Source organism: Fictibacillus nanhaiensis (genome assembly GCF_023715445.1).
Lineage (GTDB): Bacteria > Bacillota > Bacilli > Bacillales > Fictibacillaceae > Fictibacillus > Fictibacillus nanhaiensis_D.
Genome location: NZ_JAMBOD010000001.1, coordinates 346,030 through 403,700, shown reverse-complemented (window position 1 = coordinate 403,700; position 57,671 = coordinate 346,030). Strand labels below are relative to the sequence as shown.

Annotated in this window: 47 protein-coding genes, 1 other RNA gene and 3 pseudogenes (1 of these 51 running past the window's edge); 41 read left to right on the top strand and 10 right to left on the bottom strand. The window is 38.1% G+C overall.

Annotation, left to right across the window (positions count from 1 at the left end; genetic code table 11):
* Positions 1–360, top strand: partial view of a metalloregulator ArsR/SmtB family transcription factor gene (locus tag M3196_RS02050; RefSeq protein WP_251320588.1) — the 3' end only. It extends 423 nt beyond the left edge of the window; 360 of the gene's 783 nt are visible here — the last part of the coding sequence; the start codon falls outside the window, past its left edge; it ends in the stop codon at positions 358–360.
* Between the two features lie 8 nt (positions 361–368).
* Positions 369–803 carry an SRPBCC family protein gene (locus M3196_RS02045; protein ID WP_251320587.1) on the top strand — a complete coding sequence of 145 codons (435 nt, stop codon included), beginning with the start codon at positions 369–371 and terminating at the stop codon, positions 801–803.
* Positions 804–836: 33 nt separating this feature from the next.
* Here the strand turns inward: M3196_RS02045 and M3196_RS02040 are convergent, their stop codons facing one another.
* The gene (locus M3196_RS02040; protein ID WP_251320586.1) at positions 837–2,117 is read right to left on the bottom strand and encodes an aminotransferase class I/II-fold pyridoxal phosphate-dependent enzyme; all 1,281 of its coding nucleotides are present in this window, start codon (positions 2,115–2,117) and stop codon (positions 837–839) included.
* Positions 2,118–2,312: 195 nt separating this feature from the next.
* Between M3196_RS02040 and kynA the strand changes: the two genes are divergently transcribed.
* Together kynA and mutM are read left to right on the top strand one after the other, a co-directional pair.
* Entirely contained in the window at positions 2,313–3,161 is an 849-nt protein-coding gene (gene kynA / locus M3196_RS02035) for a tryptophan 2,3-dioxygenase (RefSeq protein WP_251320585.1), read from the top strand.
* 98 nt (positions 3,162–3,259) lie between these two features.
* Positions 3,260–4,069: a DNA-formamidopyrimidine glycosylase gene (gene mutM / locus M3196_RS02030; RefSeq protein ID WP_251320584.1), complete on the top strand. Its 810-nt coding sequence runs from the start codon at positions 3,260–3,262 to the stop codon at positions 4,067–4,069.
* Positions 4,070–4,229: 160 nt separating this feature from the next.
* On the opposite strand, the gene M3196_RS02025 is transcribed toward mutM, so the two are convergent.
* Together M3196_RS02025 and M3196_RS02020 are read right to left on the bottom strand one after the other, a co-directional pair.
* Complete coding sequence (locus tag M3196_RS02025; protein WP_251320583.1) at positions 4,230–4,634, bottom strand: MarR family winged helix-turn-helix transcriptional regulator; 405 nt, start codon at positions 4,632–4,634, stop codon at positions 4,230–4,232.
* A 422-nt stretch (positions 4,635–5,056) separates the two neighbouring features.
* Positions 5,057–7,399, bottom strand: a complete 2,343-nt coding sequence (locus M3196_RS02020) for an alkaline phosphatase D family protein (RefSeq protein ID WP_251320582.1) — start codon at positions 7,397–7,399, stop codon at positions 5,057–5,059.
* A gap of 549 nt (positions 7,400–7,948) precedes the next feature.
* On the opposite strand from M3196_RS02020, the gene nagA reads away from it, so the two are divergent.
* From nagA to M3196_RS01985, 7 genes and pseudogenes are all read left to right on the top strand, one after another.
* Positions 7,949–9,118 carry an N-acetylglucosamine-6-phosphate deacetylase gene (nagA, locus tag M3196_RS02015; protein WP_251320581.1) on the top strand — a complete coding sequence of 390 codons (1,170 nt, stop codon included), beginning with the start codon at positions 7,949–7,951 and terminating at the stop codon, positions 9,116–9,118.
* A gap of 12 nt (positions 9,119–9,130) precedes the next feature.
* Positions 9,131–9,892: a glucosamine-6-phosphate deaminase gene (nagB, locus tag M3196_RS02010; protein WP_251320580.1), complete on the top strand. Its 762-nt coding sequence runs from the start codon at positions 9,131–9,133 to the stop codon at positions 9,890–9,892.
* Positions 9,885–10,616, top strand: a complete 732-nt coding sequence (locus tag M3196_RS02005; protein ID WP_251320579.1) for a GntR family transcriptional regulator — start codon at positions 9,885–9,887, stop codon at positions 10,614–10,616. The genes nagB and M3196_RS02005 overlap by 8 nt, the downstream gene beginning before the upstream one ends.
* Positions 10,613–11,521, top strand: coding sequence for an N-acetylmuramic acid 6-phosphate etherase (murQ, locus tag M3196_RS02000; protein ID WP_251320578.1), 909 nt, complete (start codon positions 10,613–10,615; stop codon positions 11,519–11,521). Before M3196_RS02005 ends, murQ begins: the two co-directional genes overlap by 4 nt.
* 14 nt (positions 11,522–11,535) lie before the next feature.
* Positions 11,536–12,891: an N-acetylglucosamine-specific PTS transporter subunit IIBC gene (gene nagE / locus M3196_RS01995; protein ID WP_251320577.1), complete on the top strand. Its 1,356-nt coding sequence runs from the start codon at positions 11,536–11,538 to the stop codon at positions 12,889–12,891.
* Between the two features lie 259 nt (positions 12,892–13,150).
* Positions 13,151–13,843 carry an aspartate/glutamate racemase family protein gene (locus M3196_RS01990; protein ID WP_251320576.1) on the top strand — a complete coding sequence of 231 codons (693 nt, stop codon included), beginning with the start codon at positions 13,151–13,153 and terminating at the stop codon, positions 13,841–13,843.
* A gap of 30 nt (positions 13,844–13,873) precedes the next feature.
* A pseudogene (locus M3196_RS01985) lies at positions 13,874–14,295 on the top strand (GyrI-like domain-containing protein); the annotation flags it as partial.
* Positions 14,296–14,500: 205 nt separating this feature from the next.
* Here M3196_RS01985 and M3196_RS01980 read toward each other — a convergent pair.
* Positions 14,501–14,926, bottom strand: coding sequence for a VOC family protein (locus tag M3196_RS01980; protein ID WP_251320575.1), 426 nt, complete (start codon positions 14,924–14,926; stop codon positions 14,501–14,503).
* A 194-nt stretch (positions 14,927–15,120) separates the two neighbouring features.
* Here M3196_RS01980 and M3196_RS01975 point away from each other — a divergent pair, with 194 nt between their 5' ends.
* The 20 genes and pseudogenes from M3196_RS01975 to vanY all read left to right on the top strand — a co-directional run bounded on the left by M3196_RS01975 (position 15,121) and on the right by vanY (position 42,333).
* Positions 15,121–17,403 (top strand): DEAD/DEAH box helicase, encoded by a 2,283-nt coding sequence (locus M3196_RS01975; RefSeq protein WP_251320574.1) that lies wholly within the window; start codon positions 15,121–15,123, stop codon positions 17,401–17,403.
* A complete protein-coding gene (locus M3196_RS01970) occupies positions 17,387–18,652 on the top strand; it encodes a ribonuclease H-like domain-containing protein (RefSeq protein ID WP_251320573.1) in 1,266 nt (421 codons plus the stop codon). The genes M3196_RS01975 and M3196_RS01970 overlap by 17 nt, the downstream gene beginning before the upstream one ends.
* Positions 18,653–19,067: 415 nt before the next feature.
* Positions 19,068–19,628, top strand: coding sequence for a DUF1273 domain-containing protein (locus tag M3196_RS01965; RefSeq protein WP_251320572.1), 561 nt, complete (start codon positions 19,068–19,070; stop codon positions 19,626–19,628).
* An 81-nt stretch (positions 19,629–19,709) separates the two neighbouring features.
* Complete coding sequence (gpsB, locus tag M3196_RS01960; protein ID WP_251320571.1) at positions 19,710–20,021, top strand: cell division regulator GpsB; 312 nt, start codon at positions 19,710–19,712, stop codon at positions 20,019–20,021.
* Between the two features lie 76 nt (positions 20,022–20,097).
* Positions 20,098–20,506: RNase P RNA component class B (gene rnpB, locus M3196_RS01955), an RNA gene on the top strand.
* Between the two features lie 124 nt (positions 20,507–20,630).
* Positions 20,631–21,779 carry a THUMP domain-containing class I SAM-dependent RNA methyltransferase gene (locus M3196_RS01950; protein WP_251320570.1) on the top strand — a complete coding sequence of 383 codons (1,149 nt, stop codon included), beginning with the start codon at positions 20,631–20,633 and terminating at the stop codon, positions 21,777–21,779.
* A gap of 485 nt (positions 21,780–22,264) precedes the next feature.
* Positions 22,265–22,444 carry a hypothetical protein gene (locus tag M3196_RS01945; protein WP_251320569.1) on the top strand — a complete coding sequence of 60 codons (180 nt, stop codon included), beginning with the start codon at positions 22,265–22,267 and terminating at the stop codon, positions 22,442–22,444.
* A 95-nt stretch (positions 22,445–22,539) separates the two neighbouring features.
* Positions 22,540–24,060, top strand: a complete 1,521-nt coding sequence (locus tag M3196_RS01940) for a carboxypeptidase M32 (protein ID WP_251320568.1) — start codon at positions 22,540–22,542, stop codon at positions 24,058–24,060.
* Positions 24,061–24,180: 120 nt separating this feature from the next.
* Positions 24,181–24,588 carry a CoA-binding protein gene (locus M3196_RS01935; protein ID WP_251320567.1) on the top strand — a complete coding sequence of 136 codons (408 nt, stop codon included), beginning with the start codon at positions 24,181–24,183 and terminating at the stop codon, positions 24,586–24,588.
* 204 nt (positions 24,589–24,792) lie between these two features.
* Positions 24,793–26,751 (top strand): DNA topoisomerase IV subunit B, encoded by a 1,959-nt coding sequence (gene parE, locus M3196_RS01930; RefSeq protein WP_251320566.1) that lies wholly within the window; start codon positions 24,793–24,795, stop codon positions 26,749–26,751.
* A 13-nt stretch (positions 26,752–26,764) separates the two neighbouring features.
* On the top strand, positions 26,765–29,209 hold the full coding sequence (gene parC, locus M3196_RS01925) for a DNA topoisomerase IV subunit A (RefSeq protein ID WP_251320565.1): 2,445 nt from the start codon (positions 26,765–26,767) through the stop codon (positions 29,207–29,209).
* A gap of 67 nt (positions 29,210–29,276) precedes the next feature.
* Positions 29,277–29,783: a metal-dependent hydrolase gene (locus M3196_RS01920; RefSeq protein WP_251320564.1), complete on the top strand. Its 507-nt coding sequence runs from the start codon at positions 29,277–29,279 to the stop codon at positions 29,781–29,783.
* A gap of 82 nt (positions 29,784–29,865) precedes the next feature.
* Positions 29,866–30,381, top strand: coding sequence for a type 1 glutamine amidotransferase domain-containing protein (locus M3196_RS01915; protein WP_251320563.1), 516 nt, complete (start codon positions 29,866–29,868; stop codon positions 30,379–30,381).
* A gap of 1,375 nt (positions 30,382–31,756) precedes the next feature.
* Complete coding sequence (locus M3196_RS01910) at positions 31,757–32,587, top strand: L,D-transpeptidase (RefSeq protein WP_251320562.1); 831 nt, start codon at positions 31,757–31,759, stop codon at positions 32,585–32,587.
* An 867-nt stretch (positions 32,588–33,454) separates the two neighbouring features.
* Positions 33,455–37,231, top strand: coding sequence for a S8 family serine peptidase (locus M3196_RS01905; RefSeq protein ID WP_251320561.1), 3,777 nt, complete (start codon positions 33,455–33,457; stop codon positions 37,229–37,231).
* 522 nt (positions 37,232–37,753) lie between these two features.
* Positions 37,754–38,668 carry a LysR family transcriptional regulator gene (locus tag M3196_RS01900; RefSeq protein ID WP_251320560.1) on the top strand — a complete coding sequence of 305 codons (915 nt, stop codon included), beginning with the start codon at positions 37,754–37,756 and terminating at the stop codon, positions 38,666–38,668.
* Positions 38,669–38,835: 167 nt separating this feature from the next.
* Positions 38,836–39,331: pseudogene (locus M3196_RS01895) on the top strand (recombinase family protein); the annotation flags it as partial.
* A gap of 223 nt (positions 39,332–39,554) precedes the next feature.
* Positions 39,555–40,247, top strand: coding sequence for a vancomycin resistance response regulator transcription factor, VanR-F/VanR-M family (gene vanR, locus M3196_RS01890; protein WP_251320559.1), 693 nt, complete (start codon positions 39,555–39,557; stop codon positions 40,245–40,247).
* The gene (locus M3196_RS01885; RefSeq protein WP_251320558.1) at positions 40,240–41,352 is read left to right on the top strand and encodes a sensor histidine kinase; all 1,113 of its coding nucleotides are present in this window, start codon (positions 40,240–40,242) and stop codon (positions 41,350–41,352) included. Before vanR ends, M3196_RS01885 begins: the two co-directional genes overlap by 8 nt.
* Before the next feature lie 102 nt (positions 41,353–41,454).
* Positions 41,455–42,333: a VanY-A/VanY-F/VanY-M family D-Ala-D-Ala carboxypeptidase gene (vanY, locus tag M3196_RS01880; protein ID WP_251320557.1), complete on the top strand. Its 879-nt coding sequence runs from the start codon at positions 41,455–41,457 to the stop codon at positions 42,331–42,333.
* 194 nt (positions 42,334–42,527) lie between these two features.
* Here the strand turns inward: vanY and cdaS are convergent, their stop codons facing one another.
* Together cdaS and M3196_RS01870 are read right to left on the bottom strand one after the other, a co-directional pair.
* Positions 42,528–43,154 carry a sporulation-specific diadenylate cyclase CdaS gene (gene cdaS / locus M3196_RS01875; RefSeq protein ID WP_251320556.1) on the bottom strand — a complete coding sequence of 209 codons (627 nt, stop codon included), beginning with the start codon at positions 43,152–43,154 and terminating at the stop codon, positions 42,528–42,530.
* Positions 43,155–43,215: 61 nt separating this feature from the next.
* Entirely contained in the window at positions 43,216–44,541 is a 1,326-nt protein-coding gene (locus M3196_RS01870; RefSeq protein WP_251320555.1) for a glycosyl hydrolase family 18 protein, read from the bottom strand.
* A gap of 326 nt (positions 44,542–44,867) precedes the next feature.
* Here M3196_RS01870 and M3196_RS01865 point away from each other — a divergent pair.
* From M3196_RS01865 to M3196_RS01855, 3 genes and pseudogenes are all read left to right on the top strand, one after another.
* Positions 44,868–45,128, top strand: a pseudogene (locus tag M3196_RS01865) (DNA topoisomerase IV subunit B); the annotation flags it as partial.
* 214 nt (positions 45,129–45,342) lie between these two features.
* Entirely contained in the window at positions 45,343–46,521 is a 1,179-nt protein-coding gene (locus M3196_RS01860; RefSeq protein ID WP_251320554.1) for an MFS transporter, read from the top strand.
* A 238-nt stretch (positions 46,522–46,759) separates the two neighbouring features.
* Positions 46,760–47,332 carry a TetR/AcrR family transcriptional regulator gene (locus tag M3196_RS01855; RefSeq protein ID WP_251320553.1) on the top strand — a complete coding sequence of 191 codons (573 nt, stop codon included), beginning with the start codon at positions 46,760–46,762 and terminating at the stop codon, positions 47,330–47,332.
* Positions 47,333–47,646: 314 nt separating this feature from the next.
* Here M3196_RS01855 and M3196_RS01850 read toward each other — a convergent pair whose 3' ends face one another.
* The 4 genes from M3196_RS01850 to M3196_RS01835 form a co-directional block, all read right to left on the bottom strand.
* Positions 47,647–48,759 (bottom strand): GerAB/ArcD/ProY family transporter, encoded by a 1,113-nt coding sequence (locus tag M3196_RS01850; RefSeq protein ID WP_251320552.1) that lies wholly within the window; start codon positions 48,757–48,759, stop codon positions 47,647–47,649.
* Positions 48,749–49,840, bottom strand: coding sequence for a Ger(x)C family spore germination protein (locus M3196_RS01845; RefSeq protein WP_251320551.1), 1,092 nt, complete (start codon positions 49,838–49,840; stop codon positions 48,749–48,751). Before M3196_RS01845 ends, M3196_RS01850 begins: the two co-directional genes overlap by 11 nt.
* Positions 49,830–51,356, bottom strand: a complete 1,527-nt coding sequence (locus M3196_RS01840; RefSeq protein WP_251320550.1) for a spore germination protein — start codon at positions 51,354–51,356, stop codon at positions 49,830–49,832. Before M3196_RS01840 ends, M3196_RS01845 begins: the two co-directional genes overlap by 11 nt.
* 179 nt (positions 51,357–51,535) lie before the next feature.
* The gene (locus tag M3196_RS01835) at positions 51,536–52,057 is read right to left on the bottom strand and encodes an Rrf2 family transcriptional regulator (RefSeq protein WP_251320549.1); all 522 of its coding nucleotides are present in this window, start codon (positions 52,055–52,057) and stop codon (positions 51,536–51,538) included.
* A 184-nt stretch (positions 52,058–52,241) separates the two neighbouring features.
* Between M3196_RS01835 and M3196_RS01830 the strand changes: the two genes are divergently transcribed.
* The 7 genes from M3196_RS01830 (at position 52,242) to M3196_RS21935 (ending at position 57,380) form a co-directional block, all read left to right on the top strand.
* Positions 52,242–52,877 (top strand): FMN-dependent NADH-azoreductase, encoded by a 636-nt coding sequence (locus M3196_RS01830; protein ID WP_251320548.1) that lies wholly within the window; start codon positions 52,242–52,244, stop codon positions 52,875–52,877.
* A gap of 99 nt (positions 52,878–52,976) precedes the next feature.
* The gene (locus M3196_RS01825; RefSeq protein WP_251320547.1) at positions 52,977–53,417 is read left to right on the top strand and encodes a carboxymuconolactone decarboxylase family protein; all 441 of its coding nucleotides are present in this window, start codon (positions 52,977–52,979) and stop codon (positions 53,415–53,417) included.
* 549 nt (positions 53,418–53,966) lie between these two features.
* Positions 53,967–54,530: a TetR/AcrR family transcriptional regulator gene (locus M3196_RS01820; RefSeq protein WP_251320546.1), complete on the top strand. Its 564-nt coding sequence runs from the start codon at positions 53,967–53,969 to the stop codon at positions 54,528–54,530.
* Positions 54,531–54,874: 344 nt separating this feature from the next.
* Positions 54,875–55,303, top strand: coding sequence for an organic hydroperoxide resistance protein (locus M3196_RS01815; RefSeq protein WP_251320545.1), 429 nt, complete (start codon positions 54,875–54,877; stop codon positions 55,301–55,303).
* A gap of 62 nt (positions 55,304–55,365) precedes the next feature.
* Positions 55,366–56,208 (top strand): M15 family metallopeptidase, encoded by an 843-nt coding sequence (locus M3196_RS01810; protein WP_251320544.1) that lies wholly within the window; start codon positions 55,366–55,368, stop codon positions 56,206–56,208.
* A gap of 132 nt (positions 56,209–56,340) precedes the next feature.
* Complete coding sequence (locus tag M3196_RS01805; RefSeq protein ID WP_251320543.1) at positions 56,341–56,769, top strand: organic hydroperoxide resistance protein; 429 nt, start codon at positions 56,341–56,343, stop codon at positions 56,767–56,769.
* 476 nt (positions 56,770–57,245) lie between these two features.
* Positions 57,246–57,380, top strand: a complete 135-nt coding sequence (locus M3196_RS21935; RefSeq protein ID WP_276531202.1) for a hypothetical protein — start codon at positions 57,246–57,248, stop codon at positions 57,378–57,380.
* The last annotated feature ends 291 nt before the right edge of the window (positions 57,381–57,671 follow it).

The window sequence follows — 57,671 nt, the reverse complement described above, 5'->3', positions numbered from 1 at the left end:
ACGAAAGACATAAATAGCTGGTGGAAGTTTAGACTCGGAGAAGCAAGCTCAACTTTAATTTTTGAACCACATTTGACAGGGCGCTTTTACGAAGACTGGGGTAATGGTGAAGGTGCTTTATGGGGAACGGTTACTTACATGAAAGAGAATGAAGAAATCCGGTTAAATGGGCTGCTTGGTATGAGTGGTGCTGTTAACAGCTTTTATTCCTATAAGTTAACGGAGGAAGATAATAAGACTGTTCTTCAATTGTCACATCATGCTGTTGGAATTATTGAACCACAGTGGGAAGAAACTCACCGCCATGGCTGGAATGAACTTCTTACGGTTCATTTAAAAAATTTTTTAGAAAAGAGATAAGTGCAGATATGGTAAATGTCGTAACAGATATTATAATAAATTGTCCATGTGAAAAGGCAGCTCAGTTTGCAGCTAATCCAGATCATGCTCCAGATTGGTATGTAAACATCAAATCTGCAGAATGGCAAACTGAGAAAACAATAAAGGTTGGTTCTAAAATGGCATTCATTGCAGAGTTTTTAGGAAGAAGACTGGAGTATGTGTACGAGATTGTTGACTATATTCCTGGGCAAAAGCTTGTTATGAAAACGGCTGATGGGCCTTTCCCAATGGAAACAACCTATACTTGGGATTCGATTAATGAAAACCAAACAAAAATGACTTTACGGAATAAAGGTGTTCCATCAGGTTTTTCTAAAATATTTGCTCCATTTATGTCTTTATTGATGAAAAGAGCGAATAAGAAAGATTTAATAAAAATAAAAGGAATCCTTGAAAAATAAAAAGCTTGAGAAGTGAACTCAAGCTTTTTTCCTTTAATTATTTGCGTAGATTCTGTCTACTGCACTTAGATTAACATTTAACCGTATACCTTGTTCATCGCGTAATTTCTTGAAAATTTGAAGAGTAGTGTCAATTTGTTCGTCCGTATGACTTGCTGTAGGGATAATGCGGAACATGAACAAGCCTTTTGGGATAACCGGATACATAACAGCTTGTAAAAACAACCCGTTTTCGCGTAAGTATCTAACCCAATGAAGTCCCATTTGGAGGTCGCCTCCAGGAACATAAACAGAAATGATTGGTGATGGTGTATCCGCAACAAAATATCCTAATTCTCTTAATCCTCTTGATAGCTTTGCTGAAACTTGAAAAAGTCTATGGCGGCGGTCATGACCAGACGCTACAAGTTCTAACGTTTTACGAAGACTTTTGACATAAACCATTGGTAAGCTCTTTGCAAAAATTTGTGTTCGTGCATTGTAATGAATCCAGTCCACAACTTCCTTGCTTGCAGCTGAAACGCCACCGATAGCGGTAAAAGCTTTTGCGAAAGTAGATAAGTATATATCTACTCTGTCTTGAACTCCAAAATGCTCAGCAACACCTTTTCCGCGTGGCCCCATCACTCCGAATCCATGTGCATCATCAACAAACAGACGGGCATCATACTTCTCTTTAAGATCACAAATCGCATCTAGCTTTGCGATATCACCTGTCATTCCATAGACACCTTCCGTAAGAATCAGTACACCGCCTTTACGGTTCTTATTAACGGACTTTAATAACTTTTCAAGGCTGTTCATATCATTATGCCGGAAGACACGCAGGTTTCGCGGATCACTGACAGCAAGTTTCGCTGCGTCTATGATTGAAGCGTGACATAGTTTATCCATGATTACGATATCATCTTTGCCAACAAGGGAGGCGATCGTGCCAATGATACCTAAATAACCAAAGTTAAAAAGGATAGAAGACTCTTTTTCTGCAAATGCAGCAAGTTCTTCTTCCAGTTGCATATGTTCTCTCGTATTTCCGCTTACCATCCTGCAGCCCATTGGACCGCTAACACCCCATTCTGAAGCCGTTTCAACTGCAACTCTCCTAATTTCTGGATGTTCTGCTAAACCTAAATAATTGTTCGTTGCCCACATGATTTTATCTGAACCATTAAATGACATTACGGTTCCTGGAACAGAATCTAATACCGGGGAGACAAAGTAGTGATCGTCAGCAACCCGAAAATCACCGAAATATCCTTCATTCGTCTTACACTTATCAAAAATGTCTATGTACTTCGTTTTTACTTGTGTCATGGTTACCTCCCTTTTTTCCTCAAAATCTTATGATGTTGTTTATTTCGGTAAAATTTTACAATTACCTTCAAAAGATGATAAAAAATTTAAGGGGAATGTCAAATTAAAGAATTGCTAAAAGAAATTCAAATAATCATGTATAATGAAAGCGTTAACAACAATAAAATTTCTATTGTCCTGAATGGAGTGGATCAAATGACAGAACAGAAAAAATTGGACAGCAAAGAGACAGAAAAAGGAATCTATACGGACTTTATCAATCAGATGACTTATGGAGAATACCTTCAGCTTGATCAAATCCTATCGAGCCAGAAAAGGCTTTCCGGACACCATGATGAGATGTTGTTTATCGTCATACATCAGGTAAGCGAACTATGGATGAAATTAATTTTACATGAAACAAGATCTGCTATTTCTTCTATTGAAAATGGCAATCTTCATTCTGCATTTAAAATGCTTGCACGTGTTTCAAAGATTCAGTCGCAGATCATTGAGTCATGGGATGTTTTATCTACCCTCACTCCTGCAGAATACATGGAGTTCAGGGATAAGCTTGGACAAGCATCCGGCTTTCAATCTTATCAATACCGTATGATTGAATTTGCACTTGGCTATAAAACACCGCATATTTTAGAAATTTATAAAAAAGATAAAGATCTATACGAACAGCTCACTGTTGCTCTTCATACACCAAGTCTATACGATGTGTCGATTCAGGCACTGTCAAAAGCCGGCCTGCACATTGATGTTGAAGTATTAAACCGTGATGTTACGAAGCGTTATGAGTACAACAGCTCTGTTGAAGCGGCTTGGCTTGAGGTTTATAAAAATGTGGAAAAGTATTGGGATCTGTATGAGCTTGCAGAAAAATTGGTCGACATTGAAGACTGGCTTCAGCAATGGAGGTTCCGCCATATGAAAACGGTTGAGCGGATTATCGGTTTTAAAGTAGGGACAGGAGGCTCATCAGGAGTCAACTATCTGAAAAAAGTATTAGATCAGCGTTTCTTCCCGGAACTTTGGGATTTAAGAACAAATATATAGGTTAGAAGAGGATGGCAAATCACAGCCATCCCTTTTTTGTACATAAAAATAATATCCGGCTCAATAATAAGGAAAGGAACAATAAGGAGCTAAAAAACATGCCGGAATTGCCAGAGATGGAAACGTATCAAGTATTTTTAAGTCATAACGTACTTAATAAACCTATAACAGATGTGGAGATTAATAGAGAAAAATCAATCAATAAACCTGTAAGTGAATTTATTTTACATGTAAAAGGAAAGACTGTTATCCAAGTAAGAAGAAGAGCAAAGCACCTCATTTTTGAGCTAAGTTCAGGACAATCTCTTTTGCTTCATTTAATGCTAGGAGGATGGATGTTTTTAGGCAATGAAGAAAATGCACCTGACAGGACGAAGCAGGTAATTTTGTCGTTTGGAGATCTTAAGCTTTATTTTATAGGATTAAGGTTAGGGTATCTTCACTTGTTAACGAGCGATGAATTGGATAAAGAGCTTGCAGATCTTGGTCCTGAACCTTTCGAGATGAAATTAGACGATTTTGAAGAACGGATGAATAAGAAAAAGGGAGCATTAAAACCGATTCTGGTGAATCAAAAATTTATGGCTGGCATCGGAAACTGCTACTCAGATGAAATATGCTTTGAAGCACGACTGAATCCCTTTGAAAAAGCCAGTAACCTGAATGAAGAACAAACTAAATCCTTGTTTTCAGCAATTAAGCCTGTGTTAACAAAGGCAATTGAAGCAGGCGGCTACATGGACAATCCAATGTACGAAGGGGATAAGAAAACAGGCGGCTTTAATGATAATATGCTCGTTTATGAAAGAGAAGGAAAAAATTGTTTTCGCTGCGGAACTAAAATTGAAAGAGTAGAAAGCTCATCCACCAAATCATTTTTTTGTCCGAATTGCCAGAAATCATGTTAGGTTTGACTTGAATCAGGGATAGTAAAAGATTGATCTCCTTTATTTCAAGATTGGAGAGTTTTTATTTGTTCACATTAAACAATTTACTATGGTTATTATCAACCCCAGAAACATAATCAGAAAATGTGGTTCCTTTTATAAAATAATGACCTTCATAATGTTAGATTGTAAGTTTTGCAAATAGTTTGTTGAGAAGAAGTGTTTCATCATCAGATAAGAGGCGTTGTACATCTGAAATAACCTCTTGTCTCTTTTTTTCTAATCGTTTGTATTCTCGGAGTCCGTATTTTGTTAAGGAAACATGAACTTTCCGTCTATCGGAATCCGAATATCCCCGGTAGACAAGATTTTTTTTCACCAAACGTTCGATCAAAACTGAAGCTGAAGCAGGACTTGTGTCCAGGCTATTTCCTAGGTCGGTGACAGTTTGTATCTCCGGTTTAGATATATAAGTTAGTGCTTCGATCTGAAAAAGGCTTAGATTCTCATCTTGTGTGAAAGACTGCTCGATTGTTTTAGCAAATCGTATGATTTTGTCTATTTCTAATAAAGTTTTTACAAGCATCTCTTTTCACCTCTTTGCCTAGATATATTTTAATCTTTAAAAGTTCTATAACTGTACTTTGAACTCCTTTAATTACCAGTATTAATTTACTGGTAAATTAATACAGAGTAAATTTAGCCATAAGAAAAGCACCTCCAAATTTTAGACTGTGTCTAAAATTTGGGGTGCAGTTCATTTGTAAGAGCTATTTTTAAATTAATCTTCAGAGGGGAATATGGTCTGGTAACACATTCTTCGTAAATTTATCTTGAAATATGAAGGTCTTTATCTAAAAAGTATATACATTCCACAAAAGACGAAAGGTACCTCAATAGATATTCCTCATCAAAGTTCAGCCTTCCATTCACCTGATGTTTAGGTTAACTTAGGACATGATTGAAAACCAATGTATTTTCCTAGTCATTGAAAAGAAGACATATGTATTAAATTGCTCTCATAACAAACGCTACAAGGCGCCATGCCCCATCTCCTAGTTCACTTGTGATTTCAAGATCAATTTCTTTTCCTGTACTACCTCCATCTAGTTCAAAGCTCAACCATTTAAATTGACCAGGGTCTAATGCATAGCCAGCCTCGGCTAATAGTTTGTTATCTGAACGTATAATAGTGTTTGCTGAACCATAAACGGAATCACCAGTCAGGAAGTACACTTTTTGGATCCCAGCTGGTACGTTTACTCTAAAAATAGTAAGCTCTTCCCGTGAAGCTATTAAATCTCGCTGTAATGCATCAGCATTGCCTCTATCTCTAGCAAATGGTGCCGCACCAACCCATCCGTATCCTTTTGCGGCGTCCCATGTATCTTCAGGAACCAATCTCTTGTAAGTAGGAAAGATTGGCGTCGTGCTGCTTCCACCGTCTAAGGCAAGCTGAACATTTTCGCCTGATAATGCTGATACCACTTGAATGTCTCGTGGAGGACCATAAACGGCCGTTTCTCCTGCATCCACTTCTACACGAAGTCTTTCTGCTGCAGGCATTTCTGCGGGAGGAGTTACCATCACATCAAATACAGCCTCGTCAGATGGTTCAAGTACTTTTGTGACGCTCTCACACTTCCATCCAGTTGGAACAGGAATTCTCACGGCGACTTCTACTTGCTTTGTTGTACCATTACTTAATGTTACTTTAACAGGGCTCGGCTGTCCTGCCATCATCGTATCAGCTGAAATTCCAGAAATGTCTATACCACCAATTCTGATAGCTCCCGCTTTTCCGTTTTTAACGGTAAAAGAAGCAAGAGTAACAGCAACAGCTTCTGGATTACTCGGAGAAGACACAACGCGATAATCCGATTCCCACGATTTATGGGTGACATGGCATTTCACATACCCGCGGTAATCTCCGTCAAAAAATTTAACATGCTGATTAACCGAAAGGGCAGCTTCAATTTGGTTTTTCCATCCGCATCCTGAACTGATTGACGTTCCGACAAATTCTGTTGCCAAGGTTTTAGAGCTAGGGTCGTTGAAATCTTCCTTTAGATCGTTTACCCAGCTTGAGTGCCAGTCACCGCTCAGAACAACCGGGTTGGATGGATTGTATTTTTTTATAAAAGAAAATAGTCGGTCTCGATCTGCAGAATAGCCATCCCATTGGTCATGATTCACGCTAATTCCTTCACCTGGGTCATAGTCGTACTGTGCCATCATGGTCTGCTGTGCGATCACGTTCCATCTAGAACGTGAATCCCGAAGATTCTTCAAGAGCCACTCCGCTTGCTCAGATCCCACTAGCGTTCGATTAGGATTTGACGCCTCAGGATCAAGCGGTCCACCCGGAAAACCAGTTCCTACTTGATTATCCCGGTATTGCCGAGTATCTAAAATACTAAATTCGATTAAGCTGCCAAACGTAAACTTGCGGTAGAGAAGCATGTCTGGGCCGTTCGGCTTGGACCTGCGTCTTAGTGGCATATGTTCATAATAGGCTTGAAAAGCGGCCGCACGAACGGCAAGGAATCGTTCACGCTCACCTTCTGGATAATTCGGATCAGAAATATCATCAGACCAATCATTATCTACTTCGTGGTCATCAAATGTAACAATAAACGGGAACTTTGCATGTGCAGCCTGCAAATCCTGTGATGTTTTATATTGTGCATGAAGCAGGCGATAATCAGTAAGCGTTTCTGTATCTCCCTTTTCATATATGTAATCTCCTAAATGGAATACAAAATCAAGGTCCTCTTCGACCATATTGTGATATGCAGCAAAACGACCACCTGTCCATGCCTGGCACGATGCAATGCCGAACGTGAGACTCTTAACATCAGCATCACGCTCAGGTGCTGTTTTTGTTTTTCCAACTGGACTGATTTCATTACCGGCCTTGAACCGGTAATAGTACTCTTTTCCTGGTTTTAACCCATAGACTTCTGCATGAACGGAATGTCCAAGCTCAGGTGCTGCTATCTCTTTACCAGAGAGGACGATTTTATTGAACGCTTCATCATAGGCTAATTCCCACTGAACAGGAATGTACTTATTTTCCATACCTCCTTTTCCATCCTCTGCAAGCGGGTTTGGAGCAATTCTTGTCCAAAGGACTACGCTATCTGGAAGCGGATCACCAGATGCGACACCAAGTGTAAAAGGATAACCTGTAAAGACCGGAGCCGCTTCGATATCTTCAGTTTGACTAATTGTAGGAATAGATAATCCGATCGCAGTTGCTGCAGCAGATTTTCCCGTTGTTTTAAGAAAGTTCCTTCTATCCATTTTCTCAAGGTTAAACTCTTTTAACCATTTATCAAATCCCAACATAACTCACTCCTTAATAAATTTTTTTAAGATAACAACATAGATTCTATGAGATGAAAATAAATTCTTTGTTACAGCTGGATAAAGAATTGTAAAAGTGAAATAAAGGATGTGATAGAGGACTTACATTCAGGGGTATATTAGACAGGGAAGAGAGTTATAGTTACTCCTAATGCATGCCTAAAAAACTTGAAGACCTCATATACCCATCTAACATGGGACAATGAGGTCTTCAAACACTTGTTTAATGGAGAACAAAAGGAGATGAAATTATTTCGACTTACTCTAATGACTTAGATAGCTATAAGAGTATATGACGAGAACTATATACATAGAACCCTGGTATGAAAACAATGCGGATCTTTTTAAAAGACAGACAACGCAAGTAGACTTTTAGTCTCAATCCATAATGAATAAAAAGGATCAAGTAAGGGTTTTCCTATTTTGAGGAACGGAAATATATGAAAAGGAATAGATTACCTATATAAGTGGTATAGACAACTAGTTGTGTGGATGTTAGTATAGTTTCGAATAATGAAAGGATGAACGATCATGATAACGCTTATAAAAGATGTTCAGCTATTTTTACCGGATCAAACCATTGATAGTGGATTCATTCTTATAAAGGATGGAGTCATCGAAGACATCGGCCATTCCAAGGATTGCCCACCGATTGAGGAAACATTCAAATTGATCCAGCTCACACCGGATCAAGCCGTTATCCCGGGATTCATCGATCTTCATATTCATGGTTCAAGCGGTGCCGATACGATGGATGCAACAGAAGAGGCATTAAACACAATTGCCACAGCACTTCCGAAAGAAGGGACGACCTCTTTCCTGGCTACGACAATGACGACTCATAAAAATGATATAAAAAAAGCGTTAATTAATGTAGCCGAATATGTAGAAAAGCAAAATCACCGGGGAAAAGCAGAGGTGCTTGGTGTTCATCTGGAAGGGCCCTTTATTTCGCCAAAGAGAATAGGTGCACAGCATCCTGATTTTGTGTCAAGCCCGAGTGTTGATCTGTTCAAAGAATGGCAGCATATGGCAACAGGGAATATTAAGTTAGTTACATTAGCACCTGAACAGCCAGGCGGAATGGAATTGGTAAGCTATCTAAAAGATGAAGGTGTTGTGAGTTCGATCGGCCACTCTGATGCAACCTATGAACAGGTGGCCCAAGCAATTGAAGCTGGACTTTCTCATGCGACTCACCTCTATAACCAGATGAGACCAATCCATCACAGAGAACCAGGCGTAGTAGGAGCCGTATTCTTACGGGATGAGATCATGAGCGAGATCATTGCTGACGGCGTTCATTCCCGGCCTGAGATGGTCCGGCTGGCTTATCGAAACAAGGGAAAGGATGGCCTAATCTTGATCACGGATGCGATGAGAGCCCAGTGCTTAGGAAACGGGCAATATGATCTTGGCGGACAGATGGTTACAGTTACCGGCAAGACCGCAGAGCTTGAGGACGGCACTCTCGCGGGAAGTATCCTTACTTTACAGGAAGCCGTAAAGAATATGATGGCTTTTACTCAATGTGGAATCAGGGAAATTATTCAGATGACAAGCGTCAATCCTGCGAAACAACTAAACGTTTTTGACAGAAAAGGCAGCATTGAAAAAGGAAAAGACGCGGATCTGATCATTTGGGGCAAAGAAGAGATCGAAATGACGTTCTGTCGAGGAGAAGTGGCTTATCAACGATAGGAGGCGGAATCAGTGAAAATCATTAAAGTCAACAATTATGAAGAGTTGAGCAAAAAAGCAGCAGGATTAATTGTGGAAACAATCAACCATAAACCGGACGCTGTAATCGGAATGGCGACGGGTAGTACGGCAGAAGGCACGTATGAATACCTGGTGAAGGCTTATCAGAATAAAGAGGTTAGCTTTGCACAGGCAATCTCAGTCAATCTCGATGAATATGTGGGTATAAGCCCGAAAAATGAACAGAGCTATCATGCTTATATGGACCAGCATTTGTTCGATCACATTGATATGCCTGCTGAAAATCATTTCATCCCAAATGGAAAGGCAGAAGATCTGATGGGTGAATGTGATAGGTATGAAAAGCGGATTGAGGAGCTTGGCGGCGTGGACCTTCAGCTTGTTGGACTCGGCCATAACGGCCATATCGGCTTCAATGAACCCGGTACGTCCTTTGAGTCAAAAACCCAAATTGTGGATCTCGCTGAATCGACGAGAAAAGCGAACGCCAGATTTTTCGAAGTCATGGAAGAAGTGCCTGACCAAGCCATCACGATGGGAATCGCAACGATCTTAAAAAGCAAGAGAATTCTTTTGCTTGTCTCTGGCAAGGGGAAGGCCGAGATCTTAAAAAAGCTGCTTGAATCTGAACAGACAGAGTCGATCCCGGCTACAGCACTTAAGGGGCATAACGACGTGACGATCATCGCGGACGCAGATGCACTTTCTTTATACGAACAGAAGAAAAACAGGGAGCTGAAAAGCTGTGTTTAATGTTGACAAAGACTCCCTCCTGCCGATCTATTATCAGATCGAAGAAGGGTTAAAGAGCCTGATTTCTTCTGGAGAGCTACAGCCGGGAGAGGTGATTCCGTCCGAACGCGAACTGTGTGACCGTTATGACGTGAGCCGCATGACGGTCCGGCAGGCGATTAACAATCTGGTCAATGAAGGCTATTTAGTCAGAAAAAGAGGAAAAGGCACATTTGTAGGAATGGCAAAAATCGAGCAGGGCCTTAAAGGGTTAACGAGTTTTACAGAGGATATGAAGGTAAGGGGAATGAACCCGACATCGATTCTGCTCGATTTCAGAGAGATCAAAGCTACTCCTGCACTTTCTACTAAACTGAACATCCATGAAAATGAATGGTTGATCGAGATGCAGCGGATCCGTTTGGCAGACGATATTCCAATGGCTTATGAAAGTGTCTATTTGCCAAAGGAGCTCGTTCCTGACCTGACAAAAGAAATCGCATCTAAATCACTCTACGACTATATCGAAAAAGAGAAGAAGCTCTCGATCACACATGCGGATCAGACGCTAGAAGCAGCCGTTGCCAAAGAGAAGGAAGCGGGTATCCTGCAGATTAAAGAAGGGGCACCTGTTCTGTTGATTGAAAGGACAACCTATCTGGAAACGGGAAAGCCGCTTGAATTCGTCCGTTCCTTCTATCGCGGAGACCGCTATAAATTCAAGATCGAGTTGGTGAGATCATGAAACCGGTGAAGCAAACAGAAGCTGTTAACCCCAGAACACTAGACATCGACGAACGCCCGACACATGAGATGATCTCTCTGATGCTAAAAGAAGATGAACAGATCGTGTCGGGAATTGCGTCAGCGATACCATCCATTGCAGCTGCGATCGACCAGATCTACAATCGATGGTTACGTGGAGGCAGAGTCTTTGTAGTTGGTGCAGGTACGAGCGGCCGGATCGGGATGCTGGATGCTGTTGAACTGGGACCTACTTTTTCAGTAGACCCTAACCGGTGGATCGCTATTATCGCAGGCGGTAAGGAAGCGATGTACCAACCCCTGGAAGAGAATGAAGACGATGAAAAGAAAGTCAGAGAAGAGTTGAAGGGATACAACATCACGGATGATGACGCTTTAATCGGCATCACAGCAAGCGGAAGTACACCGTTCGTCATGTCTGCTATACGGTATGGCAACGAAAAACAAGCATTGACAATATCTATTTCCAATAACGAAAAAACAGACGTTTCCTCGATCAGCCATATTGGGATTGAAGCCGTTGCAGGACCAGAAGTCATCAGGGGCTCCACTCGGTTAAAAGCGGGAACGACTCAGAAAATGATACTGAACATGATCTCGAACGGCGTGATGATCAAGGCTGGGAAGGTCTATCAGAATGAGATGGTGGATATGAAGCTGATCAACAAAAAGCTGGAATATCGAGCGGTCAGTATAATCGGAAAGCTGGCTGGAATCGATGAACAGAAAGCTCAGCTTCTTTTGAACGACAATGAGAACAACCTGAAACACGCTCTATTCGTATCACTCACCGAGGGCACGAAAGAGGAAGCCGTTTCTTATTTGGCACAGGCAGACCAACATTTAAAAAAAGCAATTCAATTGTTTTATGAAAATCAGAAGTAGAAGGAGTTTTTAACATGTTAGGATTCTTACAACGTATCGGTAAAGCACTGATGCTGCCAATCGCCGTTCTGCCGGCAGCAGCCTTATTGCTTCGCCTCGGACAAAAAGATCTGTTAGATATTCCATTTATTGCTGCAGCAGGAGACGCCATCTTTGCGAACCTGGCTCTATTGTTTGCCATTGGAATTGCCATCGGACTCGCAAAAGACAATAACGGTGCAGCCGGGTTAGCCGGTGCGATCGGTTATCTTGTATTGACAAAAGGAACGGTCGCGATCGATAAAGATATCAATATGGCGATCCTTGGAGGAATCATCGCCGGGATTGTGGCTGGAATTTTATACAACCGCTTTCATGACATCAAGCTTCCGGAGTGGCTGGGATTCTTTGCAGGTAGACGTTTCGTACCGATCATTACATCACTGGTTATGCTGATTCTTGCTGGAGCGTTCGGATACATCTGGCCTCCGATCCAAGAAGGAATCAACAACCTAGGACAATGGATAACAGGAGCTGGAGCAGTTGGAGCAGGAATCTACGGATTCTTAAACCGTATGTTGATTCCGCTGGGGCTGCACCACGTGTTAAACAGCTTAGTATGGTTCGTATTTGGAGAGTACAACGGGGCAACGGGTGACCTGAACCGATTCTTCGCTGGTGATCCAAATGCCGGAACATTTATGACTGGTTTCTTCCCGGTGATGATGTTTGGGATTCCAGCTGCGGCTGTCGCGATGATTGCGGCTGCTAAAAAGGATAAAAGAAAAACCGTTACAGGGATGCTGATCGGTCTAGGATTCACCTCATTCCTAACAGGTATAACAGAACCGATCGAGTTTCTGTTCATGTTCATCGCGCCCGTGCTTTATGGGATTCATGCGGTATTAACCGGTATTTCCTTGGCGCTTACAACAGCACTTGGAATCCATCACGGATTCGGATTCTCGGCAGGAGCACTCGATTATTTCCTTAACTTTGGAATCGCCCAGAAACCAGGATTATTAGCAGTAGTTGGATTTGCATATGCTATTATATATTTCGTTATTTTCTACTTCGTGATCAAGAAGTTTGATATAAAAACACCTGGCCGTGAAGATGATTCTGCAGAGATAACAACTGATGCTAACGAAGACCAGAAAGACGGACTAGCTTCTCAATATCTGAATGCGTTAGGCGGAAAAGAGAACCTCCTCAACATCGACAACTGTGTGACACGTCTTCGTCTGAAAGTAAAAGATACGAAAGAAGTAGATGAAGCTCAGCTGAAGCGATTAGGAGCAAGAGGCATCATCAAGCTGAACAGCACTGATCTTCAAGTGGTCGTGGGGACACAGGTAGAGAGTTTGGCGAATGATTTAAAGAAATTATAAATTGATAAATAAAAGGAGAGAACCCATATGTGACGGGTTCTTTTTTTCTTCAAGAAGGAGATATGCTCTTTTTATTGAAGTAAAGGGCACAAGTTTGAAATAAGATATATATTCTTTTTATAAATCGAGCCCTATTCTTGATAGAGAAGGGAGTACCCTTTACTAAAATTAAAGTTTAAATAGAAGGTTATTGAGACAGTAGATAAGAATCTGTACTTTATACTGTAAGTAGATTACATATGGATAGGGGGAATTTAACATGAAGGTTATTGGTCTTATGGGTGGAATGAGTTGGGAATCTTCTGTTGAGTATTATCGAATTATTAACGAAGATGTAAAAAGGAGATTAGGGGGATTACATTCTGCGAAATGCCTTTTATACAGCGTTGACTTTGCAGAAATTGAGCGTTATCAGTCAGATGATGATTGGAAACAAGCAGGTGAAGCATTGGGGGATGTTGCACATTCTTTAGAAAAAGGAGGTGCGGATTTCCTGGTTATTTGTACCAATACCATGCATAAGGTAATAGGTGAAATACAGAAAAAAATTAGCATACCAATTTTACATATTGCAGATGCAACAGCTCATCAAATTAAAGAACAAGGAATAAACTCTGTGGGATTACTTGGTACAAGATATACAATGGAGCAAGATTTTTATAAATCACGTTTAGAGTCTAATGATATCAAGGTAATGGTACCAAAAGATGAGGAACGAGAAATTGTAAATATGATTATTTACGAAGAGTTATGTTTAGGTAAGGTTCAAGCAGCATCAAGGGATTTTTATAAGAAGGTTATCCATGGACTAATCAGAGATGGAGCTGAAGGAATTATATTAGGTTGTACAGAAATTGGATTATTGATCAAACCTGAGGATGTTAATGTTCCGCTTTTTGACACAACAAATATACATGCTCTTGAAGCAGTAAATATTTCTTTAAAGAAGTAGATATGTGCTAATTAAACCCTGTGCTATGTTTTTCAATTGTCTATAAAAGGAGACACAGAAATGGAGTATAGGATCGAGAATGTAAATTTTGAATTAAGAGTTATAGGTAAAAGTAAGCCAGTAAAAACAAACAGCGCATTTAAGAGTATTCCTACACTCTGGAGTAAAGCCAAAAAAGAGGGGTTTATGCAAGAATTAATAGATAGGTCTTGGGAGAACCCGAAGTGCTTACTCGAAGGAATATTAGGTGTATGTGGAAATGAAGCAGCCATTACTGATGAAGAATTCAATTATTTTATGGGTGTACGGTATGATGGGAACCTCCTGAAGAGATGGAAACTCTGATTATTCCGCCAAGTATTGAACTTGCGAATTTACCATGTATTGAATGTTATTATGGACCAGGGCATAAACCCCGGCATGAATTATGGGTACCCATTATTACTAAATAAATCTTCGGTAAACAGGTGCATTTTGAATTAAAGGGTTCTTTTCTCCAAGATTCATTTGTCAACGAACCCTTATATATTAAAGAAAAATCGCAACGAATTACGCTGCGATTTTTGTATGTGTTAATTAGGCTGTTAATTGATATTTTCTTCGTAAATAAACAGTCAAGTTAGGGCTCTTTATGTAGTATGAAATTAAACGAAAGAGTTAATATGTTTCACCATGATCATAATTTAATTGCCAATGAATGCCGAATTTATCTGTAACTTGGCCGTAAAGCTTGCTCCAGAACGTTTCCTGAAGTTCCATCACGACTTTTCCGCCTTCTTTTAATCCTTCGTATATAGATTTTATTTGATCGATGTCTTTATTAACAATGGCAAGGGTTACGTTGTTTCCTTCTACAAACGGCGTGCCCGGAAATGTATCTGAAAACATAACATTGCTTCCATCAATGTTTAAACGGGTGTGCATAACTAGATCTTTCGCCTCTTCTGGAAGTTCGTAATTTGGGTTAGGCGGTGCTTCTCTAAACGTCATTATCTGCGGTTTTTCTGTCTTAAATACTTCTGCGTAAAATTCTACAGCTTCACGGCAATTCCCATTGAAATTAAGGTAAACATCTACTGACATTGCTTTCACTCCTCATTTAATTTTACTAACGTCTGATTCCATAATATTTTACCATTGACTTGTACAATATCTCCATAAGTCGAATGGAATATTAGGAAAAAAGAAAAAAAACATGATTAGACTTGGACATTACGAGGAAGTCCTTGTTTCTTTACGAACAAATATTCGTTAAAATAGAGAATGAGGTGAGAACCATGTTTCGAAAAAAATCCATTCAGCAAGTTATGGAAGTTTTGCGTGAGCCTGACATATCCAAACAAATTGTACATTGGAAGACGATAGAACCACGAGAAGCGATTTCCGTTCCTCTTCCAGATTCCTTGCATCCTACTATTCAATCTGCTCTTCAAAAAAGAGGGATTTCTTCATTATATATACATCAGTTATCAGCTTATGAGGCAGCATTGCGACAAGAGAGCTTTGTAGCCGTTACACCGACTGCTTCGGGCAAGACGCTTTGTTACAACTTGCCTGTTTTACAGGAGATTGCTAACAATCCGGAAGCAAGAGCCCTATATCTTTTTCCGACAAAAGCACTTGCTCAAGATCAAAAATCAGAGATCAATGAACTGATTGATGAGATGGGATTAGATATTAAAAGCTATACGTATGATGGCGATACCCCGGCTAATATTCGTCAAGTTGTAAGAAAGGCTGGAAACATCGTTATGACGAATCCAGATATGCTGCATGCCGCTGTATTGCCGCATCATACGAAATGGGTAGCTTTATTTGAGAGCTTAAAGTATGTGGTCATTGATGAACTTCATACATATAGAGGCGTTTTTGGCAGTCATGTCGCGAATGTTATCAGGCGTTTACAGCGAATTTGTAATTTTTATGGAAGCGATCCTATTTTTATTTGCACTTCTGCAACAATTGCTAATCCAAAGGAGCTGGCTGAGCAGCTTACTGGGAACCCTGTGACGTTGATTGATAACAATGGTGCACCAGCTGGTCGGAAGCATTTCTTATTTTATAATCCGCCTGTCGTTAATAAGCCTCTTAACGTAAGACGAAGTGCAACACTTGAAGCTCGTAATTTAGCTAGGCTCTTTTTAGAGAATCACATTCAGACCATTGTTTTTGCAAGAAGCCGTGTAAGGGTGGAGATTCTGCTTACATACTTGCAGGAGCTTGTGAAAAAAGAATTTGGAACAAAGTCGATTCAAGGTTATAGAGGCGGCTATCTTCCTAAACAGCGGCGTGCAATCGAAAAAGGCCTTCGAAACGGCGAGATTATGGGTGTTGTGTCAACAAACGCACTTGAACTGGGTGTTGATATCGGTCAATTGCATGCTTGTATCTTAACGGGATATCCTGGTTCGATCGCAAGTGCCTGGCAGCAGGCTGGCCGGGCAGGCCGGCGCCAGGATGAAAGTGTGGTCATCATGGTCGCATCTTCATCACCACTCGATCAGTATGTGATTCAAAACCCTGATTACTTTTTTGAGCGGTCTCCAGAATCTGCGCGAATGAATCCTGATAATCTGATCATTTTAGTGGACCATTTAAAATGTGCTGCTTATGAACTGCCGTTTCAGGAAAATGAAAAGTTTGGAAATCAAGAAATAGAAGATGTCCTAGAGTTTTTAGTCGATGAACAAGTCCTTCATAAAAGAGGGAAGCATTTCTACTGGATGAACGATTCGTTTCCCGCACACAACGTTAGCCTGCGTTCAGCATCCCAGGAAAACGTCGTAATTATCGATCAATCTAATGTGGCAGATGTTAAAGTAATCGGGGAGATGGATCGTTTCAGTTCCATGACCCTACTCCATGAAGAAGCCATCTATCTGCATCAAGGGACTCAATATCAAGTTGAGAAACTGGATTATGAGGAAAAGAAGGCATACGTCCGTGAAGTAGATGTTGATTATTTTACCGATGCAAACCTTGCCGTTTCGTTAAATGTATTAGAAGTGGATAAAGAAGCAAAAAGTGAGCAAAATGCGAGAGCATATGGTGATGTTATGGTGGTTGCAAAAACGACGATCTTTAAGAAAATCAAATTTGAAACACATGATAACATCGGTTCAGGACCTATCCATTTACCTGAAGAAGAACTTCATACGTCCGCAACCTGGCTGACTTTTCATTATGAAAATCTTTCAGAGGAAAAATTAGAAGCGGGATTATTGGGTATTGCACACGTTTTACGTCATGTTGCACCGCTTTTTGTTATGTGTGATGCGAATGACCTGCATGTTGTTCCTCAAGTAAAAGCAGTCCACAATCAGCAGCCGACGATTTTTATTTACGATCGTTACCCGGGTGGTATTGGATTAAGCGAAAAGGTTTATGGTTCCTGGGATACAGTTTTAGATCAGGCACTTTCTATGATTGAAAAATGTCCTTGTGAAAAAGGATGCCCTTCTTGTACAGGAACACTGGAAGAAGGCAACAACAGTAAAGCATTAGCTGTAAAATTAATTGCTCAAATTAAAGGAGTGCCACATCATGTCGATTCAAAATAAATTGAAACGGCTAAAAAAGCATATGGTGAATCCTGTTTCGACAGAAGCAGTTCCTCCTCAGTCGACAACTCAAAAGGAATACGACAAAACCATCGATCATGCTGAATATTGGGAGAAGCTCGGAGCTGTTCCTTACTTTTTCGAAGATGATTATTGCATTATCCGGAAAGTGGAATATCCGCTTGATCAAATGTGGGGAAGGTACCGGTTTTCAGAAGTCAGGGATGCTGTTTCAAGATGGCAGGATGTAAAAGCTGATCATCCGCTTCATGCAAAAGATCTTGATGCATCACAGCTGTTTTTCTTTGATACAGAAACGACAGGCTTAAGCGGAGGTGCCGGAAATACGATCTTTATGCTTGGGATGAGTCAGATCAAAGAGGATCATGTCCTTGTTAATCAGTTCTTCTTGCCCGGTCCAGGTTCTGAAGTAGCGTTATACCATTACTTTTTAAATCATGTAAAAGAACTGCGCAACCTTGTGACGTATAACGGTAAATCATTCGACTGGCCTCAGGTTAAGACTCGTCATACATTAATTCGTGATTATGTTCCTTCCTTACCGGAGTTTGGCCATTTTGATCTTTTGCATGGAGCTAGACGGTTATGGAAAGATTCTCTGCCAGCAGTCAAACTTTCAGTAGTGGAAAAAGAAATCCTTGGAGTGAACAGAATCCATGATACTCCCGGTTATTTAGCACCTATGCTTTATTTCCAATATTGCAAGGAGGGAAATCCATCTTTGCTAGAAGGCGTTTTTCAGCATAACGAGTGGGATGTATTATCTTTAATAACGCTTTATACGCATATGTCACGCGTCATTCAGGGTAATGGCCTCCGTACGGAAAGAGAGATCTTTGAAGCTGCTCGCTGGTTTGAATCTCTTAATGAACATGAGCGTGCCATTTCATTTTATAATGAAGTACTTCAAACAGGATCCTCACTTCATTATCAGTCTAAGAAATCTTTATCATTGCTTTATAAAAAACATAATCAAATAAATACAGCCGTCCAATATTGGCACGAACTGATTAAGGAAAACGATCTGGACGAAGAACCTGCGATCGAACTCTCTAAATACTACGAGCATTCCATAAAGGATTATGAAAAAGCATTATATTACGCAGTTAAAGCCCACACGATTTGGAAGGGCAAAAAAAGACTGCTGAAGAGGAAAGAAGAGCAGGAAAGACAGATATTTGCAAAAAGAATCGAACGATTGGAACAGCGAATCATCCAATATTCGTAAAAATTCGTCAAATTTATGAATTTATTCAAAATATCTCTTCTCAATCGTCCGTGTTTTTTGTAGAATAAGAGAGGACATGAAAATGTTCCTGAGAAAATAAATTTCCCCTCTATTTTATTCCCCGGGTAAGCGCAAAATACGCCAAAATACCTGATGTTTCAACGTGTTTTTCGTCAATAATCTTTTTGTTTCGATTGTTTTCGCAAAATAACCGGAAATGAAAGAGGGAAATGATATATTTTTAGGCATGGAGAGATGGTAAGTGAAGCAGTGGATTGTTGTTCTTTTCTTTGTAATCGTTGGGTTAACGGTCATGATTGGCAATCAAATCAGTCATACAACACAAAACTTTTAATGGGAAAACCCGGCTATAAGAAAAAGCCGGGTGTTTTTCATTAACAGGGGGTTTTTTTAAATGCTTCAAACACTGCTTGTCAGTGGTTACAAAGCTCATGAACTAGGGATTTTTAGTGACAATCATGAAGGGGTATACTACATAAAGAAAGCACTTCAGCAAAGAATTACGGCATTGCTCGATGAAGGTTTAGAATGGGTAATAATTAGCGGCCAGCCTGGAGTTGAAATGTGGACAGCGGATGTGGTCTTCGAGCTGCAGCTGGAATATCCGGATTTGAAACTGGCTGTCCTAACCCCGTTTTTAGATCAGGAAACCCGGTGGAAAGAGAATATACAGGAGAAATATCAAGAAATTCTCAGCAATGCCGATTTCGTGGATTCAGTAAGCCGGAAACCTTATGAGAGTCCGCAGCAGCTAAGGGTGAAAAATCAGTTTCTCGTCCAAAAAAGCGATGCAATTTTACTTCTTTACGACGAAGAAAAGGATGGGTCACCGAAGTATTATTTAGATGCCGCCAAGCAAAAGCAGGAAATGGACAATTCATACGAAATATTTTATATTACACCTTATGATTTGGATGTACTTGTCCAGGAAGAACAATGGAATCGTAACGAGTAAAAAGGATTAAAGAGAAAGAAATTGACATTTACGTCATGTAGTGAAAAAATAAATTTAGAATCTTTGTGTGAGGTGATTCACATGAGTGAACAGCGTTTTCATTTAACAGCAAAAGAAATATTGGAAAAAGACTTTAAACAAGGCTTTCGTGGCTACGATCAGGACGAAGTGGATAAGTTCTTAGATTTAATCATTAAGGACTATGAAAACTTCCAGAAGGAATATGACGCAGTCGTTCAGGAGAACAACCGTTTACGACGCGAAATGCAAAGTTCATCTGATCAGCCGACTCGCAGAATGCCTGCGGTAACATCAAGCACGACAAACTCAGATATTCTTCAGCGTTTGTCCAACTTGGAAAAACATGTTTTTGGCAGCAAATTATACGATTGATTCCAGTTATTATCCATTTGTTTTTATCATTCCAGCATGCTATAATGAATCTTGCTTTTAAAAAACTAAATCAATAACGTTCGGGTAATCGCTGGACCTAATTTTTTAGGTTTAGAGGAAAGTCCATGCTCGCACGGATCTGAGATGACCGTAATGATCGTGCCTGGCCAAAAAATAAGCCAGGGTAGCTTGGTTTGCTCTATGAGCTTACTGGGCTAACGGCAGGGAAAGCACCTAAGTCCTCTGGATATGGTGTTAATACCTTGAAAGTGCCACAGTGACGTAGTCCCAAGGGAAACCGAGGGAGTGGAACGCGGTAAACCCCACGAGCGAGAAACCCAAATTATGGTAGGGGAGTTTCCCAATTCGGAACTGAACGAATGGGAGAACAAAAAGCCAAGGCTTTTTGTAGATAGATGATTACCACCGGTGTACGAGGCAGCCAGCCGCTTGTAGTACTAAGGAACAGAACATGGCTTACAGAACGTTATTGGTACCTAATTAAAGCTGAATGAGGGCCCCGTTATCGGGGCTTTTTCTATTTACATAAAAAAGAACAGGGTATACTGATAAAAGACAATTAAATGCAAGGATAAAGGAGTTGCGGATATGACTAAATTAAGGCTGATTGCAACGGCTGCAATGGGACTTGAAGCCCTTGTGGCAAACGAGGTGCGGGCGTTAGGTTTTGAAAACGTACAAGTAGAAAATGGAAAAGTCTATTTTGATGGCGATGAAAAGTCGCTCGTTAAAGCAAACTTGTGGCTAAGAACAGCTGACCGGGTAAAGCTGGTTGTCGGAGAGTTTAGAGCTGAAACGTTTGACGAACTATTCGAAAAGACAAAAGCGCTTCCATGGGCAGATTATATTCCGGAAGACGGAGAATTTCCTGTTATCGGCCGCTCAGTAAAATCGAAGCTTTTTTCAGTGTCTGACTGTCAAGCAATCGTTAAAAAAGCCGTAGTAGATAACTTAAAAACTGAGTACAACCGTAAAACATGGTTCCCAGAAGATGGGGCTTTGTACCGTATTGAAGTCGCCATTCACAAGGACATTGCGACGCTGACGATCGATACGAGCGGAACAGGTTTGCATAAACGCGGATATCGTGAATTGCATTCAGGTGCCCCGATTAAGGAAACAATGGCTGCTGCTCTTATTATGCTAACAAACTGGACACCTGATAAACCATTTGTGGATCCATTCTGTGGTTCAGGTACACTGCCAATTGAAGCGGCAATGATCGGACAAAACATTGCACCTGGGCTTAACAGGGAATTTGCTTCTGAAAAATGGGACTGGATCGATAAAAAAGTGTGGTATGATGCAGTTGGAGAAGCACAGGATGTAGCAAAGTATGATCTTCCACTCGACATCCAAGGTTCTGATATCGACCATAAAATGATTGAACTTTCCATAAACAATGCAAATGAAGCAGGTTTTGAAGATTTTATAACGTTTAAGCAAATGCAAGTGCGTGACTTTACTACAAGAAAAGAATATGGGTGTCTCGTTACAAACCCTCCATACGGAGAGCGTCTGGGTGAAAGAGAAGAAGTAGCTCAGATGTACCGTGATCTTGGTGATGCCATGAGACCATATGATACGTGGAGTGTGTATGTAATAACTTCTAACGAAAAGTTTGAAGAGTATTATAGCAGAAGTGCTACAAAGAAACGTAAGCTATATAACGGTGATTTGAAGACTGATTATTATCAGTTCTTTGGAAAGAGACCGCCTAGACAACAGCAATCATAATGTCTTATCTGTTACTCAAACTTGTCGGCTTTTGTCGTGAAGTGTAAACTCGTGGATAATCGACTGGAATTCGTGGATTGAGGAGCAAAACTCGTGGATTGAAGCCAAAAATTTTTGGATTCATCCTGCAAACTTTCGGATTCCTTTGTAAAAATATAAATCACGTAAGGCTAGCTCATGCTGAGCTAGCCTTTTCTATTGGAAACTAAGGGGTTTCTTAAGATGATCAAATATAATTTCACGTACCGTATATATTTTATTAAATTTTTATTAGATTTCACAAAAAATCACAGTATTCTAAGCAATACTGGGTCGGTGTGAAATTTCTAGAAGGTCCTTTTCATTATTGAAAAGCCATTTGCTGATTTTTTTACGAGATGTGCTGAAACATTGAGATATGAATGCTATATACAGTTATAAGAGGTTTAAATACATTTAGACCCTGTACATACTATGTTTAAATTCATTAAAGGCAGGTTTTTAGTATGTACACTCATTTTAGTCATTTAAATAGTATCAGAAAAGCATTCCAAAGCATCTACCCTCATCTAGGGGATCATCATAAAGAAGAGATTCACCAGCTGCTTCATCAATCGATCGGTCATGTTACCAATATTGATCCTTCGTTTGCCCCATATGCGGAAATGTTTAAAGAGGATTTTTAATAAAAATAAAAACTGACCAGCAGGACTTTTTTATTGCGTCACGAATTCCTATAACGGTATGTTTTTTATGAAGACGTGAAGGGATGGATATTATTATGACGCAAACTAAAGTGAACGTTGAAAAAGAGTTTTTAGAGTATGTGAAGAAAATGGTACATGTGAATGAAGCGATCGGTCTTATGTATTGGGACCTGCGTACAGGAGCACCTAAAAAAGGAGTAGAACAGCGCTCTGAAGTAATCGGGACATTATCTTCCGATGTGTTTGCTATGTCTACTTCTGATGAAATGAAAAACTTTATTGAAGAGCTTTCTAAGCCAGAAGTTCAAGACACTTTATCAGACGTTACGAAAAAGACGCTTGAAGAAGTGAAGAAGGATTTTGAGCGCAACGCTAAGATTCCTCCTGCAGAATTCAAAGAGTATGTTATTTTGCAATCGAAAGCGGAAAATATTTGGGAAGAAGCGAAGAGCAAATCCGACTTCTCTCTATTCCAGCCTTACTTAGAAAAACTTGTTGAATTCAACAAGAAGTTTATCGGCTATTGGGGATATGAAGGCAACAAATACAACACGCTTCTCGATATGTACGAGCCAGGTGTTACGGTTGAGATTTTAGATGAAACGTTTTCAAAACTGCGCGACCGTATCGTTCCGCTTCTTCAAAAAGTAACAGAAGCAGGTCAGCCTGAAACGAAATTCTTGTTTGACCACTTCCCGAAAGACAAGCAAAAAGAATTCAGTCTGCATGTCTTAAAAGACATGGGCTATGATTTCGATTCTGGCCGCTTGGATGAGACGGTTCATCCATTTGCGATCGGCTTGAACCCTGGAGATGTGCGTGTAACGACGAAGTACATGGAGAATGATTTCCGTACAGCTGTTTTCGGTACTATCCATGAAGGCGGACACGCCCTTTACGAACAAAATATTTCAGAAGAGCTTGTAGGAACACCATTATGTTCAGGAACCTCAATGGGGATTCATGAATCACAATCGTTGTTCTGGGAAAACTTCGTTGGCCGTCACTTCGGATTCTGGAAGAACCATTATTCAACATTGAAGGATGTGTCAGGCGCACAGTTCAACGATGTTGAGCTGGAAGATTTTTATCGTTCGATCAACGTTGTAGAACCTTCTCTCATTCGTATTGAAGCTGATGAAATGACATATCCGCTACATGTTATCGTTCGTTATGAGATTGAAAAAGGCTTATTTAACGATGAGATTGAGGTAAAAGACCTGCCTCGTATCTGGAACGAGAAGATGCAGGAATATATCGGAGTAACTCCGAAAAATGATGCTGAAGGTGTTCTTCAAGACGTACACTGGTCAGGAGGAAGCTTTGGATACTTCCCTTCATATGCATTAGGGTACATTTATGCAGCACAGCTAAAAAATGCGATGGTAAAAGATATTCCAGACTTTGATGCACTTGTTGAAGCTGGAAACCTTCTTCCGATCAAAGAATGGTTAACAAAGAACGTTCATCAATACGGGAAGATGAAAAAGCCGATCGAAATTCTAAAAGATGTAACGGGTGAAGGTCTTAACCCAGATCATCTGATCGCTTATTTTGAGAAAAAATATAGCGACATCTATCGGTTAAACGGATAATTAACTCAAGAGCCGGCTCTCGTGAACAATCCGAGCATGCCGGCTTTTTAGATGAAAAGGTTTCATTTTTAATGATTTTGTCTAAAATCTAAATAAAAATGATATTGGGAGGAAGAAATAATGGGAGCTGCTACGAAAGAGGATATTAAGAACCTTTTAAAAATGAGAAAACGCATTGCTGTAGTCGGTCTATCCGATCAGCCGTTCCGTACATCATATATGGTTTCAGAATATATGCAGAATGCTGGATATGAAATTATTCCCGTAAATCCTAATGTTACAGAAGTTTTAGGACAAAAAGCGTATGCAACGCTTGAAGACATTGAAGGACAAGTTGATATCGTCAATGTGTTCAGACGCAGTGAATACCTGCCTGAAGTTGCACGTTCTGCCGCAAATATCAAAGCTGGTTTCTTCTGGGCACAGCTCGGTTTATACAATGCAGAAGCAGAAGAGATTTTGCAAAGTGCGACGATTCCTTATATTATGGATAAGTGCATTAAAGTGGAACATGCTATGATACGGTAGTAATGAACCACCCGCCACATACGGGTGGTTTTCCCATGCTTGTCTATATTCTCTACAAGGAACTAAAAAAAGAAACTCTTTTGAACTAAAGGTTTTTGTTCTTTAACCGAGAAATAAGAGGAGAATATACGGACAAAGGTAGTATAGAAACAAACGTTCTGCTATGATAGTAATACTGCAGCAACGTGAAAGGAGCAACACATTTTGGCAAGTAAATCATTATTTGACTACAACGATGATGCCATACAGGTGCTCGAGGGGTTAGAGGCCGTTCGTAAGCGACCTGGTATGTATATCGGCAGTACAGATGCCAGAGGTTTGCATCACCTCGTATATGAAATTGTAGATAACGCCGTTGATGAAGCTTTAGGCGGATTCGGTGATTACATACATGTGAAAATTCATAAAGATAACAGCATTTCTGTTGCAGATGACGGACGTGGAATGCCTACAGGTATGCATAAGCTTGGAAAGCCGACTCCTGAGATCATCTTCACCGTTTTACACGCCGGCGGTAAGTTCGGACAAGGCGGGTACAAAACATCAGGAGGACTTCATGGTGTAGGTGCGTCTGTTGTGAACGCTCTTTCTGAATGGCTTGAAGTAACCATCCACCGTGACGGAAAAACATACAGACAGCGTTTTGAAGATGGCGGAAAGCCTGTAACGACCCTTGAAGTAATCGGAAATACACGTAAAACAGGTACGACGGTTCATTTCAAACCAGACCGTACGATGTTTTCAACGATTAATTATAATTACGAAACACTTAGCGAACGTCTAAGAGAAGCTGCGTTCCTTTTAAAAGGAATCAAGATCGTTCTGGAAGATGCACGGAATGGCGAAAAAGAAGAGTTTCAGTTTGAGACTGGCCTTGAGGCATTCGTACAATATTTGAATGAAGATAAAGATACACTTCACCCAGTTGTTAGTTTTGAAGGAACGCAAAATGAGATCGAAGTCGATTTTGCTTTTCAATACAATGACGGTTATGCCGAAAATGTTCTGTCTTTCGTTAACAATGTTCGTACAAAAGACGGCGGAACACATGAGTCCGGTGCGAAAACGGCAATTACGCGAAGCATTAACGAATATGCCCGCAAAACAAACCTGTTAAAAGAAAAAGATAAGAACCTGGACGGCTCTGATATCCGAGAAGGATTAACAGCTGTGGTATCTGTCCGCATCCCAGAAGAATTTCTTCAGTTTGAAGGACAAACAAAGAGCAAATTAGGTACGAGTGAAGCACGATCTTCAGTAGATGCAGTTGTGGCAGGAAAGCTCGCTTATTTCCTTGAGGAGAATCCTGCAATTAGTGAAATGCTAATCCGTAAAAGTATCAAAGCTGCCCAAGCTCGTGAAGCAGCTCGTAAAGCACGTGAAGATGCCCGTAACGGGAAGAAGAACAAGCGTAAGGATTCCATGCTGAGCGGGAAGTTAACTCCTGCCACTTCTAAAAATCCTGAGCGCAATGAACTGTACCTTGTAGAGGGTGACTCTGCGGGTGGTTCTGCAAAACAAGGACGAGACCGAAAATTCCAAGCGATCTTACCGCTTCGTGGTAAAGTAATCAACACGGAAAAAGCAAAGCTTGCAGATATATTTAAAAACGAAGAGATCAACACGATCATCCATGCAATCGGTGCTGGAGTTGGTTCTGATTTTACGTTAAAAGATGTGAACTACGACAAGATCATTATCATGACCGATGCCGATACAGATGGTGCACATATTCAAGTATTGCTTCTAACGTTCTTCTACCGTTACATGAAGCCGCTTATCGAGGAAGGAAAAGTATTTATTGCACTGCCTCCTCTTTATAAAGTGAGCAAGGGAACTGGTAAAAAAGAAGTGATCGAGTATGCATGGGATGAAGATGAACTAAAAGCAGCACAGAAAAAAGTAGGTAAAGGCTACATCATTCAGCGTTATAAAGGGCTTGGAGAGATGAATGCGGATCAGCTATGGGAAACCACAATGGATCCTGATACACGTACACTGATCCGAGTTCGTATCGATGACGCAGCTAGAGCCGAAAAACGCGTTTCCGTACTAATGGGAGACAAAGTTGAACCACGCCGAAAGTGGATTGAAGAACATGTGGCGTTTGGCTTAAACGAAGAAACGAACATACTAGATAACGAGAACTTGTCTGCATTCTGAGGAGGTTTAAAGATTGTCACTGCTTGAGAAATTTAGAGAGCTGCCGTTAGAAGACGTAATCGGCGACCGCTTCGGAAGGTATAGTAAATACATTATTCAGGAGCGTGCATTACCTGATGCAAGAGATGGACTAAAACCCGTACAGCGCCGTATTTTATATGCAATGTACGCGGAAGGAAACACAAACGAAAAGCCATACAGAAAATCGGCTAAGACAGTCGGTAACGTAATCGGTAACTATCACCCGCATGGTGATTCTTCCGTTTATGAAGCTATGGTACGTATGAGTCAGGACTGGAAAGTAAGAAACGTTCTGATTCAGATGCACGGAAACAACGGCAGCATTGACGGTGATCCGGCAGCTGCCATGCGTTATACAGAAGCAAGGCTTTCTGCAATCGCATCTGAACTTTTAAGAGATATCGATAAAGAAACCGTTGAATTCGCACCAAACTTTGATGATACGACGGAAGAGCCGATCGTGCTGCCTTCTATGTATCCAAATTTGCTTGTTAACGGGTCAACGGGTATCTCGGCTGGTTATGCAACTGAAATCCCACCGCACCACCTTGGAGAAGTTATAGACGCAGTTACGATGCAGATCGATAACCCGGAAGTTTCACTCGATGAGCTCATGACGGTTATTAAAGGTCCTGATTTCCCGACTGGCGGAATCGTTCAAGGTGTAGATGGCATCAAGAAAGCTTTTGAAACAGGTAAAGGCCGGTTCATTATCCGTGCCAAGACAGAGATCGAGAGCTTAAAAGGCGGACGTCAGCAGATTGTCATCACAGAAGTTCCGTTTGAAGTGAACAAAGCGAATCTTGTAAAGCGAATGGACGAGCTTCGTTTAGATAAAAAAGTAGATGGTATCGCTGAGATTCGTGATGAGACGGACCGTACCGGTTTAAGAATCGTTATTGAACTACGTAAAGACGGTAATGCAGAAGGAGTATTGAATTTCTTTTTTAAAAATACCGATCTTCAAGTTTCGTATAACTACAACATGGTTGCGATCCATAACAAGACTCCGAAATTAATGGGTCTAAAGCATATTTTAAATGCGTACATTCAGCATCAGATCGAAGTTGTAACTCGACGTACGAAGTATGATCTTCGAAAAGCTGAGGAACGTTCACATATCGTTGAAGGTTTAATTAAAGCTATTTCAATCTTGGATGAAGTCATCGAGACGATCCGTGCTTCAAAAGATAAGCGTAACGCGAAAGACAATATCATCGAGAAGTTTCAGTTTACAGAACCACAGGCTGAAGCGATCGTTACGTTGCAGCTTTACCGTTTAACGAATACGGATATTACGACACTTCAGACCGAAGCAGAAGAACTCGAAAAGAAGATTACTTATCTGCGTTCTATATTAGATAGCGATAAGAAGCTATATAGCGTTATTAAAAAAGAACTTTCTGACGTGAAGAAGAAGTACGCCGATGATCGACGTACACAGATCGAAGCTGAGATTCAGGAAATTAAAATCGATATGGAAGTTATGATTCCGTCAGAAGACGTTATGGTTATGGTAACAGAAGACGGCTATATCAAACGTTCAAGTATCCGTTCTTACAGTGCCTCTAACGGCGAGCCGCCAGGCATGAAGGATACGGATTCACTGCTGCTCGTTTCTCAACTGAACACAACAGATACAATGTTGATGTTTACGAATAAAGGAAACTATATTTACCTTCCCGTCTATGAGATGCCAGAGATCCGCTGGAAGGACATGGGGCAGCATCTAGCGAGTATTGTCGGTTTAGATAAGGATGAGAAGCTGATTAAAGCATTCCCTGTCAAAGAGTTTAAGGAAGACCAATTCCTGATCTTCTTTACGAAGCAAGGAATGGCTAAGAAAACGGAACTCAGCCAATACAAAGCAACACGCTATAACCGTACATTGATGGCCGTTAAACTAAAAGGTGACGATGAATTAGTTGATGTGTCCTTAACGAACGGAAACCAAGATGTGTTTATCGCAACACACTTCGGATACGGCTTATGGTTCCATGAAGAAGAGATCAGCCTTGTTGGCCAGCGTGCAGCAGGGGTTAAAGGGATTAACTTAAAAGCTGGAGATCACTTAGTGAGCGGGTTTGCACTTCCGGAAAATCCGGAAACGGCCCAGATTATCGTTGCTACCCAGCGCGGGGCAATGAAAAAAATGAAGATTACTGAATTTGATAAAACATCTCGTGCAAAACGGGGACTCGTAATGGTAAGAGAATTAAAATCGACCCCTCACCGCATTGTCGGTATAAAACTTGTTACAGAAGATGAGAAAGAGTTCGTTCTTGAAACTGCAAGTGGTAAGCAAGAAACCATTACCTCAGCTAATTTCAAACCGGCAGACAGATACAACAATGGCTCATTTGTCGTAGACACAGGTGAAACAGGTGAAATTACAAGATTAAAGTCATTAATTTCAACAGATAGTTCCAAAGAGTAGCATATGCTGCTCTTTTTCTTCTTTCTATCAGAACATATAAGCAACTTAGAGAAAAGAGAGATACATAATGAAAAGCAATACACATCTATTAGGCGGTGTAGCAGCCGCTGCTTTATATAAAGTGGTTACTGACCTGCCGCCAGATACATTACATCATGAACTTACCTTTTTTGGAGCTGCTGTTTTAGGAAGTCTGTTACCAGACTTGTGCCATCCGGGTTCTTATCTTGGCAAGAAAACTAGTTTCCTATCAAAAACGATCTCTAAAACATTCGGACATCGTACGGTCACACACAGCTGGATCATGATTCTATTGGTGATGATGCTGCCAAACTGGATCGATTGGACATACGAAGAAAGTTTGAGTATGGGGTTAGTTGCAGGGGTAATCAGCCATATGCTGCTTGATGCCGCAACTTCCAGAGGCGTTCAGCTTTTTTATCCGCTGCCGGTTCGATTTCGCTTTCCTTTGTACACTAAAACAGGAACAAAGGCAGAGAATCATATAGCAACAGTTATCAGTTTACTAGCTTTTGTATTGATGATTCATCTTTATATTGTTCCCATATTTTAAAACCATAACTTAAAAAAGAGTTTAAATCCCTTCCTCAAAGGTAATACAACAATTGTATACACAAAATGAGGAGTGGTTAAGAATGGCTAAAATTGCAACGGTATTAGCAAACATGTTTGAAGATGTGGAATATACGGAACCGGCAAATGCTTTTAGAGAAGCGGGCCATGAAGTAACCGTTATTGGATCTGAAAAAGGTGCAACATTAGAAGGCAAACAGAAGGAAGCACAAGTGTCGACAAATGCAGCGATCTCTGAAGTTTCTCCTGAAGACTTTGACGCACTATTCATTCCAGGCGGCTTTTCGCCGGATATCTTACGTGGTGATGACAAGTTCGTTGAATTTACAAAGCATTTTGCAGATGAAGGCAAGCCAGTCCTCGCCATCTGTCATGGACCCCAGCTGTTAATCTCTGCAGAAGTTTTAGAAGGTAGAAACATCACAGGTTATAAATCCATTCATGTTGACCTAAAAAACGCCGGTGCAACAGTGAAAGATGAAGAAGTTGTCGTTTGCGGAGACAATCTGGTAACAAGCCGTCAGCCGGATGATATACCAGCGTTTATTAGAGAGTCGTTGAAGGTTTTAAATAAATAGAATAAGGATAACAAATAAACCACATAGACTTGGATCTGTGTGGTTTACTTATTTAGACCTTGATTAATAGGGTAGAGGTCGTGGGTTCGAATCCCTCTCAGATCACCATACATTTCATTAAATTTTAAGTCTGTAAACCTTGCAAGGGTTACAGACTTTTAGTTTGTTTTTGGTCAATTCCTTAAGTTATTTCGAAGAGTGAAATATGCTAACATTTTTCTACTAGACTGGTCAATGGCATCGTTTAATATATCAGCTGCTTCCTTATAGTCATTCGGCATTAAATAAGCATAATATTCTAACTTAATTTTAGCATTAGAATGCCCTAATCGATGTGATACTTTGACAAGATCTACACCTTTTGAAATAAGAATTGATGCATTGGCTGTGTCGGATATCGTGAAACCGAATTCGAGGGATTTTTTCTGTAGCAATTATCCTGTTCATCACTCGTAACACGTTCTGTGGATCTTGTATGGTGCCTGTCTCTTTACAAATCACCATCAAAATAAAGATTGCCAAACCGATCTTGCCACCAAATAAAAATTTCTCACGCCTGATTCCGGTTCTTGCCGGTATTGGCCCTTTATAAAATTGATAATCCTAGGTTACGCCTATTTGGGTTTTTCCCTTTGCGACATCCTGGCTAATGACCGGATCCAATCATTATTACTACTTAAGGTTCTATCTTTCCCGCAAGATACTTTAAATAGTTCACATTCTTTAAAACCTTTTCTTTTGAAAATCCGCATAATCAGCTACGATACGTAACAGTTCTATGCTTTTTCCAAAAAAAGCATAAATAAGTGCTAAAGAATCATCAATTCCAAAGAGAGCAAAAAGAATGACTTTTTTTCATCTCTTCCCCCCTCAAAACTAAATTTCAGATACAACTTGTATATGTTCATGATTAAAAAAAGGAAAACTTCCTACATTTTCATAAAGGTAAAAAGTTCTAGGTCTTTTAATAAGCCTTCTCTCTATTACGACTATAAAAACAACCCCATAATCGTCCGTATTATGGAAACGAACAATATGTAATTATTAAATGAAGTGGAATTTTTTAACTTACCGGGAGAGACAGTCTCATCCAATGTCTCGAGGGTCTCAACCTTACAATACTGTAAGGAAAATGAAAGGATAATCGATAAGTAAACCGACGGCAACATGATAGATTTATTATAGACAAAAGTTATCATGTTGATAGATATAATTACCATTGATTAATCATTTTAGCTAACTTATAATTTGTTTGTAACTTTATTTTTTTTAGTTTATGAATGGATAAAGGGTAATAAAGGATTTTTATTTGGATTATGATTTCTAAGCTAAAATTGCTATTTATATAGAGAAATATTAGGGGGGGGGCGGGACTTTGATCAATAAGATAATGATTTTATTATTTATTTCTATGTACGTGCTCGTATTTAACTCACAACCGGTTAGAGGAGATCTACTCGAGAAAAAAGACAATGTAAAAGTTGAGGTTGTGAAGACATCCTCTTTAACTTTAGAACAGAAACAAAAACAGAGTAATATGGAAAAAAACGTGTCAACTTCTATGGTTCCTAAAGCAACCCCAAAAATAACAAGCGGGGCCGTATATGCAAAGACAACTTCAGCAGTATATGGAATTCCTAAATCTTCTATAGTAGAAATTCTTTCAGACAGAGGTAACGGAAAATATTACTATATCAAATATAAGGGGAAGACATTCTACCTTACAAAAGGTTATTTATCCGTTCCGCCAAATCCTAAAACAGATAAATCAATAATGACCAACGAACAAGTCATTGCTTACATTAAATCAAGGAAGGTTACTTCTAAAACAGATTTTATGATTTTTACGGATATTAACAGGCAGAAGACGTACTTTATTCAGAAATACAGCTCAGGAGCGTATAAAGTTTTTAAAACCACATTAAGCGCTACCGGAAACAATGTTACCCCTACTATAAGGGGACAGTTTACGATCCAATCTAAGCGGCTCCACTTGAATAAAAAGGGTTCTGAGATTAATGCGATGTATGCCATGCAGATTACAGGAGCTTATTATTATCATAGTGTACTCACGAATAAATTCGATAAGATCAGTGATAATACGGTAGGAAGAAGAGCTTCACACGGTTGTATTAGAAACCCGATGGATGTTGCTAAATGGGCATATCAAACCATACCAATCGGAACCACTGTATTAATTGTATAGTGATACCATCTAGGGAAGACAAGCTGTTTTCTCTTTTTTATTCATGTGTAACTCCAGTTTCTCTAACTCAAAAATTGTGAAAATTATTCAAGAATTAGATCTTATCATTCTTGAAATATAAAAATCCAAATTATATGATTCAAAATAATTTCTTCGTGCATTAATACAGGTTCGGCATCGCTTTAAATTCAAAGATGTTGTAGTTTAATTTTTTTTTCAGTCTATAAAAAAAAAAGGAAGTAGTTTATAAAAATATTAGATCAAGAGGGGATATGGATTGGATAAAGAATTTGAAGAAACAATTGTTAAAACATTTTTTACTGAATTGTTGCATCTCTTTTTGAAATGGGTCCGATTGTTGAAAAACTACCTGAAAAATAAAATTGAAGCTTAGTTTCACACCAGGTGAAGAAGCTTTCTTTTATCCTTCCATTGAAACAATGACTGGAAGCGTCGTATAATTCCCTGATGTTTGTTCCTTCGCAAAAGAACAACGAGAAGGGGGCATTCCGTTTATTACATTTCATCTATTTTTTTTCAAGTAATAACTTCTTCAAATAACTGTCCTCTTGTTAAAAACCAAATGATTTTCAGCTCGTCATTTATAATTGGATGAACCCTGATATTCCTTAACATAGGAGTGTCTATTTTTTTGAGATGAATAGGGAAGCTGGAAAATTCCTTTATTATCCATTTAAATACTTAATCGATTCGATCAAAAATCCTGTATTGCTAATATTTCAGAATACTTATATTATTTTGTCTAGCATTAAAAAATTCATATGGAGGAGATATATCCTAGTTAAAGTAAAACCATGCAATTTTAGTAGAGGAACCATATAAAAAGTTGAGAGGAGTTCCCCCATTTTGAGAAATAGAGTTAGCGTATTGAATATTTCATTAGTTTTCCTATTATCTTTTATTCTCTTAATCAACCTTGTCCTTCCAATTAACACAATAGCACAAGGAAATCCCGTAGATATAAAGCCAGTGTCTATGGGTAAGAATGCTTTGGTTACCAATAAAGTAGATTCTAAACTAATCAAACAATTTAAGGATCAGAATCAGGTTACATTCATATTAAAGTTCAAAGAGCAGGTTGATACAAATCGTGTAGCGTTTGAGGCAGCAGAAAAGGCGAAGAAACAGAAACAAACAGCTGCAAGTACAAAACTTCAGGTCCGTTCTGCCGTTGTTTCAATATTACGAAATACTGCAATGGAGACTCAAGCTGGAGTGATTGATTATCTAGAGCAAGCAAAGCTAAATGGCGAAGTGAAAGATATCCAATCGTTCTATGTTGTAAATGCAATAGCTGTAACAGCAACAAAAGATGTGATGGACAAACTGGAAACATATCCGGAGGTAGCAAAAATTCTTCCGAATGAAACGCGGCAAATAATCACGCCGATCCAACCTAAGGTAAAAACGACCAATCTAAATTCATCAACGGTTGAATGGGGAGTTGAAAAAGTTGGAGCCCCTCAAGTATGGGATATGGGAATCGATGGAGCAGGAATCGTGGTAGCCAGTATTGATACAGGTGTTCAGTGGGAACATCCCGCTTTAATGGAAAAATACCGTGGATACAATCCAGCGAATCCAAATCAGGCAGATCATAAATTAAGCTGGTTTGATGCCGTCGATGGAAAAGAAGCTCCGTATGATGATTTAAAACATGGAACTCATACGGTTGGGACAATGGTTGGCTCAGAGTCTGATGGAAGTAACCAAATTGGTGTTGCCCCAGGTGCAAAATGGATCGCTGTTAAAGCATTCTCTGACCGCGGCGGTATGGATGTCGACTTGCTCGAAGCTGGAGAGTGGATATTGGCCCCAAAAGATGCTGAAGGTAATCCCCATCCCGAATTAGCTCCGGATGTCGTAAACAATTCCTGGGGGGGCGGGCCAGGTCTGGATGAATGGTACCGACCTATGGTACAAAACTGGAGGTCTGCCAATATCTTCCCAGTTTTTGCAGCTGGAAATGCCGGTTCTAATGGGGAAGGATGGGTTGCTTCTCCAGCGAACTATCCAGAATCTTTTGCAGTTGCGGCCACGGATGATCAGAATGCCTTGACGTGGTTCTCTTCCCGTGGACCAGCTCCATATGACGAAATGAAACCAGATGTATCAGCACCAGGTGTCGACATTCGTTCAGCTGTACCAACCAATGATTATGAACTGATGAGTGGTACATCAATGGCAACGCCACATATTACAGGTGTAGTTGCTTTATTAAAGCAAGCCAATGCATCACTGACGATTGACCAAATTGAAGAAATCCTCTTTGATACAGCCATCCCATTGACAGACTCAGAATTTTCATCCTCACCTAATTACGGTTATGGGCATGGGTTTGTTAATGGTTATAACGCAATAAAAACATTAAATAATGGAAATGGGAAGATTGAAGGTTTAGTCGTATATGATGGAAAAGATACAGCAAATCCAACCTACCAGCATACCTCTCCTGACTTTGTATATGACCAAGTTGTTTTACCAATAACAGTGGAAGTACAAGATAACATCAGTGTAGAGACAGTAGAAATTCAGTATTTAGTTGATCAACAATGGGAGACTATAAAAGCAGCAAGAACAGCTGGTGATTTTAGAAACGGGACGTATCAAGCTGTAGTTCCAGGTGAAGATATAAGGAAAGGTACATTTACGTATAAGTGGAAAATGGTTGATTATGGTCAAAATCAAGTAACTTCTTCCACCTATGATGTAGAAGTGAAGCCTGCGATTACGATTGGATATTTCCATGATTTAGAAACCGCTCCTGAAGGATGGTATTCAGAAGGATGGAATAACGATTGGGAATGGGGCAGCCCAGTAGCGGGACCTGGACAAGCTTATTCAGGACAAAAAGTATATGGAACCAATTTGGAGGGCCCTCACGCTGATAATTCGGATTCTTATCTCAATATGCCTCCTATCGACATTCCTGAAAGCGGAAATTCATATCTGCAATATAAGCAGTGGTATGATTTTAGTCCAGATGGAATCGAGGGTTCAACAGATTTCGGTGCGGTCCTAATCTCTACCGACCGCCAAAACTGGGAAATATTGACTAAAACAGAAGCTACTGAATTTGGTGAAAATGGAGTACCACTTGAGTACTATACAGATAATTGGGTTGATGCAGAAGTGAATCTTTCTGCTTACGCTGGAAAGCGGATTTATATCAGTTTCTATATGTTTACAATACAAACAGGATTTGATTGGGAACCTCATGATGGCTGGTACTTGGATGACATAGCATTAACTGATAAATCTCTAGTAGATAGTAAGGAAAAAAATATTGAAAAGACAACAGGAGTAATCCATACAAAAAAACAATCTAAAAATAGTGTATTAGCTCCGACGGCTACAATGGTTCAGAATACTTCTAGTCAACCTAATGTATTGCCAATCGGTGCAAAGGTAACGCTAGTAGACTCTGGATACTCAGTTGCAACTAATCCAGCAGATGGAAGGTTCTCCATGACACATAAGGCAGGGGAATTCACTCTTCGCGCTGAGGCATATGGTTTTCATTCCAAAAACCAAGCTGTTTCGATTCCAAAAGACGGAATCGTCGAAACAAACTTTAATCTTAAATCCTTAGGGAAAGGAACAGTAGAAGGGGTAGTCAAGGATCAAACGACAGGGAAACCAATATCAGATGCCATCATCTCTTTAGTAGAGGATGCCGCCATTACTCCTGTGAAAACGGATAGTAAAGGAAGATTTACACTTACAGCCTTTGAAGGTACCTATACGTTACATGTTTTCAAGAACAACTATGTTAATAATGATTACTCTATTACACTCCAGTCGAATAAGAAAACCAAACAGAATGTTCAATTGAAAAGATTTTTGGGAACTCCCGGAGAAATCGGCTATGATGATGGAACATCAGAAAGTTCATGGTTTTGGTACGGAGCTAAAAATGGCTTTGCGATTAGAATGTCATTGGAAGAAGGAGTCACTAAATCTTGGTTGACAGGCGGACTTTTTAAAGTTAATACTGAATTCTCTAGCCCGGGCTCAACTAGATTTCAAGTAGCTGTTTATGATTCCACCGGTGTTAACGGAGCTCCTGGTAAAAGAATCGCAGGTCCGTTTGAAGCAGCTGCGCGGACTGATGGGGAATGGACTCATGTCGACTTAACGGATAAAAACATTTTTGTCACTGAAGATTTCTATCTAGTCTATGTACAGCCTGAGGCTTCTTCCACAGGTACAATGCCAAGTCTCGAAAGTGATCAAAATAGCCCTTTCCATGACCGAAATTGGTTTCTGTATAATGGAACTTGGGAGCACAATACGGATCCACAATATGGAAACATGATGATTCGCGCGGTCATGAACAATGCGATCTCAGCACCTGTCATTGAAACACCGCAGGATAATACGTATACGGATCAAGATAAGGTTCTAGTAAAAGGGACAGCGATCCCTGCAAGCACTGTTACGATTCAAAGTAATGGCAAAAATGTAGGATCCGGCACCAGCAAACAGGACGGTACCTTCAATATCTCGATTAAATTGAAGAATGGATTGAATACGTTAACCGCCACAGCCTTGACGAAAGAAGGAAGTACAGATCCATCCTCACCAGTCACAATCATATTGGATCAAAAGAAACCGAAGTAAACTATCGATGTAATTAATGGTGGATCAGAAAAAGGTCAAGTGGTCACCGTTCGGGGCTTGGCAAAGATGATTACCTAGATAAGGTCATCATTAATGGAAAGGAAGCAGAAGTGGATTCAAAAGGCGCCTACATGCATCAAGCTGAAGTAAAAAGGGATACAATACTATTATCGTACAGACGACTGATAAAGCTAGAAACATAGAGTGAAAAACGATTTACGTTCGAGCCAAATAGATTGTTGTGCAGTTTGAATTCTATTAAGTCAATTTAGAAAGTTATAGTTTAATTTGGGACAGTTCACGCTTCTAAGAATAGGTGACTGTCTCTTTATTATTAGATTATTAGACTGTTTGAACTATTATATTATCTACTGTACTTTCGATGAAATTCATAATCTAAAATCCTTGTTACAGATTAAAAAAAGAATTTAATAGAATTTTTGTAAAATATTTTGAATAGTAAGTTATATGAGTTAAACTTTAAAATGGATTTACAGATATCTAAGGGGTGGGTGGGGAATATTGGAAATCAGGCAACTAGAACATTTTATGGCTCTTTGTGAAGAAATGCACTTTACAAAGACTGCTGAAAAACTAAGAATTGGACAACCTACTTTAAGCTACCAAATGAAAACATTAGAAGACGAACTTGGTGTTCGTTTATTTGATCGTTTAGGTAAGAAAATAGCAATTACAGAAGCTGGTAAAATTCTCCTTGAACACTGCAAAATGGTATTCGGGAATTTAGAAAGTGCTAAAGAACAAATAGAAGAGCTTCAAAATGTAAAAAGAGGAAAACTAGTAATCGGAACCTTGTCAGGAGATTTAAATCATATTGTGTCCTCGGTATTGTTAGAATTTCATTCCATATATCCAGATGTACAAATACAGATTTTCTCTTTAGATGATGTGGTTGAAAAGGTTATACAAAATGAATTTGATTTAGCCTTGACCCTTATGCCAGGAAAAGATGAAAGGTTAACAAATATTTCATTATACGAAGAAGAATTTTTCTTAGCTGTACGAAGGGATCATGTTTGGTCAGATAGAAATGCCATAGATTTTAAAGAGATTCAGCGCATACCTTTAATATTAAATCCTAAAGGTCATTGTTTTAGGCAATCACTTGATGCTGCGTGTAGTGCTGAAGGAATTCAAATCCAACCAATTATTGAATCAACTGATTCAAAGTCAATATTGAATCTAGTAAAGAAAGGGATAGGAGCTACTATTATATCTAATACACTTTTTTCTCTGGAAAATGAAGGGGTATTGAAGGCGATAAGGATTATGAATCCAGCTATTATTAGGGAAGTCACCATTGTGCACCATAAACATAAACACATTGGGACAGCCGCAAAAGGTTTTATTAAATTATTGATTTCACATGTGAATAGATGCAATATGCAATGTGGGAGTACTTTAATTTATTTATAGGTTTAAGAATATGGAAATTTTTATTACCCATCAAAATCCTATAACGGGTGATTAATTTTTTACAAGGTCCCGTTGCTCATCTTTTTATAATAACTATTGGTCCCGGTATTGAACTGGGATTATTTTATTATTTTTCTTTTAGGGGTATTAGAGGTAACATCAGGAAAATGGATATTATTTTTGAAGAAAAAGTTTCTGGAGCAACAAAAGGATCGTGAGCAACTTCAAAAAATGTTAGAGGATTTACAGGAAGGTGACATTATTTATGTTACGGACTTAACTCGGATCATTCGTAGTACACAGAATTTATTTGAATTAATCGATTACATACGAGGTAAAGAGGCAAGCTTAAAATCACTGAAGGACACATAGCTAGATTTATCAGAAGATAATCCATACAGCCAATTCTTAATTACTGTAATGGCTGGTGTTAACCAATTAGAGCGAGATCTTATTCGGATACGACAACGTGAAGGGATTGAATTGGCTAAGAAAGAAGGAAAGTTTATATGTCGATTAAAGAAGTATCATAAAAATCACGCAGGAATGAATTATGCGGTAAAGCTATACAAAGAAGGAAATATGACTGTAAATCAAATTTGTGAAATTACTAATGTATCTAGAGCTTCATTATATAGGAAATTATCAGAAGTGAATAATTAGATAATCTGTATTCCAATATGGGCAATATTTTTAAAGAAGAAAAGGAAATAATAGAATAGAAACTCCAAATAATTTAATTAACTGCCACGCTAGCTAAGAGCTTGCTAATAAGACTTCTGTTAAAAAAACAGCGAATTTTTTAGATGAGTGCTGCAGCTTTGTAAGGAAAGATCAATTAAATGAAAAATTAACTGAATGTAACTTTAAATAGGAGTGGGAATAGATGAAATGTATATCGATTTTAATAGCGGATGATGAAAAGGAGATTGCTGATCTGATTGCTATCCATTTAGGAAAAGAGGGTTACCATGTAATTAAAGTGTCTGATGGACTAGAAGCCCTTCATGTTATCCAGACACAATCGATTGATTTGCTGATCTTGGATATAATGATGCCGAAAATGGATGGATATGAAGTAACCCGTCACATTCGCGAACAGTATAATATGCCTATCATATTTTTAAGTGCTAAAACTTCTGATTTTGATAAGGTACATGGACTTGTGATTGGAGCAGATGATTATATGACTAAACCATTCACTCCCATTGAATTGGTAGCTCGCGTAAATGCTCAGTTAAGGCGCTTTACGACGTTGAATCAACCTAAGACGAATAAATCACACCTAGTATTTGGTGGACTAGTTATTTCTCCTGATCAACGTGCGGTTACTCTTTACGGTGAAAATATTGAGCTAACTCCCAAAGAGTTTGATATATTGTATTTACTAGCCAGTCATCCAAAGAAAGTTTATAGTGTGGAAAATATTTTTCTGCAGGTGTGGGGCGATGCATATTTTGTAGGTGGGAATACCGTTATGGTTCATATTCGTACATTACGAAAAAAACTTAAAGAAGATAAACAGAAAAACAAATTAATTAAAACTGTGTGGGGAGTCGGGTACACATTCAATGGTTAAAATCGTACGAAGTTTTCGCTCAAAGATGGTGCTATTATTTGGTTTAAGTATGATTTTTTCTGGAATTATAACGTTTATAGTCTTTAAATCACTCCAATTCTATTATCACTCGAATGTCCAGTATGGTGACCGACTGGAATATTATCGGAAAATTATGATCCAAATTGGCGACATTAACGTCTTTTTACTACTATTTATCCCGCTTTCGTTCATGTTCTTTTACTTACTCACGAAGCGATATTCTAGCTATTTTAACGAGATTTCAATCGGAATCCATTATCTCTCTCGGGGAGACTTTTCACATCAAATTCAAATCAAGTCAAATGATGAATTTCGAGATATTGCCCATGATATTAATTTGGCAAGTGAAAAATTGAAACAAGCTGTAGAAAGAGGAGATTTTTCGGAAAGCAGCAAGGATCAATTGGTCGTAAATCTAGCTCATGATTTGCGGACTCCGCTTACCTCTGTTTTAGGATATTTGGATTTGATCCTTACGGATGAGAGCTTGACAAAAGAACAAGTCAGACATTTTTTAACAATTTCCTTTACTAAATCTCAACGTTTAGAAAGGCTAATTGATGAATTATTCGAAATAACTAGAATGAATTATGGCATGCTTCCAGTTGAAAAAAAGAGAATAAATTTAACTGACCTGCTTAATCAATTAAGAGAAGAATTGTATCCTGTATTCAAAAAGAATCATTTGGTTGCTCGGATGGATAGTACACCCCATTTACCCATTTTTGGAGATGGAGAATTGTTAGCACGTGTGTTTGAAAATCTTCTAACCAATGCCATTCGTTATGGATATGAAGGACAGTATGTCGATATTAACGGCTTTATTGATGCAGATGAAGTGGTCGTTCAAGTTGTGAATTATGGAGATAGCATTCCTCCGGATGAACTCCCGCATCTCTTTGATATGTTCTATGCCGGTGACAAAGCACGAACGCATCAAGAAGGAAGCACTGGTCTTGGCTTGTTCATTGCGAAGAATATTGTAGAGCAGCATAATGGAACCATTACTGTTGAAAGCATTTTAATACGGACGATATTTGAGGTCCGTTTACCGCAGGAAAGTATATCAAATAGTCAAACTTAAATATAAATAAAGGATTTAAGAAAAATTTAATAATTACCCTACTCTTTTTTTAAATAGTTTCTCCTATCCTATAAGCAAGTAAGATCAAGGAGGAAACTGAAAATGAAGAAGTGGGGATTTTTTTTGTTTTTTATATTGTGTCTGGTATTTGCTGTCGATCCTATCACACCGTTGTTTCAAGATAAAGTAGAGTTTCAAAAAATTGATCAAAATCATCAAGGTAATTTAAATTTTCTAGGAACTTCTGAAAGTATCCAAAACAATGAGATTGCAACAGAACAGATCTATAAAGGAAATCTACTTTTGGTCAACAAAGAATATCCTGTCCACCAAGAGAGTATAAAATCGGATGTCGTAAATTTATTTACGCATAAAGAATTGATAAAAGGATACGGGTTGCTTAATAGTGATATTAAATTGTCAGAGGATGTCGCACTTAAATTTTCAGAGATGACAGCAGCTGCTGAAAAAGAAGGGGTTCATCATTTTATAATTAGTAGTGGATTTCGAGACTTTAATGAGCAAAGTGAACTTTACCAAGAAATGGGCTCTGACTATGCCTTGCCAGCAGGCTATAGCGAACACAATTTGGGTTTATCTATTGATGTAGGATCTACCCAAATGAAAATGAGTGAAGCACCTGAAGGAAAGTGGATAGAAAAAAATGCTTGGAAATACGGCTTTATTTTAAGGTATCCAAAGGATAAAACTGCTGTTACAGGTATTCAATATGAACCGTGGCATATCCGCTATGTTGGTTTACCTCACAGCGCGATTATGAAAGAAAAGAATTTCGCTCTAGAAGAATATATGGATTACCTAAAAGAAGAAAAAAACATTTCTACTAGTGTAAATGGGGAAAAATATGAGATCTTTTATTATCCTATTACTAAAAATACCACCATTCATGTGCCGACCAACCTTCGTTATGAGATATCAGGCAACAATATGGATGGTGTGATTGTGACATTGTTTCCCTGATCAGCACGCCGAAACTCATGAAGGTGAGGATGCTGAATGAAACTAACGAAATTATTGGATACCAAAGGAATGCATCAAGGTACCTTCAAGAAGGGCGTTACCTACAAAAAACAAATAAGTGAATCTCTGTTATTTTCATTTAATGGAGTGTCAAATTTTTTAAGGCCAGATTAAAACATCAGAAGCAATGTTACTCAATCCAGTAATGAACTAGTAGTGATAATAGGATAAAGGTTTCCATCAACAGCAAAAGAAACTCTTCCTGTTTCTTCAGAAACAACAAGAACAAGAGCATCACTTTTTTCGGATAAGCCAAGTGCGGCACGGTGACGAGTACCAAGCTTTTTTTTTCCTACAATCCTGTTAGACAAAGGTAACACGTTTGCTGCAGACAAAATTAGATTAGTACGAACTAAAACTGCACCATCATGAAGAGGATTTCCAGGGTAAAAAATTGATTCTAATAAAGAATGTGTTAATGTTGCACCAATAGGAGTACCCGGTTTTATTAAAGAATCTAGTTGATTTTTACCCTCAATTACAATTAATGCACCATGTCTTTGATTTGATAGATGTTGGATACAGGTAGATAAATCTAAATATTTGTCAGTAAATGGAGATAGATAACAATTTAAATAAAACGATGCAGCTACTGTCTCTATTTGTTCAAATTTTCCTTTTATATCCTCTAATTTTCCTAAAAGACAATACTCTTCATTTTCTAATGATTTTATTCCTTTATTAATTTCAGCTGAAACAAGTTTTAGACCTTCAATTAACTGATCTTTGAGTGGTGAAAAGTCGCAACTATTTAGGTTCATGACCATATACACCTCGCTTTAAAAGGGTGATGTCTATATCATCACCCAAATAGATTTTAACTTATTTTACTTTAAATTCATTTAATACTAATTCTTCCGTTTGGGGCATGGTCAAGCCAAGATGCCAACACCCCATACCAGCTAAGTTATATTCCTTTATAAGTCGAAGTTTTTTCAAGAGACTACGTGGATCCTCGAACCACACCTCATGTAATGTTCCTTGTTTATCGACATAGCGAAACCATGGTGCAGCAGCATTTAAATCATAATGAATCTGACTCTGATAACCTATATATAGGTCTATTGCATGTTGAGTTGAGTAAGCTTTACCAGCCTTTTTTTCTCCAGAAATAGTCCAATCATATGCATATTGTGGGATACCGAGCATAAGTTTTGATCGTGGTACCACAGAAACTGCATAGTTTATTGTTTCCTTTACTTTATCAATTGGAGCAATCGGACCGGATGGACCACCAGGCCAGTGCCAATCATATGTCATTAAAAACATCTTATCTAAGAACTTCCCAAGTGTTCTGTAATCGTATGCTGTAGAATGAAGAGGCATTTTATCTCCTTGCTTAGGAGGAACTGCCATCAATATTCCCATCCCAGAAGGATGCAGCTTTTTAGCTAATTCTTTTATAAATATATTTAGGCTAGAACGATCTTTCTCTCTTACCTGTTCAAAATCTATAACTACACCTTTATAGTCATTACTGTGTAAAAGGGAATAAATATTTTTGATAAAATTGTGTCTTCGCCAAGGATTACTTATTAGATGATGGGTTAGATCAGGATCAAAACCTTTTTCACTTAAGTTTGAAATTGTTGCGTAAGGGGGCAGGTTTTGTTTCCAGGCGAGTTTATGTGCATCATTTTCTGCTAGCCCAATGATATTTCCTTTGTAATCTGGTTTATACTCAAAAACAAATATACTTGATAGAGTATTGCTGTAATTATTTAAGATCCAAGCATTTGTATTTTTATCCTTAGGAACAAAATAAGTTCCAGTCCAAATTTTCTTTTTCTTTGAGTGAGGAATTTTTAGCTTTTGTCCAGGGACAATTACTTTGCTTTTTAGTTGATTATTACGCATTAAGTTTTCCTCGCTGATGGAATGACGGTAAGCAATTTCCCAGAAACTCTCACCTGGTTGAACATAATAATTTGAGCCTGGAATGACGAGAGCTTGTCCTAAAACAAGTTGAGTACTTTTTGCTAAACCATTTAGCTTGGCTATTTCATTTCTACTTAGTTTGTATTGTTTAGATATTTTGTCAAGGGAATCACCGGATTTCACTTCAAATATTACTTGTGCCTGGGTTGTAGTAGGTGCAAACAGTAAATAAGCAATGGCTATTAACATAAACATTACTTTTTTTTTCATAATACATGCCTCCTGGAGATGTTTCTTATGCAAAATAGTTTATGTAGTTACAGGAATGTTAAACAGTTTTTAAATTACCGTTATTAACCATTTATTCTAGTGTCAGTGAACGGTTGCGAGAAATACTGCATCATTTTAGACATGTTATTGAAAAATCATTTTTTTGAGGTAAGAATATTATTGACACTTACCTACTAGTAAATTAATATTTGTTTATGGAAAACAAAAAAATAAATCATAAATCTATCAATAAAATTAGTACAGGCTGAATTATTTGCGTGTACTGAAATATGTCCGATTTCATGATTTCAGAAAGATTGCGGAAAAACGTATTGTCGTTTGTAAAGAACGTTCGCACGAAAGATGGCGGGACCCACGAATCTGGTTCAAAGACTGCTATCACGCGCAAAATTAACGATGAATCTCTGACATACTCTAATCAGAATAAAAATAAGGAAGTCAGTGGAACAATTCTCAAAGAAATGGTAACAGAGGACCAAACCGAAGAAATCCTAAACGATGCTGATAATATACAATCGGTGGTGGTAACTATATTGTCTAGCATTAAGTATATCGACATGTTCTAGGCAAAGATGTATTAGTCGATGTACTAAACAGTTTAAATCGGACCTTAAGAAAATTATTTGAACGGTTTATATTATAAATAGATTTTACCTTTTAGTAAGTAAGTGGTTCGACTATTAGTTTCTACTTTGCTTTAAAGGTGCTTGTAAGTATCTCTAATGAATTATATAAAATTTTATTGATAGACAATAAAATAGAGGGGTAGGGATTGTATTAATGAAAAGAATGCTTTGGGTTTTTCTTATGATGTCATGTGGTGCAACGTTTGTTTCATCTCTGTTTCCTTTATATAGTGAGAATTATCACCTAAGTAGTTTTCAAATTACCATCCTATTTGCAATCTATGCTGTTTTCTTGTTACCTACTTTACTAATAGTAGGTGTAAAGGGGAGCGAGTGGGGATTAAAAAAGGTGCTTCGCTACAGTATATGGATTTCAATCCTATCAACGATAATATTTATATTGAGCTATGATTTTTGGTCTCTCTTTACTGCAAGAGCATTAGAAGGTATTGCTTATGGCGCTTTTACAGGTACTGCTAGCGCTTTCTTATTAAAACAAACCTCTCACGATAAAGTGAGTACGGCAATCAAGTTTTCAGGAGTAACGATAAACTTTGGTTTTGGTCTTGGCCCCGCTATTTCAGGGTTAATCGTGCAATATTTGCATTTTCAACCGCTTCGTTTGCCGTTTTGGTTTCTACTCGTCATGTTATTGAGTTCCTTGGTATTTCTGGAAATGTTACCGAAGCATGAAGATCCCCAAGCGCAAAAACCAGCTAAAACTAGGATTTCGCTCGGTGTTCCTGACAATATTCGTTCCCATTTTTGGTCTTTTATCGGACTTCCGATCTTTACTGTTTTTACGTTTGGCGGAATTGTGTTTTCTCTTATTCCTTCTTTCACCAAGAACGTTATTCAAACCGCCAATCTCTCTATTTCCGGGCTGTTAATATTGTTGCTTTTAGGTGGGGGGGCCTTGATGCAGTTCTTTCCTTGGCCGCGTTCTCCCGTTACAAGGATGCGTATAGGGCTCATTTTTCTTACCATTGGATCATGGGTTATTGTTTTTTCGGGTCAATCAGCGAATTTATTTTTGCTTTGGGCTGGCATATTCCTTCAAGCAATTGGCTCCGGATGGACGTTTCAAGTTTCTTTAAGGTTTGCCAGCCAATTGCCGAAGCCGGAAGAACGTCCGCGAGCAATTTCGGCATTTTATTTATGCGCATACTCAGGATTCATTGTTCCGGTTGTTGGCGTCGGAGTACTGACTCAATTTTTTAATTTGAACTTCTCGATGATTCTTCTAAATTTGTTTGCTGCTTTTATCATTGTTTATATTCTTATTTATTCAGTCAAATTTAATCAATACTATTCAAATCACTTTAGAAATTAAATAATTATTCCATTAATAGGTAGATTTCTAAAAGAAGGAGAAGTAAGTTGAACACTCATGGTTAACTGTTCTTGAAGCAGCAAAGGAACTTTGAATTGTTTGTTACCACCTATCGAGTGTAATGCACAGTGAATGAATTAAGGATACTAATGCAGGTTAGGGGACTTAGGGATCCTCATATATATTTGGATGGTGTCAGTTACACTGGTACCTCACATATTTAGGAGGTAGGATTGGGATGGCTAGGAAAAAGGAATTCGATGAAGATGCCGTTCTGCTTAAAGCTATGCGGTTATTCTGGGAACAAGGTTATGAGAAGACTTCCATGCAGGAATTGGTCTCACATATGGGGATTCATAAAGGGAGCATTTATGATACCTTTGTCGACAAACAATCCTTGTATATTAAAGCGTTGAAACGCTACAGTGAAATGGTAGAGCGATCGATTAAGCATCGTATGGCTGAGACCCGTTCTGCCAAGGAAGCAATCCGATTGTTGTTTGAAATGGCAATCCAACAGCAAGAAGAGTTTCCTGAGGGTTGCCTCCTAGTAAATACCGTGGTTGAATTGGGAAAACATGATTCTGAGGCCACAGATTGGGTTCAACTGGAATGGACGTATACAGTACAGTTAATACGTGAACTTATTGTGGAAGGCCAACAATCAGGGGAATTTTCCAAGACCCTTAATGCGGAAGGGCTGTCTTATTATTTTATGAATGCATTAATAGGACTTCTAGTTATGGTTAAGACTAAATGGGACAGGGAAAAATTACGACAAATTATTGAAATGAATTTGAAGTTATTGTAATGAATGGTCCGTGTGGAGCAGGATAATTTAAAACGAATTGTTTCTCTCAGAGTAGTTAAAGAGATGATACGGATGGAACAAGTTCTGTTACTTGGGCAAAAAGGAATTTACGTACATCTTTACGTCAAGCAGTTGGGAAGTCCAAAAATAGTCAATTAAAAGCTCTTTCTTTTCATGAAAGAGCTTTTTTATTGATCATTAACGAGTGAGTGATGCATACGTCTATGTAAAGGACTAGCACTTATACCTTTATCATTGGAAATATTTTTCAAAACCAAGGATTTCCGTTCCAAAAATGTTACTTTTGATTCTCATTAGACTTTGTTTAACCTATTTTTTACAAAATTGTTCTTAATCAATTTTATAATAAGAAGGAGCGGTAGATACACATATACAAAACCAATTCCTACATTAGAAGTAAGATTAATAAGATGATCAATACTTTTAAATTCTTGCAAACTAATAGCAGCAATCATCTCTGCAAGAAGAAGCAGTTTTAAAGATGCTTTTGGGGGAATTGAAAAAGTTCTTTTTATAATTCTTGTACATGCCCATAAAGAAATACATATGGGAGATATAACGACTAACAACCAAATAAATATGAACGCATATTCAAATCTTTCTAAAAAGGAAAAATGTACAATTTTTACCATCATTAGAGTGGCCCATGGCAGATGCTGCAATACCTCTTGATTGAAGTATAGGAATGATATCAACGTTACAATTAAATAAACAATAATTGTATATAAATTTCCAAAATATGCCCATTTCGAAATGTTTTTTGAATTCGAATTCCTTCTAATAAAGGGATAATACATCACGATCCACTCGAAACCAAGAAAAAGCAGGGAATAAGCCTTAGAAGATAAAAATAGCTCACTGAGGGAATGGCTAAAAGCTGGGAGTAAATAAATATAATTGGTATGTTTCATTGGAAAATATATTAAAAAGAATAAAAAAGAAGGTAAAACAACTCCCCAGAAACTAAAACCAGTTAACGTACGGAAGCCGCTTTTTATTAGGTAATAAAATGTAAGTCCAAACACGAAACAAAGTTGCCATGTTTTTATTGTAGGATACACCCATATTTGTATTACCTCAATATAGGCGCGAAGAACAGTTAAAGAAGCTAACCAGAAATAGATCATTGCCAAGACAGACAATATGTTACCCATTGTTTTTCCAAAGCAATAGTGATGAGCCGCTACTAAGTCATTGTTTTCCTCATCTAAAAGCTTAAAAATAATATAGAGTATGATATGAGTAATAACACCAGTTATTATTAAAGAAATCCAAGCATCTTGTTCAGCTCCTTTAATAACTTGATTTTGAAAATTTAAAATACCAACACCGGTTTGTGAAGAGTGAATGAGAAAAAATGTAAAAAAAGCCGAAACTTGAAAATGTTTTTCTACGTTAACTTTCAATATTTCCAACCCCAGTTTGTCTAACTATAATTTTTGTATTCACATCAAATTTCATATTACGATATATCCTTTTGTAAAAATTTTGCTCAGAATAATTTCTGTGATTAATTTTATATATTCTTCCTAAACCAACAGGATCTACACCATTTGCCTGGAAATCCTTAAGAAGTGATTCCGCTTCGGTTGAGATAGATTTTTGCAGGGCTTTTTTAATTAAAATAAGATCCCTTTCCTTTTCCAAACTGACCCCCTTGGGCAAACCCTCAAGCTTTATATTTAAAGTTAGATCCATCTTGGCTTTTTCTTGGTTATCTTCCTTGATAACTTTCACCTTATGCTTTCCATAAAGGCTTCTGACTCCAATATTGCCTTTGTGTCCATTCTTGTCGAAATTGAAGCTATATACTCCACTTTTGTTTCTGTCTATCATTAATTTTAATAAGAAGGCTTCTTTATTTGATATCCTAAATTTTAATTTATCACCTTTAAAAATTCCCATTCCATCGATGTTAATATTTCCTTTAGAATCCAATTTAAGATTTGGTAAGGACATATCAATTCCACTTCCAAAGTACTGATCATACATTACATGGAGGTTAATATCTGGAATACCTTCATCTTCAATACTTTTATCAATTAAATTCTTTAGGTATAGCGGACTCTTATTCAGGGTTTTTTTTAGGATCAAATCTGGAGACCCATCTGAGATGACCATTCTTATAACACCAATCTTAGGATCTTTACAGATTGTGTCCAATACATCTACTAGACCATACCTACTGAGTTTGTCGCCAAATATCATAACCCTTACTTGGCCCACTTCGTACTCGAATTCGGATTTGTGACCGAGTTCATTCTGTAGACTAGATGGATTTTTAGCTATAGCTGTTAATAGAGTAGATTTACCTTCAGTAGCATAATTGGGATACACAACACTTGCTTTTAACATTTTTTTCTCTCGATCAAAGCCTACATAATGCATCAATGAGACTTCATCAATAATACTTTTGGGTATACATCCTGACAAGAAAAGAGACAAAGCAACACAACCCATTCTTTTGACAAATTTATTATTCATCATTAATATCCTCCTTTCTCTTTTCCTTTACTTTAGGTGAATATTTTAATTTAAGTTTAGGATACAAGTAATCCGACCTTTCGTTTAATTTTTTATAAGATAATCTTAGGAAACTGTCTTTAAAATTATTAACTCGAAATGGATATAAAGGAACCATGTAAGGAGTACCAAACGATTTTAAATTAAACAGGTGACATAGTAATATCGTGATTCCTAGTATGATTCCGAGTCCACCAAATAAGGCTGACATTAAGATAAAAGGAAATCTTAATAATCGAATTGAGTTGGACATGGTTATAATTGGCGTTGTAAATGAAGCCAATGCTGAAAGGGCTACAATGATCAGCAAAATGTTACTCGTCAGGGATGCGGCAACAGCAGCTTGTCCAATAACTATACCCCCAACAATCCCTAAAGTCTGACCAATTTTAGAAGGTAATCGAGCACCCGCCTCTCTTAATAGCTCAATTGTTATTTCTAAAAAAACCACTTCTATTAATGGTGGAAAGGGTACATTTACTCTGGTTTTTATAAGCGGTCCCAACAAATCCACTGGTATCATTTCATAGTGATACGTGACTACCGCAACGTAAATAGATGAAGTAAAAATTGAAAAGAAAATTCCTAGAATACGGATAAGACGAAACAATGAACCGATAATCCAGTTATAATAATAATCTTCGGGAGAAATGAAAAAATCGAGTAGAGTGCATGGTCCAGAAATTGCGTAGGGGGAGCCATCGCAAAGAATCGCAACCTGACCATTAGAGACAGTATAAGAAATTCTATCTATCCTCTCCGTAGTTAAGTAAAGAGGGAAAGGAGTATTAGAATTATCACTGATTATTTGATCTAGTGCAGATACATCCCAGACAATGTCAAAGTCTATATTAGATAGTCGCTTTCTTACCGTTTCTATATGCTCTTCATTTGTTATTCCGTCTAAATAAACCATCATAACTCTTGTCTTTGACGTGTTTCCAATAACCAGTTCCTCAGTAACTAGCAGGGGAGTTTTTAATTTTTTTCGGAGTAATGACATATTGACATCCAAATTTTCAACGAAACCCATTTTTGGTCCAGTGACACTGAATTCGTTCTCGGTTTCATTAAATTGTCTAATACCCATAGATGAATTACTTACATTTATTAAAAGGCATTCATCTGATGCATTTTCCAACTTAATGAGTACATAACCTTTATGGATTTTATCTTCAATCTCTTTTATATCACTCGTCTTTATGACATCTTCAAGAGGTAAGTCGTTTTGAAATGTATGTATGTCTAAATCTTCATTTTGTCTTGGTTCATAGTCAGCAATATAGGGAAGTAAAACCTTTTGCATCATATCTCGATCAATTAATGTATTAAAGTATGAAATGAATACCATGGAAGCAGCGATGTTTTTTCTGATCTCTTTGAAATCATTCGATTTTTTGGCAGCATCTATTACATCTTTATAAGTACTATGGTTTACTAAAGGTTTTTGTTTTGTATCGGTGTCATTTTTCTCCATCATTATGTTTCTCCCTATACAAGTATCAACACTTAGTATGGTTGCTGAAACAAAATGTATTCATTTACTTTTTGCTTCCTTTTTTGTATGTCAAATAAGCTGTTGGAAATAATAGTTGAAGGCAAATGAGGGCAAAAAAAATCGAATAAAAACACAGTGGTCTTTATTCGAAACAAAAGATCTTATTTAATTTTTCTAAAAAATAAACGAGTTTCTTCACGTAACTTTTTAGGTAAAACTAAATCCAATTCTTCATTAAGCCAAAATAAAGTTTTGGATCGTAAGTATTCCCTCATCTTTTCTTCAGCTTCCAACATGACATTGTTTATGGAACAAAAAGAGTGACAGGATGTACAGTCATCATATTTTGTATCCGTATTATGCTGTTCTTGATTTCTATAGAAATAACCTTTTTCCTTTATGTTCTTACATTGAAATATAGGTTTTGATCCTTCAATTGCTTCTACAACATCAAAAAATGTAATGTCAACGGGATCTTTCGCTAATCTATAACCGCCCTTTATTCCTGGTACAGACCTAACAATACCTGCTTTTGAAAGTTTACCAAACATTTTTGAAAGGTATGTCTCAGAAACCCCTTGAAACGTGGAGAGTTCTTTAATCCCTATACTTGAATCTGGAGGTATATCAATCAAATAAACAAGGCAATGAAGACTGTACTCTACTCCAACACTATATTGCATCTGAACCGCCTCCATTACAGGGAATAAATTACATACGTATATCTTAGAAGTATTTATTTTCTATGTCAAACTTACAAAAAGTTCCTTTGACATTCCTTATAAAAGGAGTCTATATTAAAGATAAAGTTAATCGTCGATTAGAATTGTCGATAATTAACTTAAGCTATAAAAGGAGATAAGGACAATGAACAAAGTTCTTGTTATAAATGCACATCCTGATTTCAATTCTGAAGAGTCAGTTAGCTTAAAAGTTTTACACCATTTTAAGGAAGAAATTAAAGATATGGATCCTTCAGTAGAAATTGAACAGATCAACTTGTATAAGGATGCGATACCTAATGTTGATCAAACAGTTTTAACTGCCTGGGACAAGTTAGGGAAAGGAATTCCACTTAACGAAGAAGAGTCATGGAAAATTGAGAGTATGAGTAAGATTTTAGTGCAGTTTAAGGCCATTAAACAGTATGTTATTGCTTTGCCTCTGCATAATTTTAATATTCCTTCTAAATTAAAGGATTATATGGACAATATCATAATTGCGAGAGAGACCTTTAATTATACGGAGACAGGTTCTGTTGGATTACTTAATGACGACAGGAAATTGTTGGTCATTCAAGCTAGTGGTTCAATCTATACGAACAATGACTGGTATACGGAGGTCGAATACTCTCACAAGTATCTGAAGTCCATGTTTAATTTCCTAGGTGTCCAAGATTATCGAATCATAAGAGCGCAAGGCACTGCTTTGTTAGATAGAGAAGATATATTGGCAGAGGCATACAGGAAAGCTGAGGATGCAGCCATGCATTTTGCAAAGTAATCTCCAAGAAAAGGAAAGAAGACAACCACAATTATCTTCTTTGATCACGAATAAACACCAGTTCAATTATTGAATAACGTTTTTAAGGAGGCAATTAAATTGAAACAACGAGTTGATTATTTCAATGTAGCACCAGAAGGACTTAAAATAATGATGGAAATGGAGAAGTATACAAAAACTACAGATATAGACCGTAAACTTCGTGAGCTTATTAAAATTCGTGCTTCTCAAATAAACGGCTGTGCGTATTGCTTGGATATGCACACAGCAGATGCTCGAAAAATGGGTGAAACAGAACAAAGAATATATTGTGTTAGTGCTTGGGAAGAGTGTGAATTCTATACAGAAGCAGAAAAAGCAGCTTTAGAGTTAACTGAACATGTGACATTGATTCCGAATAAGCGTGTACCTGATGAATTATATAATCGCATACGTAACCACTATAGTGAAAAAGATTATGTAGACCTTGTTTTAATAATTAATCAAATTAACAGTTGGAATAGAATTTCTATTTCAATGGGGAATATCGCAACTGAATAATAATTATTCTCAACGAACATCTTATGTGTGTTCGTCTCAGGCTATAGAAAAAAGCATCCAAATGAACCTATTGGATGCTTTTTGTCATTTTACTCCCAAAATGTTCCTGGGATAAAGGGAAGTCCCTTACATGATGCTTTTCCTATTTGGTATTTGTTAAATAGAGACAAAGTTACAATTAGTGAAATCCCTACAAAGATAATCGTTGATAAGGGAGATGCGTTTGGACAAAGCATAGCGGACTATCGTTACATGTATAGTCCTGAATATGTCCGGCATAAAGTTGCGCTTAATTTTCAACCTGAATTGTTTCAGAAGGACATTATGAACACGTTTTTGCAGGAAAGGGGTATACCCTCGAATTCCGACATTGTACGCCAAAATAAAGTAGAAGAATATTAATGAAATGTCCTGTTATCGGTTAATCATGAATGGCTAATATTAGATATTCCAGTATGTATTATAGTAATAAAAAGTTCATTTTTGAGGTAAGAAAATTTATTTCGTCTTTACCTTGACACTTACCTATTAGTAAGTTATTATTCGGATATGGAAAATAGAAAAAAACAAATCGTGGATTTAGCAATAAAGTTAGTACAACAAAAAGGGTATGTAGGTTTCAGCTATGATGACATATCTAAACAACTAGGTGTAACCAAAGCAAGTATTCATTATCATTTTGAAAAGAAGGAGGATTTAGGGGTTGCCATTACCGAACGGATTATTACAAGCTTGCAAAACTTTTTGTTGTCAATTAAAAATTCTTCGGTTTCAGGAGGAGATAAGTTAAAACGATTCATCCAACAACAGGCTGAACGGTTCGCGTGTACTGAAATTTGTCCAATTTCTTCATTGCAGACGGATTTTAATTCTTTACCAGAGATCGTACAAAAAAAAATTGAGGAAGTCAGCAGACTGGAACTATCGATAATGACTGAACTTGTTGCAGAGGCACAAACCGAAGATATCCTAAACGATACTGATGACGTACAATCGGTGGCGGTAACTATATTATCTAGCATTAAGGGAGCATTATTATACCGACGAGTTTTGGACGATGATATATTAACCGGGGTAATAAACCAAATAAACCTTATCTTAAGAAAATCTTAAGATCGGTTTTTTTTGGATAAAACTTACCTACTAGTTAGTAATTATTATTTGTAATTTAATTTTATTTCAGTAAAAAATTATTGAAAGGAGTGATCGCTGAAATTTAAAAAATATTTAAAAATTGAACCTCTTGTTGTCAGCTTCAATTTTTCATTGTTTATAATCTGATGTATTCAATCAAAATTAATCAGTACAGCAGTAAAAGGGTAATTTTGATAGATCATTTTTTTGGTTTGTTTTTGAACGGTCGTTCAAATTATTATTCAGCCTATTCGGTGGGCAAAAGCGGTCACCAGTATGGAAAGTGTTTAAAATAATCCAGTATTAAAAGGAGAGTTCTAAAGATGATGAAAATAGAAAAGAAATTGTACACGGCTACTATAGACGTACAAGGTGGAAGGGATGGCAAAGCTGTTTCCAGCGATGGCAACCTTAACTTGGACTTGAGATATCCCAAGGAATTAGGAGGTTTCGGAGATGGAGTCAATCCGGAGCAATTGTTCGGTGCAGGATTTGCCGCATGCTTCCAAGGTGCGATGGGTACGATTCTTAGAAAAAAGAATATTAAAACGGAAGGTATAACCATAGCTTCTCATGTTACGCTCGGCAAGGATGCGAACGACGGCTATGTACTGGCAATTCATATGGACGTTACTGTAAAAGGCGTAGAAAAAAATGTGGCTGAGGAAATCGTCGAGGAAGCCCATCAGGTTTGCCCTTATGCCAAAGCAACTCGAGGCAATATCGAAGTAGTAACAAACGTTGTTAGTTAATCACGCATACGATTTAAGAACTATCGGGAAGACGATAAAACGAACTAAAGGATGATCGTGTTTTGAAGAAATATGTTCTACCAACAGTGATCTTTTGGAGCGTGCTGATTCTCTCAGGATGCAAACCGATTGATTGGGCTGAAAAACCATTGAATGCCGTTTTTAATAATGAAACAGCTCAAGAAAGGAAAGAAAAAAAGATCCCGAACGATCAACAGACACCCGATTCAGATGAATCAAAAGAAGAAGAGCCATCTAAAGAGCAGCCAACTCAGGAAGACCTCCCTTGGCTAGAAGAAACAGTGACAGTCTCAGGTGATGGAGTGGCAGTCGTTCAAAATCTGGATGATTTATTAATCGTTGCGAATAAAGAAAGAAACTTACCGAAAGATTATGAGCCAGCCGATTTAGTTACACCAAATGTACCATTTCCATTTAAAGAGGACCTGCCAAAGAAAAAAATGCGAAAGGAAGCCGCCTTTTCACTAGAGGTATTGTTTAAGGGAGCAGAAGAAGAAGGGTTAGAACTGATTGCCCAGTCAGGTTATCGCTCTTATGACACGCAAACTTCTATTTTCGCTTTTAACGCGGATCAAAAAGGGGAAGAAATAGCAAATCAAACGAGCTCAAGACCTGGGCAGAGTGAACACCAAACAGGCCTGTCGATGGATGTAACTTCACCCGAAGTGAATTATGAACTGGTTGAGGCTTTCGGTGAAACAAAAGAGGGAAAATGGCTAGCTGAAAATGCACATAAATATGGGTTCATTATTCGATATCTCAAGGGGAAAGAATATATTACGGGGTATCAATATGAACCATGGCATTTAAGATATGTCGGAGCAGAGCACTCTAAAAAAATTTACGAACAAGGTAGCACACTTGAAGAATATCTGCAAAAATAGTCAGGTTTGCTCTTATGCAAAGGCTTACCGTGGCGTATTGAAGTATGACGAACGTTGTTGGTTAATCAGAGCACAAAGTGTATAAAATAATCCAGTATAAAAAAAATTCAGTATGAAAAGGAGAGTTCCAAAATGATGAAGATAGAAAAGAAATTGTATACGGCTACGGTAAACGTACAAGGCGGAAGGGATGGCAAAGCTGTTTCCAGCGATGGCAACCTTAACTTGGACTTGAGATATCCCAAGGAATTAGGGGGTTCCGGAGATGGAGCAAATCCTGAGCAACTGTTCGGTGCAGGATTTGCTGCATGCTTCCAAGGTGCGATGGGTACGATTCTTAAAAAAAGAAATATTAAAGCGGAAGGTATATCAATAATTTCTCATGTTACGCTCGGCAAGGATGCGAACGACGGCTATGTACTGGCAATTCATATGGACGTTACTGTAAAAGGCGTAGAAAAAAATGTGGCTGAGGAAATCGTCGAGGAAGCCCATCAGGTTTGCCCTTATGCCAAAGCAACTCGTGGAAATATCGAAGTAGTAACGAACGTTGTTGGTTAAGCGCGGACAAGTACTTTAACACAGGATTAGGGAAAAAGTTAATCTATTTTGCCAATGTGAAGAACGTGATTGTAAGAAAATTTGTTCTACCTTGAATATTATGGTATCTGTTTACAACGCTTTACCTTTACTGATTTAGCATTATTATTCTTGGTTGGCTGTATGTTCAAAATGGAGTTTGCTGTTAGGTCAAGTTATAAGAGGAATAACCCATATCTAGTCACATTTATTGCTGATTTGAAGTTGAAATCTCTGTCCTAAGCAAAAGGTATTACTACCCTGACGTTAAAAGGCTTTCCCCCTTTTCAGTTTCCTAAAGGTTAACCAAAAGGTTAGCCTTCTTTCCTTGACAGTTTAACAAAAATTATCGTGTTGTATTAGTTTCAGCATCCTCTTATGATTTGAATAATTTCAAGAAATAAGGTTAATTGTGAATATAATCTTGTAGAAGATATTTCCATAGGAGGTAATACGAGATGAGACAATATTTTGGAGTAAATGAAAAATACATTGATGCCTTAATAAAGGATATAAAGACTCGAAGTATAGAGATTGAAAAAGAATACAGAAAAATAATTTCAATTATAAAAGAGAGTGGATATGATTGTTAGCTTAACTTAAGATACCCTATCAATTCATGGCATAACGTAAAGAAGGAACATTCTTTTATAATTGAAACACCCTTGTTTAGTATTAATGTATGGTGGAGCCTAGAGGGGATCGAACCGGTAACCTCTTGGCTGCAAGAGAAGATCCAGATTTTTTCGGTATTGCTGACAGATTTTAATTCCTTACCAAATGTCGTGCAAAAAAAATTGAGGAAGTCAGCAGACTGGAACTCTCAATAATGAAAGACCTAATTGCAGAGGCCCAAACTAATAAATCAGGACAAAATGACTCGA

Coding starts and splice junctions, on each gene's coding strand:
- M3196_RS02045 (WP_251320587.1), top strand. CDS start 369: ATGGTAAATGTCGTAACAGATATTATAATAAATTGTCCATGTGAAAAG.
- M3196_RS02040 (WP_251320586.1), bottom strand. CDS start 2,117: ATGACACAAGTAAAAACGAAGTACATAGACATTTTTGATAAGTGTAAG.
- kynA (WP_251320585.1), top strand. CDS start 2,313: ATGACAGAACAGAAAAAATTGGACAGCAAAGAGACAGAAAAAGGAATC.
- mutM (WP_251320584.1), top strand. CDS start 3,260: ATGCCGGAATTGCCAGAGATGGAAACGTATCAAGTATTTTTAAGTCAT.
- M3196_RS02025 (WP_251320583.1), bottom strand. CDS start 4,634: ATGCTTGTAAAAACTTTATTAGAAATAGACAAAATCATACGATTTGCT.
- M3196_RS02020 (WP_251320582.1), bottom strand. CDS start 7,399: ATGTTGGGATTTGATAAATGGTTAAAAGAGTTTAACCTTGAGAAAATG.
- nagA (WP_251320581.1), top strand. CDS start 7,949: ATGATAACGCTTATAAAAGATGTTCAGCTATTTTTACCGGATCAAACC.
- murQ (WP_251320578.1), top strand. CDS start 10,613: ATGAAACCGGTGAAGCAAACAGAAGCTGTTAACCCCAGAACACTAGAC.
- nagE (WP_251320577.1), top strand. CDS start 11,536: ATGTTAGGATTCTTACAACGTATCGGTAAAGCACTGATGCTGCCAATC.
- M3196_RS01990 (WP_251320576.1), top strand. CDS start 13,151: ATGAAGGTTATTGGTCTTATGGGTGGAATGAGTTGGGAATCTTCTGTT.
- M3196_RS01980 (WP_251320575.1), bottom strand. CDS start 14,926: ATGTCAGTAGATGTTTACCTTAATTTCAATGGGAATTGCCGTGAAGCT.
- M3196_RS01975 (WP_251320574.1), top strand. CDS start 15,121: ATGTTTCGAAAAAAATCCATTCAGCAAGTTATGGAAGTTTTGCGTGAG.
- M3196_RS01970 (WP_251320573.1), top strand. CDS start 17,387: ATGTCGATTCAAAATAAATTGAAACGGCTAAAAAAGCATATGGTGAAT.
- M3196_RS01965 (WP_251320572.1), top strand. CDS start 19,068: ATGCTTCAAACACTGCTTGTCAGTGGTTACAAAGCTCATGAACTAGGG.
- gpsB (WP_251320571.1), top strand. CDS start 19,710: ATGAGTGAACAGCGTTTTCATTTAACAGCAAAAGAAATATTGGAAAAA.
- M3196_RS01950 (WP_251320570.1), top strand. CDS start 20,631: ATGACTAAATTAAGGCTGATTGCAACGGCTGCAATGGGACTTGAAGCC.
- M3196_RS01945 (WP_251320569.1), top strand. CDS start 22,265: ATGTACACTCATTTTAGTCATTTAAATAGTATCAGAAAAGCATTCCAA.
- M3196_RS01940 (WP_251320568.1), top strand. CDS start 22,540: ATGACGCAAACTAAAGTGAACGTTGAAAAAGAGTTTTTAGAGTATGTG.
- M3196_RS01935 (WP_251320567.1), top strand. CDS start 24,181: ATGGGAGCTGCTACGAAAGAGGATATTAAGAACCTTTTAAAAATGAGA.
- M3196_RS01920 (WP_251320564.1), top strand. CDS start 29,277: ATGAAAAGCAATACACATCTATTAGGCGGTGTAGCAGCCGCTGCTTTA.
- M3196_RS01915 (WP_251320563.1), top strand. CDS start 29,866: ATGGCTAAAATTGCAACGGTATTAGCAAACATGTTTGAAGATGTGGAA.
- vanR (WP_251320559.1), top strand. CDS start 39,555: ATGAAATGTATATCGATTTTAATAGCGGATGATGAAAAGGAGATTGCT.
- M3196_RS01885 (WP_251320558.1), top strand. CDS start 40,240: ATGGTTAAAATCGTACGAAGTTTTCGCTCAAAGATGGTGCTATTATTT.
- vanY (WP_251320557.1), top strand. CDS start 41,455: ATGAAGAAGTGGGGATTTTTTTTGTTTTTTATATTGTGTCTGGTATTT.
- cdaS (WP_251320556.1), bottom strand. CDS start 43,154: ATGAACCTAAATAGTTGCGACTTTTCACCACTCAAAGATCAGTTAATT.
- M3196_RS01870 (WP_251320555.1), bottom strand. CDS start 44,541: ATGAAAAAAAAAGTAATGTTTATGTTAATAGCCATTGCTTATTTACTG.
- M3196_RS01860 (WP_251320554.1), top strand. CDS start 45,343: ATGAAAAGAATGCTTTGGGTTTTTCTTATGATGTCATGTGGTGCAACG.
- M3196_RS01855 (WP_251320553.1), top strand. CDS start 46,760: ATGGCTAGGAAAAAGGAATTCGATGAAGATGCCGTTCTGCTTAAAGCT.
- M3196_RS01845 (WP_251320551.1), bottom strand. CDS start 49,840: ATGATGAATAATAAATTTGTCAAAAGAATGGGTTGTGTTGCTTTGTCT.
- M3196_RS01840 (WP_251320550.1), bottom strand. CDS start 51,356: ATGATGGAGAAAAATGACACCGATACAAAACAAAAACCTTTAGTAAAC.
- M3196_RS01835 (WP_251320549.1), bottom strand. CDS start 52,057: ATGCAATATAGTGTTGGAGTAGAGTACAGTCTTCATTGCCTTGTTTAT.
- M3196_RS01830 (WP_251320548.1), top strand. CDS start 52,242: ATGAACAAAGTTCTTGTTATAAATGCACATCCTGATTTCAATTCTGAA.
- M3196_RS01820 (WP_251320546.1), top strand. CDS start 53,967: ATGGAAAATAGAAAAAAACAAATCGTGGATTTAGCAATAAAGTTAGTA.
- M3196_RS01815 (WP_251320545.1), top strand. CDS start 54,875: ATGATGAAAATAGAAAAGAAATTGTACACGGCTACTATAGACGTACAA.
- M3196_RS01805 (WP_251320543.1), top strand. CDS start 56,341: ATGATGAAGATAGAAAAGAAATTGTATACGGCTACGGTAAACGTACAA.
- M3196_RS21935 (WP_276531202.1), top strand. CDS start 57,246: ATGAGACAATATTTTGGAGTAAATGAAAAATACATTGATGCCTTAATA.